General features: G+C 60.9%; 53 protein-coding genes, 1 tRNA gene and 1 pseudogene (2 of these 55 running past the window's edge). 23 read left to right on the forward strand and 32 right to left on the reverse strand.

The genetic code is table 11. From position 1 onward, the window contains the following. Positions 1–343 carry the 5' portion of a hypothetical protein gene (locus CYA_RS12865; protein WP_011431524.1) on the reverse strand. The gene continues 131 nt to the left of window position 1, outside the view, so the window shows 343 of its 474 coding nt (coding positions 1–343); its start codon is at positions 341–343; its stop codon lies off the left edge, out of view. Between the two features lie 229 nt (positions 344–572). On the opposite strand from CYA_RS12865, the gene ftsH reads away from it, so the two are divergent. Next, on the forward strand, positions 573–2,489 hold the full coding sequence (ftsH, locus tag CYA_RS12870) for an ATP-dependent zinc metalloprotease FtsH (RefSeq protein ID WP_011431525.1): 1,917 nt from the start codon (positions 573–575) through the stop codon (positions 2,487–2,489). A 179-nt stretch (positions 2,490–2,668) separates the two neighbouring features. Here the strand turns inward: ftsH and glgP are convergent, their stop codons facing one another. The 3 genes from glgP to CYA_RS12885 all read right to left on the reverse strand — a co-directional run bounded on the left by glgP (position 2,669) and on the right by CYA_RS12885 (position 7,302). After that, positions 2,669–4,870 (reverse strand): alpha-glucan family phosphorylase, encoded by a 2,202-nt coding sequence (gene glgP, locus CYA_RS12875; RefSeq protein ID WP_041438652.1) that lies wholly within the window; start codon positions 4,868–4,870, stop codon positions 2,669–2,671. Positions 4,871–5,280: 410 nt separating this feature from the next. Further along, on the reverse strand, positions 5,281–6,477 hold the full coding sequence (locus CYA_RS12880; RefSeq protein WP_041438653.1) for a SpoIID/LytB domain-containing protein: 1,197 nt from the start codon (positions 6,475–6,477) through the stop codon (positions 5,281–5,283). Positions 6,478–6,777: 300 nt separating this feature from the next. Continuing rightward, entirely contained in the window at positions 6,778–7,302 is a 525-nt protein-coding gene (locus CYA_RS12885; protein WP_011431528.1) for a nucleoside deaminase, read from the reverse strand. 187 nt (positions 7,303–7,489) lie between these two features. On the opposite strand from CYA_RS12885, the gene CYA_RS12890 reads away from it, so the two are divergent. Both CYA_RS12890 and CYA_RS12895 read left to right on the forward strand, forming a co-directional pair. Beyond that, positions 7,490–8,722, forward strand: coding sequence for an HhoA/HhoB/HtrA family serine endopeptidase (locus tag CYA_RS12890; protein WP_011431529.1), 1,233 nt, complete (start codon positions 7,490–7,492; stop codon positions 8,720–8,722). Between the two features lie 318 nt (positions 8,723–9,040). Further along, positions 9,041–10,624, forward strand: coding sequence for a serine/threonine-protein kinase (locus CYA_RS12895; RefSeq protein ID WP_011431530.1), 1,584 nt, complete (start codon positions 9,041–9,043; stop codon positions 10,622–10,624). 67 nt (positions 10,625–10,691) lie between these two features. On the opposite strand, the gene CYA_RS12900 is transcribed toward CYA_RS12895, so the two are convergent. From CYA_RS12900 to CYA_RS12910, 3 genes are all read right to left on the reverse strand, one after another. Beyond that, positions 10,692–11,054, reverse strand: coding sequence for a hypothetical protein (locus tag CYA_RS12900; RefSeq protein ID WP_011431531.1), 363 nt, complete (start codon positions 11,052–11,054; stop codon positions 10,692–10,694). A gap of 31 nt (positions 11,055–11,085) precedes the next feature. After that, the gene (locus CYA_RS12905; protein WP_041438657.1) at positions 11,086–11,838 is read right to left on the reverse strand and encodes a hypothetical protein; all 753 of its coding nucleotides are present in this window, start codon (positions 11,836–11,838) and stop codon (positions 11,086–11,088) included. A 232-nt stretch (positions 11,839–12,070) separates the two neighbouring features. Further along, positions 12,071–13,345: an NAD(P)/FAD-dependent oxidoreductase gene (locus CYA_RS12910; protein WP_011431532.1), complete on the reverse strand. Its 1,275-nt coding sequence runs from the start codon at positions 13,343–13,345 to the stop codon at positions 12,071–12,073. A gap of 470 nt (positions 13,346–13,815) precedes the next feature. Between CYA_RS12910 and CYA_RS12915 the strand changes: the two genes are divergently transcribed. Next, positions 13,816–16,614 carry a cation-translocating P-type ATPase gene (locus tag CYA_RS12915; protein WP_011431533.1) on the forward strand — a complete coding sequence of 933 codons (2,799 nt, stop codon included), beginning with the start codon at positions 13,816–13,818 and terminating at the stop codon, positions 16,612–16,614. Positions 16,615–16,667: 53 nt separating this feature from the next. On the opposite strand, the gene CYA_RS12920 is transcribed toward CYA_RS12915, so the two are convergent. Together CYA_RS12920 and CYA_RS14930 are read right to left on the reverse strand one after the other, a co-directional pair. Beyond that, the gene (locus tag CYA_RS12920; protein WP_011431534.1) at positions 16,668–17,597 is read right to left on the reverse strand and encodes a thylakoid membrane protein ThyD; all 930 of its coding nucleotides are present in this window, start codon (positions 17,595–17,597) and stop codon (positions 16,668–16,670) included. A 96-nt stretch (positions 17,598–17,693) separates the two neighbouring features. Next, the gene (locus CYA_RS14930; RefSeq protein WP_143596988.1) at positions 17,694–17,873 is read right to left on the reverse strand and encodes a hypothetical protein; all 180 of its coding nucleotides are present in this window, start codon (positions 17,871–17,873) and stop codon (positions 17,694–17,696) included. 105 nt (positions 17,874–17,978) lie between these two features. Between CYA_RS14930 and CYA_RS12925 the strand changes: the two genes are divergently transcribed. Then, positions 17,979–18,539, forward strand: coding sequence for a hypothetical protein (locus CYA_RS12925; protein ID WP_228375367.1), 561 nt, complete (start codon positions 17,979–17,981; stop codon positions 18,537–18,539). Here CYA_RS12925 and hemB read toward each other — a convergent pair whose 3' ends face one another. Together hemB and CYA_RS12935 are read right to left on the reverse strand one after the other, a co-directional pair. Then, positions 18,540–19,526, reverse strand: coding sequence for a porphobilinogen synthase (gene hemB, locus CYA_RS12930; RefSeq protein ID WP_011431536.1), 987 nt, complete (start codon positions 19,524–19,526; stop codon positions 18,540–18,542). A gap of 55 nt (positions 19,527–19,581) precedes the next feature. Further along, positions 19,582–20,536 (reverse strand): annotated as a pseudogene (locus CYA_RS12935) (alpha/beta fold hydrolase). Between the two features lie 333 nt (positions 20,537–20,869). On the opposite strand from CYA_RS12935, the gene CYA_RS12940 reads away from it, so the two are divergent. After that, on the forward strand, positions 20,870–20,986 hold the full coding sequence (locus CYA_RS12940; protein ID WP_011431538.1) for a photosystem II reaction center protein I: 117 nt from the start codon (positions 20,870–20,872) through the stop codon (positions 20,984–20,986). Positions 20,987–21,097: 111 nt separating this feature from the next. On the opposite strand, the gene CYA_RS12945 is transcribed toward CYA_RS12940, so the two are convergent. Together CYA_RS12945 and CYA_RS12950 are read right to left on the reverse strand one after the other, a co-directional pair. After that, a complete protein-coding gene (locus tag CYA_RS12945) occupies positions 21,098–21,538 on the reverse strand; it encodes a hypothetical protein (protein WP_011431539.1) in 441 nt (146 codons plus the stop codon). A gap of 152 nt (positions 21,539–21,690) precedes the next feature. Then, positions 21,691–22,323, reverse strand: coding sequence for a biotin transporter BioY (locus CYA_RS12950; protein WP_011431541.1), 633 nt, complete (start codon positions 22,321–22,323; stop codon positions 21,691–21,693). A 56-nt stretch (positions 22,324–22,379) separates the two neighbouring features. Between CYA_RS12950 and hisN the strand changes: the two genes are divergently transcribed. Beyond that, on the forward strand, positions 22,380–23,174 hold the full coding sequence (gene hisN, locus CYA_RS12955) for a histidinol-phosphatase (protein ID WP_011431542.1): 795 nt from the start codon (positions 22,380–22,382) through the stop codon (positions 23,172–23,174). 261 nt (positions 23,175–23,435) lie between these two features. On the opposite strand, the gene CYA_RS12960 is transcribed toward hisN, so the two are convergent. Both CYA_RS12960 and CYA_RS12965 read right to left on the reverse strand, forming a co-directional pair. Then, positions 23,436–23,506 (reverse strand) — tRNA-Gly (locus CYA_RS12960). Positions 23,507–23,600: 94 nt separating this feature from the next. Then, positions 23,601–24,044 carry a 2TM domain-containing protein gene (locus CYA_RS12965; protein ID WP_041438662.1) on the reverse strand — a complete coding sequence of 148 codons (444 nt, stop codon included), beginning with the start codon at positions 24,042–24,044 and terminating at the stop codon, positions 23,601–23,603. 169 nt (positions 24,045–24,213) lie between these two features. On the opposite strand from CYA_RS12965, the gene CYA_RS12970 reads away from it, so the two are divergent. Next, complete coding sequence (locus CYA_RS12970) at positions 24,214–26,178, forward strand: DICT sensory domain-containing protein (protein WP_011431544.1); 1,965 nt, start codon at positions 24,214–24,216, stop codon at positions 26,176–26,178. A 140-nt stretch (positions 26,179–26,318) separates the two neighbouring features. Here CYA_RS12970 and CYA_RS12975 read toward each other — a convergent pair whose 3' ends face one another. Together CYA_RS12975 and CYA_RS12980 are read right to left on the reverse strand one after the other, a co-directional pair. Continuing rightward, entirely contained in the window at positions 26,319–26,876 is a 558-nt protein-coding gene (locus CYA_RS12975; protein WP_041439263.1) for an SRPBCC family protein, read from the reverse strand. Positions 26,877–26,981: 105 nt separating this feature from the next. Next, the gene (locus CYA_RS12980) at positions 26,982–27,227 is read right to left on the reverse strand and encodes a hypothetical protein (protein WP_011431547.1); all 246 of its coding nucleotides are present in this window, start codon (positions 27,225–27,227) and stop codon (positions 26,982–26,984) included. Positions 27,228–27,360: 133 nt separating this feature from the next. Between CYA_RS12980 and CYA_RS12985 the strand changes: the two genes are divergently transcribed. Then, a complete protein-coding gene (locus CYA_RS12985) occupies positions 27,361–27,450 on the forward strand; it encodes a cytochrome b6-f complex subunit PetN (protein WP_011431548.1) in 90 nt (29 codons plus the stop codon). A gap of 15 nt (positions 27,451–27,465) precedes the next feature. After that, complete coding sequence (locus CYA_RS15140; protein WP_011431549.1) at positions 27,466–27,654, forward strand: hypothetical protein; 189 nt, start codon at positions 27,466–27,468, stop codon at positions 27,652–27,654. Positions 27,655–27,694: 40 nt separating this feature from the next. On the opposite strand, the gene CYA_RS12990 is transcribed toward CYA_RS15140, so the two are convergent. The 3 genes from CYA_RS12990 to CYA_RS13000 all read right to left on the reverse strand — a co-directional run bounded on the left by CYA_RS12990 (position 27,695) and on the right by CYA_RS13000 (position 31,525). Further along, a complete protein-coding gene (locus CYA_RS12990) occupies positions 27,695–28,075 on the reverse strand; it encodes a DUF309 domain-containing protein (RefSeq protein WP_041438668.1) in 381 nt (126 codons plus the stop codon). Next, complete coding sequence (locus CYA_RS12995) at positions 28,075–30,582, reverse strand: sensor histidine kinase (protein WP_011431551.1); 2,508 nt, start codon at positions 30,580–30,582, stop codon at positions 28,075–28,077. The genes CYA_RS12990 and CYA_RS12995 overlap by 1 nt, the downstream gene beginning before the upstream one ends. Positions 30,583–30,706: 124 nt before the next feature. Then, positions 30,707–31,525, reverse strand: coding sequence for a TatD family hydrolase (locus CYA_RS13000; protein WP_228375368.1), 819 nt, complete (start codon positions 31,523–31,525; stop codon positions 30,707–30,709). A gap of 137 nt (positions 31,526–31,662) precedes the next feature. On the opposite strand from CYA_RS13000, the gene CYA_RS13005 reads away from it, so the two are divergent. From CYA_RS13005 to CYA_RS13025, 5 genes are all read left to right on the forward strand, one after another. Then, the gene (locus tag CYA_RS13005; RefSeq protein ID WP_011431553.1) at positions 31,663–32,253 is read left to right on the forward strand and encodes a thioredoxin family protein; all 591 of its coding nucleotides are present in this window, start codon (positions 31,663–31,665) and stop codon (positions 32,251–32,253) included. A gap of 517 nt (positions 32,254–32,770) precedes the next feature. Beyond that, positions 32,771–33,775 carry an ABC transporter substrate-binding protein gene (locus CYA_RS13010; protein WP_011431554.1) on the forward strand — a complete coding sequence of 335 codons (1,005 nt, stop codon included), beginning with the start codon at positions 32,771–32,773 and terminating at the stop codon, positions 33,773–33,775. 54 nt (positions 33,776–33,829) lie between these two features. Next, positions 33,830–35,482 carry an ABC transporter permease gene (locus CYA_RS13015; protein ID WP_228375369.1) on the forward strand — a complete coding sequence of 551 codons (1,653 nt, stop codon included), beginning with the start codon at positions 33,830–33,832 and terminating at the stop codon, positions 35,480–35,482. Between the two features lie 155 nt (positions 35,483–35,637). Continuing rightward, positions 35,638–36,990 (forward strand): ABC transporter substrate-binding protein, encoded by a 1,353-nt coding sequence (locus CYA_RS13020; RefSeq protein WP_011431557.1) that lies wholly within the window; start codon positions 35,638–35,640, stop codon positions 36,988–36,990. Between the two features lie 101 nt (positions 36,991–37,091). After that, positions 37,092–38,294, forward strand: coding sequence for a carbohydrate ABC transporter permease (locus CYA_RS13025; protein ID WP_228375370.1), 1,203 nt, complete (start codon positions 37,092–37,094; stop codon positions 38,292–38,294). Between the two features lie 24 nt (positions 38,295–38,318). Here CYA_RS13025 and CYA_RS13030 read toward each other — a convergent pair whose 3' ends face one another. Next, complete coding sequence (locus tag CYA_RS13030; protein WP_011431559.1) at positions 38,319–38,753, reverse strand: PAM68 family protein; 435 nt, start codon at positions 38,751–38,753, stop codon at positions 38,319–38,321. 35 nt (positions 38,754–38,788) lie between these two features. Continuing rightward, positions 38,789–39,064, reverse strand: coding sequence for a 30S ribosomal protein S15 (gene rpsO, locus CYA_RS13035; RefSeq protein WP_011431560.1), 276 nt, complete (start codon positions 39,062–39,064; stop codon positions 38,789–38,791). Positions 39,065–39,152: 88 nt separating this feature from the next. On the opposite strand from rpsO, the gene CYA_RS13040 reads away from it, so the two are divergent. Beyond that, the gene (locus CYA_RS13040) at positions 39,153–39,833 is read left to right on the forward strand and encodes a HEAT repeat domain-containing protein (RefSeq protein ID WP_011431561.1); all 681 of its coding nucleotides are present in this window, start codon (positions 39,153–39,155) and stop codon (positions 39,831–39,833) included. Positions 39,834–39,899: 66 nt separating this feature from the next. Here the strand turns inward: CYA_RS13040 and apcD are convergent, their stop codons facing one another. From apcD to CYA_RS13060, 4 genes are all read right to left on the reverse strand, one after another. Next, the gene (gene apcD, locus CYA_RS13045) at positions 39,900–40,385 is read right to left on the reverse strand and encodes an allophycocyanin subunit alpha-B (RefSeq protein ID WP_011431562.1); all 486 of its coding nucleotides are present in this window, start codon (positions 40,383–40,385) and stop codon (positions 39,900–39,902) included. 187 nt (positions 40,386–40,572) lie between these two features. Continuing rightward, positions 40,573–41,811, reverse strand: a complete 1,239-nt coding sequence (locus CYA_RS13050) for a type IV pilus twitching motility protein PilT (protein WP_369781494.1) — start codon at positions 41,809–41,811, stop codon at positions 40,573–40,575. A 370-nt stretch (positions 41,812–42,181) separates the two neighbouring features. Then, positions 42,182–42,871, reverse strand: coding sequence for a GTP cyclohydrolase I FolE (folE, locus tag CYA_RS13055; protein ID WP_011431564.1), 690 nt, complete (start codon positions 42,869–42,871; stop codon positions 42,182–42,184). Between the two features lie 123 nt (positions 42,872–42,994). Continuing rightward, positions 42,995–43,720, reverse strand: coding sequence for an SDR family oxidoreductase (locus CYA_RS13060; RefSeq protein ID WP_011431565.1), 726 nt, complete (start codon positions 43,718–43,720; stop codon positions 42,995–42,997). 224 nt (positions 43,721–43,944) lie between these two features. On the opposite strand from CYA_RS13060, the gene CYA_RS13065 reads away from it, so the two are divergent. The 4 genes from CYA_RS13065 to CYA_RS13080 all read left to right on the forward strand — a co-directional run bounded on the left by CYA_RS13065 (position 43,945) and on the right by CYA_RS13080 (position 48,301). Beyond that, a complete protein-coding gene (locus CYA_RS13065) occupies positions 43,945–45,141 on the forward strand; it encodes an ABC transporter ATP-binding protein (protein WP_011431566.1) in 1,197 nt (398 codons plus the stop codon). A 455-nt stretch (positions 45,142–45,596) separates the two neighbouring features. After that, a complete protein-coding gene (locus CYA_RS13070) occupies positions 45,597–46,490 on the forward strand; it encodes a Tic22 family protein (RefSeq protein ID WP_011431567.1) in 894 nt (297 codons plus the stop codon). Between the two features lie 11 nt (positions 46,491–46,501). After that, a complete protein-coding gene (gene prmC / locus CYA_RS13075; RefSeq protein WP_041438671.1) occupies positions 46,502–47,389 on the forward strand; it encodes a peptide chain release factor N(5)-glutamine methyltransferase in 888 nt (295 codons plus the stop codon). Between the two features lie 141 nt (positions 47,390–47,530). After that, positions 47,531–48,301, forward strand: a complete 771-nt coding sequence (locus CYA_RS13080) for a sensor histidine kinase (protein ID WP_011431569.1) — start codon at positions 47,531–47,533, stop codon at positions 48,299–48,301. A gap of 25 nt (positions 48,302–48,326) precedes the next feature. Here the strand turns inward: CYA_RS13080 and psb27 are convergent, their stop codons facing one another. Then, entirely contained in the window at positions 48,327–48,728 is a 402-nt protein-coding gene (gene psb27 / locus CYA_RS13085) for a photosystem II protein Psb27 (protein ID WP_011431570.1), read from the reverse strand. 72 nt (positions 48,729–48,800) lie between these two features. Between psb27 and CYA_RS13090 the strand changes: the two genes are divergently transcribed. Both CYA_RS13090 and CYA_RS13095 read left to right on the forward strand, forming a co-directional pair. Further along, positions 48,801–49,541, forward strand: coding sequence for an NnrU family protein (locus tag CYA_RS13090; RefSeq protein ID WP_049749798.1), 741 nt, complete (start codon positions 48,801–48,803; stop codon positions 49,539–49,541). Positions 49,542–49,575: 34 nt separating this feature from the next. Then, positions 49,576–49,968, forward strand: a complete 393-nt coding sequence (locus CYA_RS13095; RefSeq protein WP_011431572.1) for a thioredoxin family protein — start codon at positions 49,576–49,578, stop codon at positions 49,966–49,968. On the opposite strand, the gene CYA_RS13100 is transcribed toward CYA_RS13095, so the two are convergent. The 5 genes from CYA_RS13100 to CYA_RS13120 all read right to left on the reverse strand — a co-directional run bounded on the left by CYA_RS13100 (position 49,905) and on the right by CYA_RS13120 (position 55,799). Next, entirely contained in the window at positions 49,905–51,485 is a 1,581-nt protein-coding gene (locus CYA_RS13100; protein ID WP_041439269.1) for a hydantoinase B/oxoprolinase family protein, read from the reverse strand. The two genes, CYA_RS13095 and CYA_RS13100, sit on opposite strands and share 64 nt — an antisense overlap. A 5-nt stretch (positions 51,486–51,490) precedes the next feature. Continuing rightward, complete coding sequence (locus CYA_RS13105) at positions 51,491–51,799, reverse strand: hypothetical protein (RefSeq protein WP_011431574.1); 309 nt, start codon at positions 51,797–51,799, stop codon at positions 51,491–51,493. A 31-nt stretch (positions 51,800–51,830) separates the two neighbouring features. After that, positions 51,831–52,352: a PDZ domain-containing protein gene (locus CYA_RS13110; RefSeq protein WP_228375372.1), complete on the reverse strand. Its 522-nt coding sequence runs from the start codon at positions 52,350–52,352 to the stop codon at positions 51,831–51,833. Positions 52,353–52,607: 255 nt separating this feature from the next. After that, on the reverse strand, positions 52,608–53,558 hold the full coding sequence (pip, locus tag CYA_RS13115; protein WP_011431576.1) for a prolyl aminopeptidase: 951 nt from the start codon (positions 53,556–53,558) through the stop codon (positions 52,608–52,610). Positions 53,559–53,591: 33 nt separating this feature from the next. Continuing rightward, on the reverse strand, positions 53,592–55,799 hold the full coding sequence (locus CYA_RS13120; RefSeq protein WP_011431577.1) for a glycoside hydrolase: 2,208 nt from the start codon (positions 55,797–55,799) through the stop codon (positions 53,592–53,594). Between the two features lie 175 nt (positions 55,800–55,974). Between CYA_RS13120 and CYA_RS13125 the strand changes: the two genes are divergently transcribed. Next, a protein-coding gene (locus CYA_RS13125) for an HNH endonuclease (protein WP_011431578.1) crosses the window boundary here: on the forward strand, positions 55,975–56,076 show its 5' end (the start). The gene runs 441 nt beyond the window's last position; the window shows 102 of its 543 coding nt (coding positions 1–102); it begins with the start codon at positions 55,975–55,977; its stop codon lies off the right edge, out of view.

Genomic DNA, 56,076 nt, shown 5'->3' on the forward strand with positions numbered 1-56,076 from the left:
GGAAGGCCCGCATCAAGGTCTGAAACCAGTAGAGAAATCGCTCCTTGTAGCGCTGCTCATCGTCTAGGAGCATGGCCAAAGCCGAGAGGCGCAAAACCCGCACGGTGTCGGCTCTCCATTTGTTGCGGAAATCCTCCACCCCTCGCATGAGCAAGTAGGGATCCAGAGCGCGCAGCTTCGCCTCCACCTCGCCGACAATCTGGGCTTCCGCCGCTTGGATTTTGCGATAGGCGCCCAGGCGCAGCTCAAAGGAGGCCAGGTAGCTCTCCATGAACTGCATCTCCTCATCTCTGAGGTAGCGTCCGTCGGCAGCCAGGCTCAGTTGGCGCAGTTGAGTCAGCATGGAGATTCCCTAGAAAACCAAGGAGAGAGGGGGAGTGCGGCCCTTTCGCCCCCGATCCTAGCCGCAAGCCCGTTGACAAAAGTGCGCGATCCTGCGGATCTTCGGCTATTCTCCCCGGCCTCTCAGCCGGGTTAATATTAATTAATAGTCTATCGTTGCAAGAATCCACTCGACCCCAGATGCCATCTGTGAGTTCGATAAAAAGCACCCTTTGGGAGGAAACGCTTCCGTGAGTCAGAAAGGTAAAAACAAAAAATGGAGAAGCGCCGGATTGTACGCGTTGCTGGCCATTGTCTTGATCTCGCTGGCCACAACCTTCTTCGGCACCCGTCCGGCTGAGCGTCTGGAGATCAGCTACTCCGACCTGATGAGCCGCATAGAACGGGGCGAGGTCAGCAAAGTCTTGGTCGAGATCGCCCCCGATGGTCGCCAAATTGCCATTGCCGAGGCGGAAATCAACAACCGCGCCACCCAAGTGCTGGTCAACCTGCCTCCCCTCACCCCCGAGTTTGAGAACACCTTGCTTGCGCAAGGGGTGGAGCTGGCGGTGCGCCCGGTTCAGGAGGAGGGTCTGCTGGGGCGCATCCTCAGCACCTTCTTCCTGCCCGTCTTGCTGCTGCTTGGCCTGTTTTTCCTGTTGCGCCGAGCCCAAAACGGCCCTGGCAGCCAGGCGCTCAACTTTGGCAAGTCGAGGGCAAGGGTGCAGATGGAGCCGAAAACTCAGGTTACCTTCAACGATGTGGCTGGTGTTGACCAGGCCAAGTTGGAGCTGGCCGAGGTGGTGGACTTTTTGAAAAACCCCGAGCGGTACAACGCTCTGGGCGCCAGGATCCCGCGCGGGGTGTTGCTGGTCGGCCCCCCAGGTACAGGTAAAACCCTGTTGGCCCGCGCTGTGGCCGGAGAGGCGGGTGTGCCCTTCTTCTCCATTTCTGGCTCTGAGTTTGTGGAGATGTTTGTTGGAGTGGGGGCCTCGCGGGTGCGGGATCTGTTCGAGCAGGCCAAGCAAAATGCCCCCTGTATTGTCTTCATCGACGAAATCGATGCCGTGGGTCGGCAGCGGGGAGCCGGCCTAGGAGGTGGCAACGACGAGCGGGAGCAAACCCTGAACCAGTTGCTGACCGAGATGGACGGCTTTGAGGGCAACTCCGGCATCATCGTTATCGCCGCCACCAACCGCCCCGATGTGTTGGATGCAGCGCTGCTGCGGCCCGGTCGCTTTGACCGCCAAGTGACGGTGGATCGCCCCGACTTCCAGGGCCGCCTGGAGATCCTCAAGGTGCATGCCCGCGGCAAAACCTTGGCCGCCGATGTGGATCTGGAGAAATTGGCCCGCCGCACCCCTGGGTTTACCGGCGCAGACCTGGCCAACCTACTCAACGAAGCGGCCATCTTGGCGGCCCGCCGCAACCTCACCGAGATCTCGATGGACGAGATCAACGACGCCGTGGATCGGGTGTTGGCTGGCCCAGAGAAGAAGGATCGCCTCATGAGCGAGCGGCGCAAGGAGCTGGTGGCCTACCACGAGGCAGGACACGCCCTGGTGGGATCCCTCTTGCCCAACTACGATCCCATTCAAAAGGTCAGCATCATTCCCCGCGGCCAGGCGGGCGGCCTCACCTGGTTCATGCCCAGCGATGATGACATGGGCCTGACCACCCGTGCCCACTTGAAAAACATGATGACCGTCGCCCTGGGGGGTCGGGTGGCAGAGGAGGTGGTCTATGGCGAGGCGGAGGTGACCACGGGGGCAGCCAGCGACCTACAGCAGGTGGCCCGCATTGCCCGCAACATGGTCACCCGCTTTGGCATGAGCGACCGCCTGGGCAACGTGGCCCTGGGACGCCAGTATGCCAATATCTTCTTAGGCCGTGAGATCGCTGCAGAGCGGGATTTCTCCGAGGAGACGGCGGCCCTCATCGACGAAGAGGTGCGACGTCTGGTGAATGAGGCCTACCAACGGGCCACTTACCTGATCCGGGAAAACCGCGCCCTCTTGGATCGCATCGCCCGCCGCTTGGTGGAGGCCGAAACCATTGATGGGGAAGAGCTGCAAGCGATCATCGACAGCTCGGAGGTGGTGATGCTACCGCCTGAGGAGGAGCCGGAGCCGCTGACCTTCCCGATAACCCTCAACGCTAGTGCCTAGTCTCCATGGACACAGGCCAGGGATCCCTGCCTTTTCGCCTGAGGAGGGCGGGGATCCCGATTTTTGCATGATGATAACTATCTCCCCTCTCCCAGAGAGAGGTTGGGGGTGGTCGCGTCGGCGGCGTGGCGCGCTTGGGCCATCCCTCAGGGAGAAGGGCTGGGTTGAGGGAGGCTAACTTAGCTAACGACGGCCGAGCCCGACAAGATGCGACTCACCTCCGTTTCGATAGGCTGGGGCTCATACATTTTCAGGACGTACTCAGCCACCATGCGGTCGGTGTTGAAGACCGGGTTGAGGGTGCGGATTGCTTCTTTCATGCGAGCAATCCAGCGGCGCGGGATCCCTTTTTCATCCCGGTCGTAGAACATAGGGATAATCTCGTATTCCAACACATCGTAGAGGGAGCTGGCGTCCAGATCGTCTTGGGCGGCTGGATCCAGACCTTCGATTTCTTGGCCGATGGCCCAGCCATTGCGACCGTTGTAGCCTTCGGGCCACCAGCCGTCCAAAACGGAGAGGTTGAGCCCCCCGTTGAAGCCCACTTTTTGGCCGGAGGTGCCGGAGGCCTCCAGAGGACGCCGCGGGTTGTTCAGCCAAAGATCCACCCCTTGGACCAAATTGCGGCTGACGTAGGCATCGTAATTCTCAATAAAGGCGACCCGGTGAGCCACCTCAGGCCGATTCGACCATTCCACCACCCGTTGGATCAGGCGCTTGCCTTCTTCATCTCGCGGGTGAGCCTTGCCGGCAAAGATAATCTGCACAGGGTACTCTTTGTTGGTGAAGATGCGGGTCACTCGCTCGAGATCGCGCAAGATTAGATCTCCTCGCTTGTAGGTGCTGAAGCGGCGGGCAAACCCAATCGTCAGGATCTTGGGATCCAACAACTGGTTGACGGCCTGGAGACGTTCGTTGCTTTCGCCGCGGTTGCGCCGCGCCCGCAACACCCGGTGGCGGGTAAAAGACACCAACCGCTCCCGCAGGGCTTCCTTGCGCCGCCACAGCTCCTCATCGGGAATTTCTTCCACCTTGGCCCACAGCTCCGGATCCGACACCCGCTCCGGCCAGTCGGGACCCAGGTATTGGTCGTAGAGGTTCCAGAAGAGGGGGGCAACCCAGGTGCGGGCGTGAACCCCGTTGGTAATGGAGCCGATGGGCACCTCCTCCACCGACCGCTCTGGGTAGAGCACATGCCACATTTGGCGAGAGACGCGCCCATGTAACTTGCTCACCCCGTTGGCTGCACGTGCGTAGCGCAAAGCCAGCACCGTCATATTGAAGCGCTCCCAGGGATCCCCGCCGCGCCGCGCCCCCAGAGCCAAAAATTGCTCCCGCGTCAAGCCCAGTTGCGGCCAGAAAGAGGCAAAGAACGCATCCATCTCGTTGGGGCTGAAAGCATCGTGCCCAGCCGGCACCGGCGTGTGAGTGGTGAAGACACACTTTTCCCGCACCTTGGCCTCTGCCGCCTCAAAGGGCGTACCCCGTGCCACCTCCTCCCGCAGCAGCTCCAAAGTCAAGAAGGCAGCATGCCCCTCGTTCATGTGATAGACCATGGGATCCAGGCCCAACTGGCGCAGCAGGCGCACCCCCCCAATGCCGAGGATACACTCCTGGGCAATGCGCGTATCGGTGCTGCCGCCGTAGAGATGGGCAGTAATCCAGCGGTCGATGGGATCATTCTCCGGCAGGTTGGTATCCAGCAGGAAGAGGGGCACCCGCCCCACGTCCACCCGCCAGGCGCGTGCCTTCACCAGCCGCTGCCGCATTGCCACTTCCACCAACAGAGGGCTGCCATCTGGCTGCCGCACCAACGTCAGAGGCAGCGCGTCAAACTCGCAATCTTCGTACAGCTCCCCTTGCCAGCCGCTGAGATCCAGGCGCTGCTGGAAATAGCCTTGGCGGTAGAGCAATCCCACGCCCACCAGCGGCACCCCCAGATCGGAGGCGGATTTGAGGTGATCGGCAGCCAGCATGCCCAGGCCCCCGGAGTAGATGGGCAAAGACTCGTGCAGGCCGTACTCAGCGCAGAAATAGGCAATAGGACGCTGCCAGTCGTAGGTCTTCATGGTGCGCTTGGCCCAGGTATCCTCAGCCGCCATGTACTGCCGATAGGCCTGCACCATGCGATTGAGGGTGTTGAGGTAGTTGACGTCAGTAGCCAAGGCCGCCAAGCGCAAGTAAGAAACCTCCTCCAGCATGCGCACCGGGTTGTGAGAGGTTTTTTCCCACAGGGCGGGATCCATTTCCCGGAAAATGGTGAGGTGATCGGGGTTCCACGTCCACCAATAGTTACGGGCGATCTCGCACAGGGGCGTGAGCGCCTCCGGCAGCACCGGGCAACGTTCGGGAAAAGCGGGGGCTAAAGTGGCAAGGGACATAGGACAGATACCTGGGGTTGAAGCTATAGGCCGGAAAAAGAAGCGGCAGAGGTTAATCGTGCCTGGTAAACGTTTCTAATTTTTTATTATTGAGCCAACTTTGAGAATTCTGGCAGGAGGATTCAGGATCTCTACAAAATCTGCAGCAGCTCCAAGCCAGATTTCCTCAGTCTTTTCCCAGATCTTGCAACAACAATGGCCACCGGCAGTTCGGTTTTCAATCTCAGAGAAGGCTGCTGATCGATCTGCGGCCTGTCTGAAGAGACGGTGCTGCATCGGAGTTAACAGAGTTTCCAGAATTGCCACTGACTCCTGATCCCGGCAGGGCAATCTAAACTGCCACAAGCTCGGCAAAGCTTTAGCTGCCTTCGCTACCAAATGGCCTTTTTCGATAGGAGCTCCGACTGAGCCTAGCGTCCCTCCACCACGGCCAAGCTGGTGTTGCGGTAGTAGTGGCTGAGGATCTGTTGGTAGGAATAGTTTTGGCTGGCCAGGGCGGCAGCTCCCCATTGGCTCATGCCCACCCCGTGCCCGTAGCCGCGCCCTTGGATTTGGAAGAAAGCGGGAAAGTTTGCCCCAGCAGGGGTCAGGCTGGCGGTGGTGGCCGCCTCCCCTCGTGGGCTGATGGCGATCATCGTGCTGCGCAACCCCAGAGCCCGCCGGAATTCGCTGCCGCTGACGTCTTTGCTGCCTTGGGATCCCACTAGGCGCAGGGTGATGGCCCGTCCCCAGGGAGAGCTGCGCAGGATCTCAATGGAGCGGATGGCCCCGATCCCGCCGGCCAACTGCTGGAGCTGTTGGGCAGGAATGGTAGCCGTCCAGCTAAACACCGGCGAGTGGTGATCGAAATCGGGCACCCCCTGCAAGTAGGGCCGCGACTCCAGCCAAACATTGCCGGCATCGTCTGTGTGGCCGCCGCCGGAGGAGTGGAAAACGGCGTTGATCAACTGCCCCTGGTGGACGAGAACCTGGCCGGCAGTCTCGCGGGCTGCTGCCTGGGTGCGGTTGGATTCGGCAGCCACCCCTTTGTAAACCTGCCAATCAATCCCACTCCCCAAGTCAAAAGGCTGCTGGGAGCGACGACTGCGATGGTAGAGGGCATAGGTGCGGGAGGCCACGGCTTGGGCTTTGAGGGCCTCCATCGGGAAGCGGTGCCCCATCTCGCTGCCCACCACGCTGGAAACGTAGTCCTCCAAACCAACTTGATTGATGGCGATCACTCCACTTTCGCCGGGGATCAGCTCCACCCAGCCGCGGTACCAGTTCTGGTCGATGAACACCAACCCATCGGGGGTGGTGGGCTGTAGGTAAAGGCGTTCTCCCTGCTGGCCGGCCAAACTGACCGCCGAGCCTATCCGGCTGGCCTGCAGCGGCTGCATGGCCGGAACTTCGGCCAGCGGTTGTCCCTGGGCATCCAGCAGGCGGGCCGGGGCAGAGCTGCCGAGCCTGACCTGCGGCTTGTTGACGGCAATCCCCACCCGCAGCAGCACCCGCGCCTGCACCGGAAAGGCCAAGCAGAGCCAAGCCCAAACCAGAAGGCCGATCCCCCTAAGCCAAGCCGAGGGCAGCGGGGACACAACCGGAGAAGAAAAGAGAGCTACACTCACACGTCACTCCTCTGGGAAAGACCACCCAAGAGCAACGGATCCCTGTCCGCCGATAAACCACTTCGGAGGAGGGATCCAGAAGGAAACTGCGATCCTGCGGTGAGGATTGCCCAACCAACCCCTCAAGCGACCGACCAACCAAAGCGCTCCCGCCTTCAAAGAGCTTTGCCTTCGAGGCCGCGGCCGGATCCCAGCCAGCTGCTCGCGCTGGCAGGCCGGGGGCCTTCCGATATGACAGTATCAAAAACCGCTTGCCGATGCACGACCTCAACCCGGCCTTTTTGTCGCCCAAGTTCCCCGTCAGGTTGCCAGAGGGATCCCCCGCCGGCGGCTAAACCACTGCTGCAACAGGCGACGACACTCGGCCTCGCAAACTCCGCCGATGACCTCTGGGCAATGGAAGCTGGCGGCAGAAGCGGGCAGGTTGAGCACGCTGCGCAGCGCGCCGGCCTTGGGATCGTCGGCGCCGTAGATCACCTGGGCCAGCCGCGATTGGCTGATCGCCCCCGCGCACATGGGGCAGGGCTCCAGGGTCACGTACAGCCGACAGCCCTGCAACTGCCAGTCGCCCAGGCGCTGCCCCGCCTGCCGTAGGGCCAAAATCTCCGCGTGGGCCGTAGGATCCCGATCCCGTTCCCGCCGGTTGCTGCTTAGGGCCAACAGCTCTTCCCCCGGCCCCACCACCAGAGCCGCCACCGGCACCTCGCCCGCTTCTCCCGCCCGCTCGGCTTCTTGCAGGGCCAACTGCATCCAGGCGCGGTGGCGTTGCCATGGATCCCGCTCCGGCGGTGCTGAGGAAGGGAGGTGAGCTAGATTCCCGGTCATCGCTAGGCTCTTGAGCCCTGTCTTTGCCCGCAAGATTTGCTAAGTTAAGCACATATCCCCTAAACAGCTAAAAGAAGAATAGGCCAAAGTAAACCGGGTCTGCTTGCGCAGGTGGGTAGCGCCGGTCTGCCTGAGCTTCCTCAGTGCAGTGTTTTTGGGGCAATACGGCTGAGCTCTGGGAGGGATCATGACACGGCTTCTACGGCAAACATTTCTGGCGATGGCTTTGTTTGGCGGAGGCATTGCCTATGGGGTCTGGTTGTCCTCGCCAAGGGGGCAAGCATGGCTGCAGCAAACTCCCCTTGCCACTTGGTCGCAGCGGGCTGGAGAGGGGGTGGGATCCCTTCTGCCTTGGTCTGAGTCCCCTCCTGAGTCTGCCTCTCCTGCCGATGCCGTGCGGCCTTCCAATTTCATTGCCGCCGTTGCCCAAAAGGTGGGACCGGCGGTGGTGCGCATCGACGCCACCCGCACCGTGGCCAGCCCTATTGATCCCGAGCTGTTCAACCAGCCCCTGTTCCGCCGCTTCTTTGGGGGCCAAATCCCCCAACTGCCGCAAGAGTTTCAGCAGGAGGGCACCGGATCCGGATTCATCATCGATCCCAATGGCCTCATTCTCACCAATGCCCACGTGGTGGAAGGCAGCGAGCGGGTGAGGGTGCATCTGCTGGATGGGCGCACCTTCGAAGGCAAAGTCAAAGGCTCAGACCCGGTAACCGACATCGCCGTGATCCAGATCGAGGGCGAAAATCTGCCCACGGTTACCTTGGGCAACTCCGACCAGGTGCGGCCAGGAGATTGGGCCATCGCCATCGGCAACCCGCTGGGCCTGGACAACACGGTAACGGCGGGGATCATCAGCGCCGTCGGGCGTTCCTCCGGGCAGATTGGGGCCACCAACAAGCGGGTGACGTTCCTGCAAACGGATGCGGCCATCAATCCCGGCAACTCGGGCGGCCCGCTGCTGGACGCAGAAGGTCGCGTCATTGGGGTGAATACGGCCATTTTCCAGCGGGCTCAGGGTGTTGGCTTTGCCATTCCCATCAACCGCGCCATGGAAATTGCCGAGCAACTGATCCGCAATGGCCGGGTGGAGCATGCCTTCTTGGGCATCCGCATGATTACCCTCAACCCCGATTTGGTGGAGCGCCTCAACCGGGACCCGGGCCGATCCACCACGCTGACAGTGCAAGAGGGGGTGTTGATCGGGCAGGTAATTCCGGGATCGCCGGCTGAGCAAGCTGGCCTGCGGGAAGGGGACGTCATTGTTGAGATTGACGGCCAACCTATTCGCGATGCCGAGCAGGTGCAGCAGTTGGTGGATGCCACCGGTGTGGGCAAGACGCTGACGCTGCGGGTCATCCGCGACGGCCAGGCGCGCACCTTCCAGGTGAAGACGGGGGTGCTGCCGGTGGGCTCTTGAGCAGGCAGGCTGGGATCCCGATCCCTACCTTATTCTCAGCAAGCTCCCCTCCAAAGACTTGGAGTCGTTTTAAACTAGGTGAAAACACTCTGCCGCCATCCAAGCGCTCCGCGCCGCTGGCGCGTTTGCGACAGCCCTGCCTACCAATAACGACGTAGAGAAACGTTTCGTTGCTATTTGAAATGACCACAATCCCTGGGGCGATAGAGCCACCGCTGTGCCCGACAGGGGGTCTGCCCGGCAACGAGTAGTTTTACGTGCCGTCCGTCGTTGATCCCCGTGACAGAATAGCCCTAGAGGCGGGGAGCGAGATCGCGTATGGCTTGGGCAGTTGGCGAAGAATTGCAGGGGGGGCGCTACCGCATCGAGGCCGTTTTGGGGGAAGGGGGCTTCGGCATTACCTACCGCGCCTGGGACAGCGTCCGTGCTGAGGATGTGGTTATCAAGGTCTTAAAGGACAGCATCCGCGAGGATCCCGACTATCCTCGCTTCCAGCAAAACTTCATGAACGAGGCGCTGCAACTGGCCCGCTGCCGCCACCCCCACGTGGTGAAGGTGGAAGAGGTGATCTGGGAGCAGGAGCGTTGGTGCATTGTGATGGAGTACATCCGTGGCCAGACGCTGCACCAGCTTTTGCGGCAAAAGGGGCCGCTGCCCCTGCCGGAGGCCCTGCGCCTGACGCGAGAGGTGGGATCCGCCCTCATGGCCCTGCACGAACAGGGGATCCTGCACCGCGATGTGAAGCCGGCCAACATCCTGGTGCGGGAGGGATCCGGGCAAGCGGTGTTGATCGACTTTGGCCTGGCGCGGGCCTACGCCCAAGGTTTGATCCAGCGCCATACCTCCTACGGCACCGATGGCTACGCCCCCCTGGAGCAGTACGACAGCCTGCGCCGCCGCGGCGCCTTCACCGATGTCTATGCCTTGGCCGCCACCCTCTACACCCTGCTGACGGGGATAGTGCCCTTGTGCGCGCCGGTGCGGGCCACAGGCCGGCAGTTGGATCCCCCCCGCAGCCTTAACCCCAGCATTCCTGAAGAGGTGGAGGCCGCCATCCTCAAAGGGATGGCTCTCCACCCCGAAGAGCGCCCACAAACCATGGCCGAGTGGCTGGCCCTGCTGCCGGGAGCGGCCTCTCAAGAAGAGAAGAAGCCGCTGACCTTTGAGCCCGCCATCCGCACTCAAGATCTGCGGCAACTGGAGCGGCTTCTGGCCCCGCAACCCCAAGATGAGCTGGAACAGCTCCTGGCCCAGCACTCGGCAGAAGAGCTGGAGCAAATGGTGGCGCCCCCTACCCCTGCCACGACAAAGAAAAAAGAGGGGGCATCCGGATCCCTGGTTTCTCCCGAAGTTTGTCTAGAGGGACAGGGATCCCTGCCCGCTACTCTCCCCTGGCCAGACTGGGTGGGAGAAGCGGCTCCTGCCCTACAAGGGCTGTGGGATCGGCTGCGGGCTGGCCAGTGGGGGGAAGCCGATCGCTGGACGACGGCTCTAATGTTAAAGCTGGGCGGGCGATCCCAGGTAGGCTTTTTCGACCCCAAGGATGTTGAGGCTTTCCCGTGCCCTATGTTGCGGCTCATCGACCAACTCTGGATGCAGGCCAGCCATGGGCGCTTTGGCTTTACCGTCCAGAAGCAGCTCTGGCAGGAGTGTGACTCGGAGAAAAGGGGAGGGCTCAGCTCGAGATCCTTCTCGGCCTTACCCCGCGAAGAGTGTATGGGAGAGAAAGTGGGCTGGCAGATCCAGGGCCGCTGGCTGGAGTACGGGGAGCTCAAAACCAACTTGGAAGCGCCCAAGGGCCATCTGCCGGTGGGCTTTTTCTGGGGATACTCGGGGGGGTTACGCGCAGCCCTGCTGATGCTGGATCGGGCGGTATTGAAAAAGTTCAAAGCCTGCCTGTAAAAAACTTCCCCCTCCTGGGGATACAAAGCCAGAACGGCGAAAAAAGGGAGAGTGGACGCCTATCCCCTCAAGAAATCGAGGAGGATTGCCGGGCACTCTTCTCCAAAAGGGAGGTTGCCTGAGGGCTTTCGCGAACGGCCAGTCCCAAGTGAATCAGCGCTGTCTCAACAGTATTGACCTGCTCTGCCAAAGCTTTCCACCCTCTTGCTTTTATGCCGTAGCGCTTACTAAAGTAAGCTCGAGCGGCTGCAAAGGAAGCAAAAGCTTTTTTTAGGGTCGCTGCTGTCCAGGGCTTGGCATTCAGCCGTAGCCAATTCCTTTGACCTTGCTGCTGTCGCTCGGCAACAAGCTGTCCTGTCAACTGAAGGAGCTCAATATAGTTGCGACGCGAGGCCGCGATTGCCGTTTCAAGGCTCTCGATGAGACCCATGGTTATCCTCCAAATTCGCTTGATAAATATCCTACTCGTTCTTCTGAAGCAACTTTCTAGAACCCGTAGAAGGCAGGTTAGCCTTAAAAATAGCCATGATCCTGTTCAGGTAACTTTGCAGTGAGCTCCTAATCTCTGGAATGGGAATGTAGTTTACCGCGTTCTGAAGCTGGTCAAAGATATGTTTAAGTTCCTTCAGAGCTAAAATGGCACGGCTGACGATCTCCTGGACTTGCAGCTGCTCTTCTGCAAGCTCTCTTATTCTATTGGCCAGCTTCTGATTTTCGTGTTCTTTCTCGACGAGCAAATCTAAAGCTACTTCCTCGCTCTCTTCTATTCTACGCTTAAGTTTTAGGTTTTGCTCTTCCAGAAATTCAATCTGCTCGATTAATAAACCTAACTCGCGCAAAGAACTAAATTCAATACCTCTGCCCACGAGAAAGTTAACAATTTGGTCGCTGCACTCTTGTCTTTGAAGCTGTAGTTCTGTGAGTTTAGGCTCTGCCAATTCCTTTAAGACTCTATGAGCTATTCCTACCCCCAGGAAATCGCCGTCGCCATGTCCAGGAATACTAACCCTCAAATGCCCGCGAACAGCTTGCGTGGGATGTCTGGCACGACGACGGACAATCTCCCAGCCCCACTTTCTTGCCTGAGACAAAATGTCTCGTTTCCGCCAATTTCTTGAAGACTGAATAGTGGTTTGAATCTCTCTCTGCTCCTCTATAACTTCTTCCCGCCTCTTAAGGAGATAGCCAAGCTCGTCTTCTCTGAGACAATCCATAGAACAGAACCTTAAGTGAAACTTCCTTACCTAGTCTACTCGGTTTTCACGGAGACCTGGGCTGATTGTACGGCAAAACCTCACCTCTCAGAAGCTATTGACGTTAAGAAATACTTAGTAGTTTTTCTAACAAGGTTTCTAAGTAACAACACAGCGGCAGAGCGAGCCAGCTCTGTAAAAAAACTCCCCTCTCCCCTTGGGAGAGGGGCTGGGGGTGAGAGGGTGGAGAGCCTTAGTAGCGATGCACCAGCTTATTGATGGGCTTGAAGATGTCGGCCTCAAACCTCTTGCCCTTGAGCATGCGGTTCCAGTACAGCCAGGGCAACAGGTGCACCTTGGCCAAGTACATGGAGTAGCGCTCCCGCGTTGGATCCAGGGGGAAAGAGGGAGCTAGCTTCCCGTCGTAGGCAAACTCTGCCATGATCAGGGAGTTGTAGCCGGTGATCAGGGGGCAGCAGGTGTAGCCGTCGTAGCGGGCCGGCAGCGGCTTGGACTGCATGGCCGCCAAGAGGTTTTCCGCCAGCACCGGCGCCTGCTTGCGGGCCGCGGCTGCCGTCTTGGAAGTTGGCAGGGAAGAGGCATCCCCCAAAGCAAACACGTTGGGGTAGCGGGGATGCTGCAGCGTCCATTTGTCCACCTCCACCCAGCCGCCGGGCCCTGCCAGAGGGCTGCGCTTGACAAAGTCCGGGGCGCTCATGGGCGGAGCCACGTGGATCATGTCGTAGTGCAGGCTCACCTCCTCTTTGCCGCCGTCGGTGGTGACTTCAAAGATGGCCTCCCGGGTCTCGGGCCGGATGGCCTTGAGGTTGTGCCTGAACTTCACCTGGATCCCGCGGCGCTCCACCACCTTCTCCAGGGCGGCGCTGTATTCGGGCACCGCGAAGAGGGTAGGGGTGGCGGTGCAGAAGATAACTTTGGTGTTGACGCCAACGCCGCTTTTGCTCTTGAAAACGTCGTCGGCCATGTACATGATTTTTTGGGGCGCGCCGCCGCACTTGATGGGAGTGGCAGGGTAGGTGAAGATGGCCGTGCCCCCCTGGAAGTTGCGGATGGTCTCCCAGGTGTAGGGGGCGTAGTCTTTGGAGTAGTTGCTGGTCACGCCGCCCTTGCCCAGCGCCTCCGGCAAGCCCTCGATCAGGTGCCAGTCAATTTGGATGCCGGGGGCCATGATGAGGTAGTCGTATTCGATAACTTGGCCATCCTCGGTGATGACGCGGTTGTGATCCGGATCCAGCTCGGTTACTCGCGCCTGGATCCACTTGGCTCCCCTGGGGATCACGGTTTTTTCATCGCGCACAAACTTGGCCAGCGGCGCAATACCCCCACCCACCAACGTCCAGCCGGGCTGGTAGTAATGCTTGTCGGATGGCTCGATGATGGCAATGTCAAGGTTGCGCTGGCGCTCCAGCAACTGGGCTGCTGCGCTGATGCCGGCTGCCCCTCCCCCGACGACGACAATCTGATGGCGGAGAACCGCCGCGGACCCCTTCGATCCGATCCCTTGCACCTCAGAGCGCGCGCCGTTTTGCGGCACTGCTGCTGACTGCGCCTGGAATTCCCTTGGCTTTGTAGTCGGTACCACGATAACTCCCTCTAAAACTCAAAACGGAAACAAAAAAGAGACCGATAGACCCGTCGGCCATATTAAAAACAGCAAGAGAGCCAACCAACCCATCCAAGAGCCCGGACAGGTCAGCTAGCATGGGAGGCCGAAGCACTTCGGCTCCCCACAAGCTCTAGCTAATCATACTACCTAATAAGAATATATTCATCCTTTCTATCTATCTGTCGAGAATTTTCAGCAAATCTTAGCCGCCTCCTTAGCCGCCTCCTTAAACGTTGTTGACGCTTGCCTTAGCAAGAGCTGCTCGGGGAGCGTTTTACTGGGAAGGGCAGGCGGCATCCGCTAGGCTGTCAGATGGAGGAAGGTCGGCAGCTCGTCCTGCCGTTGTGTTGTTGTAACTCAAGATTCCGAACATGGCCAAACCTTCATCCCCTGAGCTGCTCCCGGCCCTTGCCTGGCATGCCCTGCCGGAGGAGCAAGCCATCCAGCAGCTCCTCGGAGAGGAGCTCTCTTTGCCGACGCTGTTGGAAAAAGGCCTCTCCCAGGCGGAAGTGGAGCGGCGGCAGAAGCAGTATGGCCCCAATGAGCTGAAGGCCAAGGCAGCTACCCCCGCATGGGTCAAGTTTCTGCAGCAGTTTAACCAGTCGCTGCTCTACATCCTGATGGTGGCCGGGGCGATCAAGGCGTTCCTAGGCTCCTGGCGCAACGCCATCGTAATCTGGGCGGTGGTGGTGATCAACGCTCTCATCAGCTACATCCAAGAGTCCAAGGCGGAGGAGGCGATTGCCGCCCTGGCCAAGTCGGTGGTGACGGAAGTAACGGTGATGCGGGAGGGGCAGAAAGTGCGGGTGCCCTCGCGGGAGCTGGTGCCGGGGGATGTGGTGCTCTTGAGCTCGGGAGACAGGGTGCCTGCCGACCTGCGCCTGGTAAGCGTGCGCAACTTGCAGGTGGACGAATCGGCCCTCACGGGAGAGTCGGTGCCGGTGGAAAAACGGCTGGGATCCCTCCCCGAAGACACGCCGTTGGCCGACCGCCAGAACATGGCCTATGCCGGCAGCTTCGTCACCTTTGGCCAAGGGGCGGGGGTGGTGGTGGCCATCGGTAACCAGACCCAAACAGGCCGCATCTCCAAGCTGATCGAGGAAGGGGGATCCCTGCAAACTCCGCTGACGCGCAAGTTTGAGGCGTTCAGCCTGACCTTGCTGAAAATTATCCTCACCTTGGCGGCGCTCACCTTTTTGGTGGGCCTGGTGCAGGGCCAAGCGGCAGTGAGTGTCTTTGAAGCGGCAGTGGCGCTGGCGGTGAGCGCTATCCCCGAAGGCTTGCCGGCGGTAGTTACCGTAACCCTGGCCATTGGGGTCTCCCGCATGGCCCGACGCCACGCCATCATCCGCAAGTTGCCGGCGGTAGAAACCCTGGGCAGCGCCACGGTGATTTGCTCGGACAAAACCGGCACCCTCACGGAAAACCAGATGACGGTGCAGGCCATCTACGCCGGATCCCGGCTCTACCGGGTTAGCGGCAGCGGCTACAGCCCCCAGGGCCAGATCCTACCTCAGGAAGACGATTCCCCCGTCGAAATCCGCCAATCGCCTGCCCTAGAGGCTTGCCTGGTGGCCGGCTGCCTCTGCAACGACACCCGCCTCCAAGCCAAGGACAACGGCCAGTGGGAAGTTGTAGGGGATCCGACTGAGGCGGCTCTGCTTGTGGCGGCTCAGAAAGGGGGCTTGGATCGAGAAGATCTGCAGCGCCGCCGCCCTCGCCTGGACAGCATCCCCTTTGAATCCGAGTTTCAGTACATGGCCACCCTGCACCGGTTGGGGCCGGAGGAGCACTGCATCTACGTCAAGGGATCTGTAGAAGCTCTCTTGCCCCGCTGCGGCAGCCAGATGGGATCCCAGGGGGAGATCCAGCCCTTGGAAGCGGAGCGGATTCGGCAGCAGGTGGAGGCCTTGGCGCGGCAGGGGCTGCGGGTTCTGGCCTTTGCCCAAAAAACCGTCCCCAGCAGCCAAACTCAGGTGGATCACTCAGATCTAGAGGAAGGGCTGATTTTCTTGGGCTTGCAGGGGATGATTGACCCGCCGCGGCCAGAGGCCATTGCCGCCGTGCGCGCCTGCCAGAGTGCCGGGATCCAGGTGAAGATGATTACCGGCGACCATGTGCTCACCGCCCAAGCCATTGCCGAGCAGATGGGCCTGGGCGGCGGCAAACCGGTAAAAGCCTACAGCGGCCGGGATCTGGAGCAGCTCGGCCCAGAGGAGTTTGTCACTGCCGCCAACGAGGGATCCGTCTTTGCGCGGGTGGTGCCGGAGCAAAAGCTGCGCCTGGTGAAGGCCTTGCAGTCGCAGGGTCAGGTCGTGGCCATGACCGGCGATGGGGTCAACGACGCCCCGGCCTTGAAGCAGGCAGATGTGGGCATTGCCATGGGGAGGGGCGGCACGGAAGTGGCCAAAGCCGCCGCCGACATGATCTTGACCGACGACAACTTCGCCTCCATCAAGGCCGCCGTCGAGGAGGGGCGCACTGTCTACAACAACTTGCTCAAGGCCATCGCCTTCATCCTGCCGGTGAACGGCGGGGAGTCAATGACCCTTCTCCTCAGCGTCCTCCTCAACCGCGAGCTGCCCATTTTGGCCATCCAGGTGTTGTGGCTCAACATGATCAACTCCATCACCATGACAGTGCCCCTCTCCTTTGAGCCCAGCACGGGGCGGGAGATGACCCAACCACCGCGGGATCCCGATGCCAACTTGCTCTCTCCTCGGCTGCTGCAGCGCATTCTGCTGGTTTCAGCCTTTAACTGGCTCTTGATCTTCGGGGTTTTTGAATACATCGAACAAACCACCGGCAACCTCAACCTGGCCCGCAGCATGGCCATTCAGACGCTGGTGATTGGGCGCATCTTCTACTTGCTCAGCCTCAGCCAGGCTATTCCTACCCTGTTGGGCCGCGGGCGCGCCAGCCAGTTGGAACGCCGCGAACGCCTAATGGATGTGGCGGCTATCACCATCGGCATTGGAGCGGCCATCCTGCTGCAGATCCTCTTCAGCCAATGGAGCCTGTTCAACGCTCTCTTCGACACGGCACCGCTAGCTTGGGAGCAGTGGGGCTTCTGCCTGGTGGTGAGCCTGCCAATGATTGGGGTGGCAGCGCTGGCCAACCGGGTGGATCCGGAAGGCGCTTCGCTGGCCCGCTTACCCAGGAAAACCTAAATCTTGGGGGAAGCCAGAGCGGCGGCAAGGGCTTGCCTCCTAGATGGCTACGCTCAGCGGTTGCCCTGGGGGATGAGGAGTTGCCGCAAGGCTTCTTTGAGGTGGGGATATTGGAAGGTGAACCCCAGCTGCAGCGCGGCTTGGGGGATCACTTTCTGCCCTGTTAGAACCACCTGAGCTGCTTCGCCCAGCAGCAGTTCTAGGGCTGGGGCTGGTACCGGCAGCCACGAGGGGCGGGCCAGAACTTGCCCCAACGTGCGGCAGAACTCTTCCATTGGCACTGGGTTAGGGGCAGTGGCGTTGAAGACGCCGGATCCCTGTTGCAGCAGGAAGCAGACTAGACTCACCCAGTCGTCGCGGTGGATCCAGGAGACCCACTGCTTGCCAGAGCCAATGGGGCCGCCGAGGAAGAACTGAAAGGGGGCAAGCATTTGGGCCAGCGCTCCCCCATCGGGCCCCAACACGATCCCGGTGCGCAGGATGGCCAGGCGGATCCCCAGCTCCTCTGCCGGGCGGGCGGCAGCTTCCCAAGCTTGACAGACTTCTGCCAAAAAGCCTTGGCCCGGGGGATCCGCCTCCGTCAGGGGATCCCCTTCGGGATGGGATCCGTAGTAGCCCACCGCCGAGCTGCTGAGGAGCACCCGGGGCTTTTGCTGCAGGGAAGCAAGAGCCTGGACAAGAGCCTGGGTAGTTTCCACGCGGCTGCGGCGGATCTCTCTTTTCTTAGCTTCTGTCCAGCGGGAAGAGGCCAGGGGCTCTCCGGCCAAGTTGACAATGGCCTCGTAGCCTTCCAGAGCTGAGGCCCAGGCTTGCGGTTGGTAGGGATCGTACTCCAGCAGCTTGAGGTTGGGGGATGCTCCCAGAACGCGGCGGGCCTGCTCAGGGCGGCGGCTCAAAACCAACACCTCATCTCCTCGCTCCAGCAGGCGGGCCACCAAGCGGCGCCCGATAAAACCACTCCCACCCGTGATGGCAATGCGCATAGGCGGATCCCGATAAGCACCCTACAAGCCCCTGGGCTCTCTGTTGCCTTCGTCCTTTGGACGGCGTAGAGCTTGCCCAAGGTAGGAACCTCTAGCCTAGCGCGTTTCCGGGTTTGGCCATAGCCGGTTTTTCTCTGGGCTGTCCGGCAGTTCCTGCTTGGCGTTGACCGAAGACCCGGAAAAAGAGCCGAAATCCGCCTCCGCCGTACCGGAGTAGAGCTGAAAAGAAAAATGTTTTGGACCACCGCCTGACACGTTCGGAAAAATCGGCTTCAATAAGCCCTAGCTGCGCTTCCCAGTAGCAGAGGTGGTCTTTCATCCCCCGATTGCTTCCCTTCACCCGTGACACCCAAGTCTACTTCGCGTACCTCGGCTCGCCCCATGTCTGTCAATGAGGGGCAGGTTCCTCGGCCTGAGCTGGGCGTCTCTATTGCTCCGCGGCTGCGTCGTTTGCAGGGGCAGGGATCCCTGGTTCGGGCCGGAGCGCCCCCTTCTCTCCCGGTTCCCGGCCCGCGGACGATCCCCGTCCGGCCTTCCTGTTCAAGAAATCTGTCTCGCCTGCGGGAACGACGAGCCCCAGAGCCGGAGCCCCAAGCTTGGGAACTGCTCTGTCGCATCGGGGTGAACCTCGTGTTTACGGCGGCTGCCCTCGGCGGCCTGTATCGCCTTTTACCGGTGCAGTTGGCCCAGCACCACCGCCTGCAGGTTTTGGAGCAGAACCTCGAAGTCCTCTCAGCCCGAGTCTCACGGTTGCGGGAGGGAGTGGATCGCGGCATGGATCCCTTGCAGCAGCAAGCCCTCATCAAGGAACGCCTCAACCGCGTGCCGCCCGATCAAATCCAGGTGCGCCTGGTGGATCCCAGCGACCTAGTAGCCGACGCGGAGAAAAAGGCACCCCCCACCTGGATTGGACAATCTCCCCAGTTGTCCAGAAGGCCCTAGCTAGGACTGTTGCAGCAGCAGGGCCGCCTCTTTGGCAAAGTAGGTGAGGATCATGTCAGCGCCGGCCCGCTTCATGGCCAAGAGGGATTCCATCATCACCTTCTTGCCGTCGATCCAGCCCTTTTGCTCGGCAGCCTTGATCATGGCGTATTCGCCGCTCACGTTGTAGGCGGCCACGGGCAGATCTGTCGCTTCCTTGACCCGATAGATAATGTCCAGGTAGGCCAAGGCCGGCTTCACCATCACAATGTCCGCCCCTTCCGCCTCGTCCAGCTCCACTTCTCTAAGGGCCTCGCGGGCGTTGGCGGGATCCATCTGATAGGTTTTTTTATCCCCCCACTTGGGCGCGGATCCCAGGGCATCGCGAAAAGGGCCATAGAAAGCGGAGGCATACTTGGCGGAGTAGGCCAGAATCGCCACGTCGGTATAGCCTTGCTCATCCAGGGCCTCGCGAATGGCGCCGACACGACCGTCCATCATGTCGGAGGGGGCCACGATGTCGGTTCCCGCTTCCGCCTGGGAGAGGGCCTGCTTAACCAACACCTCCACTGTCTCGTCGTTGAGGATCACCCCGTCCCGCACAATGCCGTCGTGGCCGTCGCTGTTGTAAGGATCCAAGGCCACATCCGTGATCACCAGGATCTCGGGGATCTCCTGCTTGATCCGACGCACCGCCCGCTGGATGAGGCCCTCCGGGTTGAAGGATTCTCGCCCCGTGGGGTCTTTCTTTTCTTCGGGCACCACCGGGAAGAGGGCCACCGCCGGGATCCCCAAGTTGGCCGCCTCCTCCACCTCCTTGAGGAGCAGATCCAGGGTGTAGCGGTAGCAGCCGGGCATCGACTCCACCTCTTGCCGCTGGTTCTCCCCTTCCATGACAAACAGGGGGTAGATGAGATCCTGCACCCGCAGGTGGGTCTCCTGAACCAGCTGGCGAAGGGCCTCGGTGCGCCGCAGCCGGCGGGGACGGTAGATCAGGTCTTGGCTCATAGGAGCAGGAGAAAGAGGGCCTCTCTATTTTGCCATGAGGGCCCCAGGAGCTCAGTCAAAGCGGAGGGGGAAAATGCCGCTCCAACCAGCAGCCAATTGCTTGCTGAACAGCTGCAGCCTCGCAGTCGTGCAAAAGGTCGTGGCGCGACTGGGGAAAATCGTAGACTTCACCCTTGGGAAGCCGACAGGCAAACTCCACAGCGCCAGCAGGATTGACAACAATATCGGCAGAGGTGTAGAGCACCAAAACTGGCAGCTCCAGCCGGTGGGCTTGTTCAAGGCAGCGCCGGCCGCTGCGCACCAGCTCCGCCGTAAACCGGGCCCGGGTAACACCACACACGTAAGGATCTGCAGCCAAGGCTGCCTGCTGCTCCGCTAGGGAGGTCACCCGCCCGGGTTCGTAGAGGCCGGTCAGGGCCAACTGGGGCAAAACCTTGTCCAAGACCTGTAAAAGACCCCAGGTAAAGTGGTTGAAATAGTGGTCGATACGAAAGGCCGGGGAGATAAGGATCAAACCTTGCACCTGGTCGGGGTGAGCAAGCGCATATTCCGTAACCCAATTGGCCCCTGCACTGTACCCACACCAGATCTGCGGGAGCTCTCGCTGGGGCCAAACTTGCTTGACGATTGCCTCTAGATCCGCTTGGTACTGGCCGAAGCGGTCGATCCAGCAGCGAACCAAATCCCCGCATGTCGGGCGCCAAAGCTTCCCACCCCTGAGCCGCCAACTCCGCCGCCAAGGGGCCAAACCCGCCGCCGTGATCCCCTTTGCCGTGCAACAGCAACACCCGGCCCCGCGGGGATCCCTGTAGCCAGTGGCGCAGAAAAACCGCGGTGCCGTCTGAAAGCTGTAGTTCCCGGGAGCAATAGATCTCTTGAGACGACGGAGGTCTTGCCTGACTGGGCAACCGCTCCTCTGAAGCATCCCAGTGGTTTAACTGATGAACTGGATTACCGGACAAGTCAAAAGGCATAGATAGGTACCCAGCCAGCAAAGCCGCAGATCCCATCCTCCCATTCCCCAGCCTTCTCCAACACTGCTGCCGCTGAGCGAGCGCAATGTTGCTTTTCGCTTTAAAACATTTCTTAACAATTTTGCCCCTTGCCAGGGATCCCTATCTGGCCGAGCTTTGCGGCTCTTTTCCGGCAAGTGTCCGAGGCGTTTTGGGGACAAATTGGGGCCAACGGCGGGAATGAGGAGCTGTTGGGAGGTATGATCTTGTGAAGAACTTTTGCCGAGCCTCAGGTCTGACGGGATCCCGTCTCCGTGGCTCTCGGTCTTTGCTCTACCATTGCTTTGTTGCTTGTTCGCTTCATCCACTTGGAAACGGGTCGCTGAAACTATGCTGTTACTGAAAATCTCTGTTTACGCGGTGGTAATCTTTTTTGTGGGGCTGTTTGTTTTTGGTTTCTTGAGCAATGACCCTGCCCGCAACCCCAACCGTCGGGACATGGAATGAGGGATCCCGCATTTGGGCGTTCCTGGTGAGAAGGGCTTACGCCTTAAGGGGGTGCTTGACGCATCCCCTGCTTTCGCTTAGCTCTCAATCCAAAGCAACGGCTCGGCTTGCCTACTGAAAGACTGTAATCAGAAGAGTCTGGGATCCAGAGCGGTTTTGCTGGTCAAAGGCAGTGATTCGAAACTGCCAAACGCCGGCAGGATCGCCAGGAGCAACCCGGAAGTCGGTGTTGAAGCTACAGAAAGTGGCACCTGGGCTGCAGCCAACCTGCTGGGGGCTAAAGACTTCCCTTTGCACGCGCGTGCCAAGCGGGTTGAAGGTTTCCAGTTCCACAAACTGGGTTGAGCGGGCGCCGCCCGGCACACTGACCTGCACCGTGAAAGCCGGTGTGGAGGTGCCTACGCGCCCAGAGGTAGGCGGATTGATAAAGGAAACGGTTGGGCTTTGGGGTGGAATGACAATCGATCCGCCAGAGTTGCCGCTGTTGCCGCAGGCAGTCAGAGTGGTGGCTAGAAAGCCCGTTGCCAAGAGAGTTAGCGCAGCGCGTCGCATTCTTGCCTTTTCTCACGAAACTTTGCAGAAACCTGGTGAAACCTTGGAAACCCCTTGTCCCTTCTCTGGGGCAAGTTTGCCTCTAGGCTAATCTTTGCTGCTCCAGCCCAAGAGCAAATGCGCAATCGCGCAAAGATAGAAGGTCTTTTGCGCTAAAGCAGCAGCAAGCGCCGCAGGATCAGGGCTAGGAGGGCAGCGAAGCTGACCACGATGAGCTGTCCTGGCAGGGTATAGCCAGAGTAGAGCCGAAGCAACTGCAGCAACTCTCCATTCCAGGGCTGAGTAGCTAAGAGATAGGTGATCCCGGTCAGGTGAACCAGGGTCAGGGCCACCAAACCGGCGGCGGCCAAGTCTTGCAGACGCACCGGCGCAGAGAGGCTGGGCTGCACGTAGGGGTTGCGGCGAGGGGGAAAGGAGGCGCGCGGTAAATGAGGATCCGTTTGTCGAAAGGCCATTGTCCCGCAGGCCCAGGCTGCAGGCAGAAACCCGAGCAAATAGCCGAAGGCGGGCTGGTACAGGTATTGCCATCCGCCTCCTTGGGCAAACACCTGCAGCCCCGCCAACCCCAATCCCAGATAGACGATCTGAGCGCACACTGCCGCCACCGGCCCCGCCAGACAGGCCGTCAGCAGCACGCCGCCGATTTGCAGGGAAAAGCTATATCCGCCCACCCCTGGCCACTGAGGCGGCAAGCTCACCTGGGTTAGGGTGCCCAAAATGGTCAAGATCACCCCAATCGCGATCCAGAGCCATTCCAGAGGGGTTAACAGTCGGCCAGAGCGCATAGCCGAGGGGAAGTCTTTTTCTATGCTAGAAGAGGACAAAGTACAGAGAGAGTAAGGTGGTCAAGCCAGAATGGATTGAATTGGCGCAGGCCCTGGCCGAGGCTGCCGGAGCGGTGATCCGACCTTTGTTTCGCGGGGAGCTGAAAGCCGAATACAAGGAGGCCCGCTCGCCAATTGTAACGATAGCCGACCGGGAGGCGGAACGGGCGATGCGGGCGCTGCTGGCCGCCCACGTGCCGGAGCACAACATCCTCGGCGAGGAGTTTGGCTTCCACCAGACCGGATCCCCCTACACCTGGGTTTTGGATCCCTTGGATGGCACCATCGCCTTTTCCACCGGCAAGCCCACCTTTGCCACTTTGATCGCCCTGTTGGCGGAGGATCGCCCCATCTTGGGCCTCATCGATCAGCCGGTGCTGCGCGAGCGCTGGCTGGGGGTGCAGGGACAACCAACCCGCTGGATAACCCCCTCCACCCAACAGCTCACGCGCACCAAAGCCACCACTGAACTCAGCCGCGCCTACCTAAGCTGCACCACCCCCGATTTGTTCGCCCAGCCTGACCAGCGGCAGCGCTTTCAGCAGCTCAGCCGCTCGGTTCACATCACCTCTTACGGCGGCGACGGCTACCAGTACGGCTTGTTGGCCAGCGGCTACATCGATCTGGTGATGGAGTGTGGGCTTGCCCTCTACGACTTTGCTGCTCTCGTGCCTGTTATCGAGGGATCCGGCGGCCTGATTACCGATTGGTCGGGGGATCCCTTGACCCGCACGTCTAGGGGGGAAGTGCTGGCGGCGGCCAACCCCGACTTGCATCGCCAGGCCTTGGCTGCAATAAGCTCCGAGAGGTAGTCCCTAGCCCGAAGGTAAGCGCTGGGGAGCGATTGTTAGAAATTGTTGCTGACAAGATAAGGCTCTAGCCAAGTTCTTCGTCCGGCGCCCCCGTCGACAACCGGTACCGCCACCCCCGGCAGTGCCAGTTCAGACCAAAAGCGTACCAAGCTTTCCCTTTTCTCCATAGCCGTTTCCTGACACTTTCTGACCCCAAACTCAACTGCAGTTTAAGGCTGGAAGTGCTTATCTGGAGCGGGTTTATGGCTTTGGGTGGCTGGAAGCGGGCGAACGGAATCGAACCGTCAACAGCAGTTTGGAAGACTGCGGTTTTACCATTAAACTACGCCCGCACAGGCATTTGCCTCTGCAGCTACCTATACTAGCATCTGCCGGCAGTCTCCTTCTAAGACCATCGCCGCTCAAAGCAGAGAGACGAGATGCTACTCATCGACGCTGAAGCTTCTTCTGGCGTTTCTTTTGCCACTGCTGAAACTCCTTTTCGTAGCGTTCACCCTCCGTTTGATAGGCGTTCCAGCCTTTGAGGGAAACTGTCAAGCCCCAGCCCATGAGTATAAACAGCGACCAGGATAGCCCTCCGCCGGAAAGCCAGTCCAAGCCCAGCAGAAAGCTGTTGACAATTGCATATCGCCCCAGCAACTGGTAAAACTGCCGGCGGCGGTAGCGCTGGAATTCGCGATGTTGGCTGTTCAGCTCTTGCCAGGCCTTCCATTCCTGTTCGGCCAGATCCAGCTCTTGGGAGGAGATCCCCAGTTCGGCGGCCATCTCCTGCAGTTGGGCGCGGGTAAACTCGCCCAGACGCGGCTGGCGGGCCATGGCCCGCTGGAGAATTTGTTGCACGTCCTCTTGGCTGTACCGGGATCCCGACATTGGGTCTACACACAACCTTACAATTCTTAGCCCAAGTTAGCCAGATCTTGCAGCTCGTTAAGTTCGCCTTGCTGCAGAACCCAACCGCTAGACTAAACCTAGGCCAGCCCGCCAGGCGCTTTCTCCACGGCTAAGTTACTCCTTGCCAACCGAACTTGCCAATAGGGCTATGACTTCTACCCGCCCTAGATCCCGCCAGAGCCGTCAGAGTCGGACTTCCCTATTGAGCGATCTGCTGGAGGCTTTGCCCCATCTGCGCCCGCAACTTTATTTCAAGTCTTCTCTGGTTGCCCTTAGCCACGCCATCGAGGATCAGGTGTTGCAAGGTCAGGGATCCCCGTGGGTGTTCGCCAATTTTCAAAAGGAGCGCTACTACCGCCAGGAGGCGCGGCGCTACCGTCGCATCGGCGCGGTTGCCCAAGATGTGTTTGTGTTGGCTGCTCCCGATGGGGCTCAGGCCGACCTGCCCCCTGACTTTATCCCCCTGGATCCGGAGGATCCGCTGGCGCAGGAGTGGCATTTGATCGTTATCGACGCCCACTATGCCACCTGCTTGGTGTGTCGGGAGCGGCCCTGGCAGGGCAGCGACATGGATGCGGCCCGCCAATTCGATGGCATCTGGTCATTTGATCGCTCCGTCACTGCCCAGGCGGCTTTGGCTCTGTTGCCGAAGATCCTTGGCTACCGTCCGGATCTGGCCCCTCGCCTGGAGCCGGTTCGCCAGTACCTCGAAGGAGCTCCCCAGGATGCTGACAGCCAACTGAACCCCGGCCCTTTTACGGAGCGGCTGATCACCTATCTCCAGGTAGGGCAATACAAGCTGCAGCGGGCCTATCGCACCATTCAAGCTCAAGAGCGCAAAGAACACCTGATCAACCGCATCAGCAGCGCCATTCGCCAGTCTTTGCATCCCGGCGATATCCTGACCATTGCCGTTCAGGAATTGGGTCAGGCAGCGAAGGTGGGGCGCTGTTTGATCTACCGCTACGACGGTCAGGTTCCTGCTGTCCAGATCGATCACGAGTATCACACCCTGACGATGGGCAGCCTCAAGGGATCCCTCTGGCCCGTGCCAAGCAACCCTTTTTTGCAGGAGGCGATGGCCTCGGCCCAACTGGTGTGTTGCGAGGACACCCAAAAGGATCCGCGCTTGCAGCAAGTGCCGGAGCTGTGGCAGGCGGCGCAAATTCGCGCTTGGGTGGCCATGCCGATTCTCTATCAGGGGCGGTTGCTGGGCCTATTGGAGCTGCACCACCAACACCCCCGCCGCTGGCAGCTGGCCACCCTGGAGCTGGCGGAAGCCATTGCCAACCAGGTAGGAGTAGCCCTCCTGCAGGCAGAAGCCTATCAGCACCTGGAAGAGCTGAATCGCCAGTTGCAGGCTCTGGATCGGGCCAAGTCGGAGCTGATTGCCGTGATCGGGCACGAGCTGCGCACTCCTTTGTCCACCATTCAAGTGTGTCTGGAGTCTTTGGCCGGCGACCCCGACATGCCCTTGGAGAGGCGCCAGGAGATGTTGAATGCGGCCCTGCAGGATGCCGGTCGGCTGCGGGAGCTGGTGCAGGATTTTCTCACCCTCTCCAAGCTGGAAAGTGGTCGCGTTCGCTGGCATATTGAGCCGCTGTCTGCCCAAGAATGCGTGGAGCTGGCCCTGAGCAACGTGAAAGCGCGACGACGGCACGAGGAGTTACCCACCATCGAGCAGGCGCTGCCCAAACGGCTGCCGATGGTCAGGGCAGATGGCGAGTGGCTGGTGGAAGTGTTGCGCAAGCTGTTGGACAATGCCTGCAAGTTTACTCCTCCCAGCGGGCGGATCTGGATCCGGGCAGAGGTGGAGCCACCAGCCGGCGAACCTGGAGAAGCGATGGTGAGATTTACTGTGGCCGACAGCGGGCGAGGCATTGAGCCGGAGCGGTTGCAAGCCATCTTCGAGCGGTTTTACCAGGCAGAGGGATCCCTGCGCCGTTCCGTGGGCGGGACGGGTTTGGGGCTGGCCATCTGCCGGCTGATCGTTGAGGCGATGGGGGGGCGCATCTGGGCCGAATCGCCGGGGATCAACCAGGGCAGTGCCTTCCACTTCACCCTGCCGATAGCAAACCCACGAACCCAGACTCAGCCCTCGATGGCCGCCTGAAAAGTGGGGGGCTGCCAGGCTGCTACGATGAGCTGGGATCCCAGCCGGCAAATGCAAACCGCGAATGTCCAACAAATCAGGTTGCCGCATAGCTCCCCTCTCCCAAAGGGAGAGGGGCTGGGGGTGAGGGATGGCACGCCCTATTGGGAGTATAAACTCAGGCAGCGCTCCCGAATGGCCTGGAGATTGAAGGCCAAGTCTCGGCAGATGCGCCGTTCCACCAGGCCGACCGGCATGCGGCGCGGCGGCTTCACCTGCAGGTGGTAGGTGAGCAAAGTTTGCTGGTTTAGCCACTCGGCCAGCTCCCAAAACCCCTCGAAAAGGAGAAAGTCCCCCTCTATTTCTTGGAAGCGAAGCTGGTGGGGAAAGATTTCCTCAATGGCCAGCACCACTGCCGCCGAAAAGCGGGCAAAGAGAACCTTTTGGGATCCCACCTGGCGTACCAGCTTGCGGCCGTTCTCGCTGCCGAGGAAGCGGCTTTCCACCAAGTTGGGCACAAACTCCGCCAGATGGTCGTAATCGGTTAAAACCTGCCAAACCCGCTGCCGCTCCACCGGGATCAAGACGCAACCTCGCACTTGGCGGCGGCGATCCCCCAAGTCCTCCACCTCCACTTGGATGTCTTCGGGAACTGGGATCCCGTCTTGCGGGGCAGGGTCTGGGAGGCTTTGGGGATCCTGTGCGGAGTCGGAAGGCATGGCCAGCAATCGAAGCGCGTCAGGGTTGCAGAACAAAGGGGAAGGGCCGGCAGCCCCAACCCAAGCCCAGTCCATTGTACGAGGAATTGTATAGGGGACAACGCGCTAGGGGAAAAAGGCCCGGAACCAGGCGACGATCACCTGCCACACCTGCTCCAAAAAGGCGAAGGGATCCCGCAGCTCCTGCAACACCTGCCGCGGGCCAATTCTAAAGACCACGTACAGCACGGCCAGGAGGACCACGATCCCCACCGCCGTCCAGATGGCCTCCCGAACCACCCGCACCCAGAAAACCAGCACAAAAATGGCGATGGCCACCGCGGCCACCAGCGGCAGGGTCTCCAGTACCATCGCGTCCTCCCTTTGGCTTGGGTTTTGGCCTCTGACCTTAATCTACCCAGTCGAGCCCTGTTGTAGATGCGCCGGGGATCCCATCCCGTAAAATGGGATCACCCCGATGAGCCTTCTTTGCTTGGCTAGACCTATGGACATCATCACCTTTGGCTGGGTTGCCGTTGCGGCTTTCTTCGCCCTTTCCATTGCCTTCGTGGTTTGGGGCCGTAACGGCATGTAGCCCCAAGCATCCCCCTTGTCCTTCGCTACCTCTGGCTCTATGGAAACCGACTTGCCCTGGGTGGCCCGCCTTGCGTATGGGAGCATCTTTTTGCTCTTGACGGCTGTAACGGTGGGCGTTGGCTACATCACCTTTATCGACTGGCGGGATCGGCGGCGGCGCAACGAGGCAGAACGGCAGGCTCGCCGCTCCAAGCGTCGCTAGCTCCTGGGGTTCTGGGAGAGGGGCCAAGAAGTTTCTCATCTCAATCCGGCTTACCGCCAACAACCCTCAGAGTAGGAGAGGCTACCGGGGGCAAGGGATCCTCAGGCTGGAGGCAAGAGAGCTCTTGCAGGAGGCTCTGGTTGGCTTCCCAGAGAGCTTGCAGGTTGTAGCCAGCGTAGGTGGGCAGAAAGTCGGCCAGCTTGCGGTTGGCCTCCCCCAGCAGGATCATGCAGCCGCGGCGGTTGCCGTTTTGCAGGTGGTAGTAGGCCACGGCGGTTTGCAACAGCCCCTGGTAGAAGCGCCGCTCCGGATCCACCGCTTCCATCCACAGGGCCTCCAGGGTGTCGTGGCAGGCGTAGAATTCCCCCCGGTTGAATTGCTCAACCGCCCGTTGCAGCGCTTCCAAATCGCAATCGCCCATCACGCGGTGCAAGAGGTCTGCCCAGGCAGGGATCCTTGCGGCAACACCAGGGTAAAGCACGTCTTGCCCTGGCCGCTTTCTATAGAGACGCAGCCCCCCAGCCGCTGCATCCACTGCTTAACCAAAGCCAGCCCCAGGCCGGTGCCGCCCCGCTTCCAGGGATCCCCGCTGGGGATGCGGTAGAACTTCTCGAAGATGCGCTCCCACTCGCTGCGGGGAATCTCCACCCCCTCGTTGACCACCCGAATTTGCACTTGTTCAGGGCTGAGGCGGCGCGCCGTCACCGTGATGCGGTGCTGAGGCGGGGTGTACTTGCAGGCGTTGTTGACCAGCTCCTGTACCACCCGCGTCAAGGCGGCCTGATCCGTCACCACCTTGCCCACCTTCGGGTCAATCTGCCACTGCAACTGTTGCTGATTGGCCTCGGCCCGCTGCACAAAGGGCTGCAGCACAGTGGGCAGCCAGGCGGCCAGGGACACTTCTTCAAGATGAAGGGGTTTGGATCCCTGCTCCAACCGCTGCAGATCCAGCAGATCGTTGATCAATTCCGCCTCGCGCTCGCACTCCTGCTCTAGGATTTGCAGATATTGCTCCCGTTTTTGGGGGGTGCGGGCCATTTTCAGCAGTTGGATGGCCATTTTCATGTTGGTGATGGGGGTGCGCAGCTCGTGGGAGACGGTGCTTAAAAAATCATCTTTGAGGCGGTTGAGGCGCTCCAGCTCGCTGATTTGTTGCACCGAGGCCTGGTAGAGGCGAGCCTGGCGGATGGCGATGGCACAGTGATCCGCTACCTGCTGTACCACCTGCATCTCCAGGGTATCAAAGCACTCGGCTGCCGCCTTGGCCAACCACAGATCGCCCAACGCCCCCTGGTCATCCCGCAGCGGGCAAACCAAAAGCGTCAGCCCTTCCCGCCGTGGGATCCAGCTTTGCCCCGGCAGATGGCACAGTTGCGCCGCCTGCCCCCTTTGCAGTTGTCGGTAGAGATCTGGGTAGTCGGCCAGGGTTAGGGTGATCCCGCCGGCGGGCGGCAGGGCGGCGGTGTATTCATAGCGCACGGTGGCCTGGCCGGCTGCTCCCTCGTAGAGGCAGAGATCGCAGCCTTGGATGGGCAGCCCCAGCGCCAACTCCTGCACCACCGCCCGCAGGATCTGGGCTTCGTCTAGGCTGCTGCGCACCTGGTCGGTAACCCGCTGCAAGAGGGCATCCATGGCCAAAGAGCGCTGCAGGGCCGCCGTCCGCTCCTCTACCTCGTGCTCCAGACGGGCGTTGAGATCTTGCAACTGCCGGTAGAGCTGGTTTTGCGCAATCGACAGGGCCAGGTGCACCGCAGCGCGGCCGACTAGCTCCAGCTCCGCGGCCGACCAGGCCTTGGGCTCGTCAACTTTCAGCTCCCGCCAAGCGGCAAAGGAGATCAACGGCAGTTCTTGACGGGGATCCTCCCCACCTTCCCCTTGGGCGGGCCAGCGGTAGCCGGCCCAGTGGGTCTCTTGGCAGAGGGCGCCGCGAAAGACGCTCAGCCAGCCCACCAGCTGCTCGTTCCAAACCAGCGGCACCGCCAGCAGCCCGCGAATGGGCGTCTGCTGCAGCTGGGCCTGCAGTTCTGGCCACTTCTCCAACTGGGAAAGCGACCACGTCTTCACCCCGTTTCCTGCTGTCTTGGGCCTTCCCACCTGCTCCTGCAGCCAGGCGTCGTAGCCTGCCGGCGGCTGGATCCCATGGTGGCAGAGGGTGTCCAGGCCCAGGAACCGGATGCGCAGCCGCGCCCCGATCCCTTGGAGGCCGGCGGTAAGCTGCTCCAGCACAGTGGTCAAGGTGGTCTCGGGGTGGAGCGGCGAGTACACCAGCGCCGCAATTTGGTTAATCAAACGTTCCTGCTGCGCCTTTTGCCGCGCCTGCTCCAGCAATTCCGCCTGGGCAATGGCAATCGACACCTGATCCGCCACCAACTGCACCACCTGCAGCTCTTCGGCAGAGTAGGAGCGGGGCTCGGCGTGGTGGGAGACCAAGAGCCCCCACAACTGCTGGTGATGCAGGAGGGGTACCACCAGGGAGGAGGCCACCCCCATGCACTTGAGGTAGTGGGCATGGCAGGGATCCACCAGCCGCTGCGGCACCTCGCCCAGGGGCAAAGGCCGGGCCTGGGCAAAGCGGCCCAGCGACTCCGGCTGGCTGAGGAAGCGGGTCTGGGCCTCCACATCCACGATCACCCGCACCTGGGCCAGGCGAAACAGCTGCCGCGCCTCTTCTGGGATATCCCCCGCCGGAAACGATAGGCCCAAGAGGGAGGGCAACCGCTCGGCTTGTCGGGCTTCCGCCACCACCGTCCCATGGCCTTCCGGGTCGAAGCGGTATACCTTGACCCGATCCGTGCCCAAAAAGGCGCGCACCTCCTCCACCGTTGCCCTCAGGATCTGATCCAGCTCCAGGGATTGCCGGATCTGGTGGGTAATGCGGTTGATGAGGACATCCCGGCTGGCGCAGGCTGCAGGGGCCAAGGTTTCCATAGCTATAGGGGAGTGCAAAAGTATTGGAAGCTACACCTCCCCTTTCACGATAGCGCCCCCTGCCGGGAAGTTAGAGAGCCCCAAGTAAAAAGCTTAAAAAATGCCAAAAGTTCTCCACCCTTCTTCACAAGGGGGGCTGAGGCAGGCGGAAGAGGCGGGCGGCATTTTGGCTGGTCTGTCGGGCCAGGTCTTGCAAGGGGATCTGCAACAGCTCCGCCAGGGTTTGGGCCACCCGCTGCACATGGGCCGGCTCGTTGCGCTTGCCGCGGAAGGGGGTGGGGGCCAGGAAAGGGCAATCGGTTTCCACCAGAAGCTGGGACAGAGGCACCTCCTGGGCCGAGCGGCGCACCGTCTCAGCGTTCTTAAAGGTGACGATGCCGCTAAAGCTGATGAAGCAGCCCAGCTCCACAAACAGTCGCGTCTCCTCCGGGGATCCGCTCCAGCAGTGCATCACCGCCCGCAGCGGCCCCCTGGCAGCCATGGCCTCCCTCAAAATCTCGTAGGTGGCTGCTGCCGCCTCGCGGCAATGGACGATCAGGGCCAAATCCTGCTCCTGGGCAAGGGCAATGTGGGCGCGGAAGGATTCTGTTTGCCGCTCCACATCGGCCGGGTCGGACTTGTAGAAATCTAGGCCTGTCTCCCCAATGGCCACCACTCGGGGGTCGCCGGCGGCCAACTGGGCGATCTTTTCGGCCAGATCCGGCTGCCACTGGCGCGCCTCCAGAGGGTGCAGCCCCACCGACAAAAACACCTCCGGATACTGGTCGGCAATGGCCTGCAATTGGGGAAACTCCGCCGGCGTTACGCAGGAGTGCACCAGTTGCTGGATCCCGGCCTGGCGCCAGCGCTCGGCCACCTGCGGCAGATCTTCGGCAAAATCGGGATAGTTCAAGTGGACGTGGGTATCCACGAGGGGGGCAGCGGGCAAGACGGCGGTGCTCAAGGCTCAGCTCCCGAACCAAATGTTGCGGACTCTATCCAATTGTAAAAGCGGTTCCCGGCCTGCTTGGGGTGGGGGCTGCTGCGGGAGGAGCAGGATGATCCATGATGATTGAGGAAACCTTACGCTGGAGGTTTGCTATGGCCCGTACTCCCTCGACCATGTTGCCTCTGGGCACCCCTGCCCCTGACTTCAGCCTGCCCGATGTGGTGAGCGGCCAAACCATTTCCCTCTCCACCTTTGCCGACAAGCCGGCCCTGTTGGTAATGTTTATTTGCCAGCACTGCCCCTATGTGAAGCATGTGCAAGAGGAGCTGGCCCGCATTGGCAGAGATTATAAGGATCGCGGCGTCGGCATTGTAGCCATCAGCGCCAACGACGTGGAGAAATACCCCGACGACAGCCCCGAGAACCTGAAGAAGATGGCCGAGACCTTGGGCTTCACCTTCCCGTTTTGCTACGACGAAAGCCAAGAGGTGGCCAAGGCCTTCACGGCGGCCTGCACCCCCGACTTTTTCTTGTTCGACGCGGAGCGCAAGCTGGTGTACCGCGGCCAACTGGACGACAGCCGCCCCAGCCTGCCGGATGTGCCGGTGACGGGCAAAGATTTGCGGGCGGCGCTGGATAACCTGCTGGCGGGCAAGCCCATCGATCCCGACCAAAAGCCCAGCCTCGGCTGCAACATCAAGTGGAAACCCGGCAATGAGCCCGACTATTTCAAGCAAGCCTAAATTCGCCAGCAACCCTTGGGAAAGCCTGAGCCGACCGGCCAGCCAAGCCCGCCGGGCGCCTCTAGTAGGGGTGGGCTTGGGGGAATCTGCGGAAAAAGTAGCCAGGGCAGTTCCGGGTTCCTTTGTGCCAGCAGGCTGCAGGCCTTGAAGCTAGGGTTTTTGCCTGCGGCGGCGCCCAGGGTTTTCCCCTCTCCCAGGGGGCTGCGGCATCAGCCGCAAGTTCTGGGTAGCCCAGGGCGCAGAACTAACTCTGACAAACCGGAAAGGACTCCAAAGGCAAGCTGTAGCCGCGGGGAGAATCTCAACATCCTCGATGAATCCAGAGATAACCTCGGGTTAATCTTCCTGGGGTAGTTTAGCGATGGCTGACTCTTGCCAAAGGCAAAAATTGCAGGGGGCGAAGGTCGAAGTGGATTTTCACTGTCGCGATCTGGACGCGATCTGAAATCCGAAAATGCCTTTGCCTTTGGCAAGTTGGTAGCGGAGTCCAGGTCAAGCTTTCAAGCGAGGGAAAACGATGAAGCGTCCTCTACCTTTGTTGGCGGTACTCTGGAGCCTGGTTTTTGCCCAGCCCCTTGGGTGGGGATCCCTGAACCCAGCCTGGGCCAAGCCGTCCGGCACCTTGCGTTTGTACACTTCCCAACCCGATGCAGATGCTCAGAAAACCGTGGCTGCGTTTCGGGAAGTTTATCCAGAGGTTTCGGTGGAGATCTTTCGCTCCGGCACCGAGGAGGTGATCAGCCGCTTTTTGCTGGAAGCCGAAAAGGGTAGTCCCCAGGCTGATGTGTTGCTGGTGGCCGATGCGCCTACTTTTGAGTTGCTGAAATCCCGCAATTTGCTGGAGCCCTACTGCAGCCCTGAAGCCAAGGCCATCGCCGCCACCTACTACGATCCAGACTGCCACTATTTCGGCACCAAGATCCTGGCCACGGTGATCGTTTACAACACGGCCAAAGCCCAGCCCGTGGATAGCTGGGCGGCCCTAGCCCAGGTTCCGGAAGGCCAACTGGTGATGCCCAGCCCCACCTATTCGGGTGCTGCCGCCTACAATTTGGGGGTGATCACACGCACCCCCGGCCTGGGCTGGGAGTGGTACGAAGCCCTGAAAAAGAACAAAACGGTGCTGGTGCAGGGCAATGGCGCTGTCGCCCGCAACGTCGCCAGTGGCGAACAGAGCTACGGCATGGTGGTGGACTTTCTTGCCATTCGCAGCCGCAACGAGGGATCCCCAGTGGAGGTGGTCTATCCCAAGGAGGGCGTGCCGGTGATTACCGAGCCGGTGGGAATTGTCAAAGGAACGTCTAACCTGGAAGCTGCCCAGGCTTTTGTGGACTTCTTGCTGTCTCAGAAGGGGCAGGAGGTCGCTGCTGAGATGGGCTACATGCCGCTGCGGCAGGGTGTGACGCCGCCAAAAGGGTTCCCCGCTTTGAGCGAGCTGAAGATCTTGAGCGCCCCGGCAGCAGAGTTGGCCCAAAGCCGCGAGGCCGACAAGGCCCGCTTTGCCAAGTTGTTTGAGGAATAGGTGGGATCCCTTGGGCGTCGGCAAAGGCGTGGTCTAACGTTTCTGGGGGAGGGTTTGAGTAAAGGGTTAAGGCACCCCATCATTCCCTGGCTGGTGGCTGTACCGGGCCTTTTGGTTTTGACCCATGCCTATCCCCTCTGGCGGCTGCTGCAGCGGGCCTTGGGCGGCGAAGGTGAGAACATCCGCTGGTTGCTGGAAACGCCCCGTGTCCATCTGGCGCTGGTTCACAGCCTTTGGGTGTCGGCGGTCTCAGCCACATTGGCGCTGGTCGGCGGCCTGGTGCTGGCGGTACTCACCACCCAGACAGATTTGCCGGGCCGCAGCATCCTGCGGGTGCTCTTTTTATCTCCCCTTGTGGTTCCGCCCCAGGTTTTGGCCTTGGCCTGGATCCAATGGGCCGGGCCGGTGGGCTATTTGCAGCAGGGGCTGCGCTGGATTTTGGGGGGTCAGGGATCCCTGTGGAGCCTCTACACGCCGGGGGGGATCATCCTGCTGCTGGCTCTTTTTGTGCTGCCAATTGCCTACCTGACGCTGGTGGCGGGCTTGAGCCGGCTCTCCAAGCAAGCTCAGGAGGCGGCCCAACTGGATGGGGCCAACCTGCTGCAGGTTTGGCTCTTCATCACGCTGCCCCTGTTGCGGCCCTCTGTGGCGGCAGCAGCGGCGCTGGCCTTCTTGGGGGCCTGGGGCAATTTCGGGATCCCGGCCTTGCTGGGGATCCCAGGACGCTACCTGACTTTGCCCACCCTGCTGTACCAAGAGGTGATCAACTTCGGCGGGGATGGGTTTGGGCGCAGCGCGGCGCTGGCGTTGCTCTTTGGCCTGCCGGCCCTCTTCTTTTTGGCCTGGTCACAGCAGCCTCAGGCGGGGCTGGATCCGGGCGAGGCCCCTCCGGATCCCTATCGCTTGGGCTGGCTGGGTTGGCTGCTCAGCGGGATCCTCTTTGCCGCAGCCTTGCTGGTCATCCTTGGGCCTTTGCTGGCCATGGCTGCAACTGCCCTGCTGCGGGCCTATGGCCTGCCCTTGGTCTGGTCTAACCTGACGCTGGAGCATTTCCGGCTGGTTCTGTTTGAGCTGGAGCGGGCCCGCCGCGCCACGCTGCACAGTTTGGGTTTGGCGGGAGGAGCAGCGCTGCTCTGCAGCGGGATGGCGACGATCTTGGGCTACGCCCTGACCCGGCTGAAAGCACGGCTGCTGGCGCTGCTCAGCTTCATTGTGGACTTGCCCTATGCCCTGCCGGGCCTGATTTTTGCGTTGTCCCTCATTTTGGTGTGGTTGCCCCCTCCCCTGCCGGGGCTGAGCCTCTACGGCACCCTGTGGCTGATCCTGATGGCCTACTTGGGGCGGTTCTTGGCCCTGGCGCTGCAACCGATGCAAGCTGCTTGGCGCAGCCTGGACACCAGCCTGGAGGAGGCGGCCAGCATCGACGGGGCCTCCCTGCTGCAAACTTTTCGCTACCTCCTGCTGCCCCTGCTGGCACCGGCCTTGACAGCAGCGGTGTTGCTGGTGTTTTTGCAATCTTTTGCCGAGCTGACCCTCTCCGCCCTCTTGGTCACCTCCCGCTCAGAAACCTTTGGGTGGCTCATCTTTGGCTTGCAACAGGGGGGCTACACCCACCAGGCAGCAGCTCTGAGCACCCTGCTGGTACTCGTTCTCTTTGGCTTGGCTGCCGGGATCCAGGCGCTGCGGCGGCAGGTTGGGCAGCCTTAAGCAGGGGATCCCACCAGATCCTTCACGGATGGGGGTCGATGGTGGTGGTGCGACGGATGGGTTGCCCCTTCAGGATCCCCGGTTTATAACCTGCTCTTAATGTCGCTGCGCTAGTATCAGTCCTGCCCTTAGTGGATGCGACTGCATTTTATTTTATGAATACCCGTCGGACTTTCCTGGCTGCTCTGGCCGGCCTGGCGGCTGCCGCTGGTGCTGCCTTCCTGGCTGCTGACAGCTTTGCCCAGTCTCCTGCCAACGTCAAAGTTTGGATTGCCTTTACCGATAACCGTCTCGATTGGGCCCGTCAAAAGGCGGCAGAGTTCAACAAGCAATTTCCTCAATACAATGTAACTGTTGAGGGCTACGGCAACTACGAAGAAATTCAACAGGCCACCGACCTCGCTATTCAACAAAAAGCCGCTCCGGCAGTGGTGCAGTGGTTTGAGGTGGGCACCCAACGGGCACGGGATTTCGGCTACTTCAAGTCCATCGCCGAGGCGCTGGGCAACCGCACCGAAGTGAACGGGATCCCGGTGAACTTCGAGGATTTTATCGAGCCGGTGGTGAGCTACTACACCCTGGATGGCAAGTTCACCTCCATGCCCTGGAACAGCTCCAGCCCCATCCTCTACTCCAACACCGCCATTTTGAAGAAGGCCGGGATCGAGAAGCCGCCGGCCACCTGGCAGGAGCTAGAAGCCGCCTGTGAGAAGATCATGGCGCTTCCCGACGCTCCCCAGGGCTGCGTCACCTGGCCCAACCACGGCTGGTTTTACGAGCAGTGGATGGCGCAGCAAGATGCTCTCTTGGCCAACAACGAAAATGGCCGTGCCGCCCGGGCCACCCAGGTCTTTTTGGACTCGCAGCCCTCGGTGGCTATCGCCACCTGGTGGAAAGGGATGTATGACAAAGGCTACTACATCTACAGCGGCAAGCAGCGGGATTGGGCAGCCACAGAGCAGGCCATCCAGACCGGTACCGTCGCCATGGCCATCACCAGCAGCGCCGACGCGGCCAACATCACCAACGCCGCCAAGCAGAACAACATCGAGCTGGTCACCACCCGCATGCCCTACAACGCCGACAAGGGTTGGACGGGGAACTTGATCGGGGGCGCCAGCCTTTGGTTGGTGAAGGATCTGCCCAAAGAGGTGGAAGAGGGGGCGCTGACCTTCATGTTGTGGCTCAATAACACCGAAAATGCTGCCGAATGGCACCAAGTGACCGGCTATCTGCCCATTCGCAAAAGCTCGGTAGCCTTGCTGGAGTCGCAGGGCTGGTTCAAGGAAAACCCCAACTTCTTCACTGCTATCGACCAAATCAACAACTCCAAGGTCACTCCTGCCACCCGTGGGGCGTTGCTGGGAGCCTTTCCTGAGATTCGCAATGTGGTAACCCAGACCATGGAAGATCTCATGCTCAAGGGCGGGGATCCGGCCCAAGCCATGGCCAGGGCCAACGAGACTGCCAACCGGCTTCTGGCCGAGTACAACTCCCTCTATCAGTAATTGGTCAGGAGCTGGGCTACAGCAAAGCAAAATCTGAGGATGGGGGGTGGGCGGCGGCCTGCCCCTTTTTGGCTTTTGCAAGGTTGGATGGGAGAGAGAACATGGGGAAATGGATCCAAGTGCTGCTGCCGCTGCTGGCGGGGTTGTCGGGGGCCCTCTGGGTGGGATCCCGTTTTCGGCGCATCGAGCGGCCTGTGCTGCTGGGGGCGGCTCTGGGGGGGCTGGCAGGAGGGTTGGGATCCCTGATCTTCATGGTGCCGCTGGATTTTTGCACCTTTGAGCCGGAGCGCAAGGCCATCGACCTCGCTTTTGGCGTGGGGTTGGTGCTGGCGGGCATGGCCATCCCCCTCTGGCCGCTGCTGGCCTGGATCCGCAAGGAGCGGGAGCGCCGCCTGGGGATCCCCAGTGCAGCTCCCCAAGAGAGGGGTATCTTCAAGCAGGGGTGGCTGGCCTGGCTGCTCTTGTTGCCCACCTTCGCCATTTTGGTGGTGTTTCTCTACTATCCAGGGCTGGATACCCTGCGCCTCTCCACCCTGCTCACCTTTGTGGGCGCGCCGCGCAGCCGCTTCGTCTGTGTGGACAACTTTACCGCTCTGCTGACGGATGCCACCTATCTGCGCAGCCTGGGGATTACCTTCGCCATTTCGGCGGCCATCGTGGTGTTGGGGCTGAGCGGATCCCTGTTGATTGCCACGCTGGCCTACCAGCCCATCCGCGGGGCGGCAATCTATCGCATCTTGCTGATCTGGCCCTACGCCATTTCGCCAGCAGTGGCCGGTATCATCTTTTTCATTATCTTCAACCCCTTGGGCGGCGTAGCCAACTACTTGCTGGGGTTAGTAGGGATCCCACGTTTGAACTGGCTGAGCGATCCCAATTTAGCCCCTTGGGTGGTGATCTTTGCCAGCGTTTGGAAGCAAATGGGCTACAACATTTTGTTTTATCTGGCTGGGCTGCAAAACCTGCCTAAAGATTTGCAGGAGGCGGCTGCCATCGATGGGGCGGGGGCCCTTCGCCGCTTCTTTTCCATCACTCTACCGCTGCTTTCCCCCATCACCTTCTTTTTGGTGATCACCAACATGACCTACGCCTTTTTCGATATTTTCGGCACCATTGATTTGCTGACTGCCGGCGGCCCTTCCGGATCCACCTCGGTGTTGATGTACGAGATCTACAAGATTGGCGTATCGTCAGGCAATTTGGGCAGGGCAGCCGCCCAATCCATTGTGCTCTTCTTAATTGTGGTGGGCCTGACGATCCTGCAATTCCGCACCACCGAGCGGAATGTAACGTATGGGGGATAACGGGGCTGGGGGAGAGAGCAAAATCTAGGATTCGTCAGCTTCCGACGGCTTAGAAGGGTCAGACAACTCGCGCCATTGCTTGAAAACATTGCCTAGGTTGCGGCGGAACTCGTCAATCCCCAGCAGGGATCCCGGCTCTGGATCCCAAGAAGCCGAGAACACGCCGTAGCTAATGCCCAAAAAGCCAAGGCCGAAAAAGGCCAGCGACTCCACCAAAGTAAAGTAGGGGGGCAGGGCTATCACATGGTTGGTTAAGAGATAGTAATTGACAAAAAAGCTGCTCAAGCCAAGGCCAGAAGGGATCCCGGAAAAGACCAAGATCCGCCGCACCATACGCCGGCTGACCTCAGGGGGAATGACAGCAACCGGCTCTCTTTGGGTCGGTTGCGTCTCCACCTGAGCAGGGGTAGAGCTGGAGCGGCGGCGGGAGGCTTTGGAATAGCGGCTGGACTTGCCCACGAAGGTAGCTCTCCGACAGTGATTTAGCTAGCTGCCTACTTTTTCACCCGAATGTTCAACCGTTCGGCCAGCTCCCGGAAGCGGTCGGGAGAACGTTTGGCAATGTAGTTGAGCAGCCGCTTACGCCGACCGATCATCATCATTAGGCCGCGGCGCGAGTTGAAATCTTTCGGGTTTTTCTGAAGGTGCTGCGAGAGTTGGTTGATACGGCTGGTTAGAAGAGCAACTTGTACCTCGGCAGAGCCGGTGTCAGTGTCGTGAAGTCGGTAGGTCTCGATAATCTCCTGCTTCTCTTGCTGCAGTAAGGCCATAAGTTCACAAAAACTGGATGCACTGCCTCAGAATGATAACATCGGCTTTTCGTCCTTTGCTATAGCCGGGTTAGGGGGAGAAAAGGAGATGACGACAACTTCTGGGGATCTGCCGGCCTTGCTGGAGCTGTTGAGCTCTCAGAACTTGGGGGATCGGCTGCGCGCCGTCAACAAGGCCAGAGAGCTCCCCGCGACCGAAGCCTTGACGCTGTTGCAGCGAGCTGTAACCGACGAGAATGCCCGCGTCCGCTATGCCGCCATTAGCCAATTGGGCACGCTCTCCGGCGCAGGTGTCGACCCGGCTGCCCTTTTGCCGATTCTGCAACAGTTTTTGCGAGAGGACCCCGAGTTCGATGTGCGGGCTGCCGCCGCCGCCGCCCTGGGGGATCTGAAGCAGCCACAGGCCCTAGACGATCTGCTAGAGGCTTACCGGCGAGAGACGGAGTGGCTGGTGCGCTTTAGCATTGTCGCCGCGCTGGGCGAGCTGGGCAACCCCGCCGCCTTCGACACCCTAGTGCAGGTTTTACAGGAAGGAGACGAGCTGCTAACAACAGCCGCTGCCGCTGCCCTGGGAGATCTAGGGGATCCGCGGGCCATCCCCCATTTGGAGCCCCTCATCGATTCGGACGATTGGCAGTTGCGCTACCGCGTCTGCATTGCTCTAGCCCAGCTCGGCACCGAAGCCGCCCGCCCCGGCCTAACCCGGCTGGCCCAGGATCCCCAAGAGCAGGTGGCCGCCCACGCCCGCACCGCCCTGGCATCTCTGTAGGCAGCAAGACCACCAAAGCTTGCCTCTCCACCGCCCAGACCGGCCTCCCTCCTCAAGAGAGGCGAGCTAGCTCATGGCATTGATGATGTAGTCGAAATAGGGGGCAGCCTCGGCGGCGGAGTCCGGATCCAGCAGGCTGAGGGCTGCTTCCTTCAAGAACACGATCGCATCGATCATACCGGCAATGGGCACGTTGAGGGCATTGTACATCTCCCGCACCCCTATCAAGCCGATGGACTCGATCGGCTCTTTGCTGCCGGCAATGATGCCATAGGTCACCAGGCGGAGATACCAGTCGTAGTCCCGCAGGCACTGGTTATAGCGCTTTTCGCCGTAGGCATTGCCGCCGGGTTGTATGTATTCGGGTCGCTTGGCAAATAGCTGCTTCTGCGCCTGATCGATAATGCGTTTTTTGTTCTCAGTTAACACCTGAGCGATCTGCAAACGCTTCTCGCCGCTGCTCATGTAATCTTTGATAGCTTGCAGTTCGCTGACGGAGAGATAGCGCAGTTGGTCGTCCGCGGTCTCGATGATCTGGTTGATCACGCTCACGGTAGGAATTCTCCTGTTTGCTAACTTGCTTTCAATTCAATTTGTTCACCAATCCGGCACCCATCCCGCAAGCCAAAGCTCGGCTCAGGAGATGAGAATATGGCCCAGAAAGCCAGCCTTGCCGCTTGCTCTCAGTTTAGGATAGGGCGAGCTTTCCCTCAAGCACCCACCCTGCGGGGCAGCGACCTCAGATGCGCCCCCGCAGCCATTGGGCCATCTCGTTGCGCCGCGGAGCCGCCTCCAGACACACCTCCTCTGTAATGCGCCCCTCTTGGTAGAGCCGAAACAGCGACTGGTTCATGGTACACATCCCCTCGTAGGAGCCGTCGGCAATCAGCTCCTCGATCTCGTCCACGGCACCCCGTTTGATGTAGTCGCGGATGGCATCGGTGTTGCGCATAATCTCGTGGGCAGCGGTGCGCTTGCCGTCGGTGGTGCGCACCAGCGTCTGGGCAATAATTGCTACTAGAGTCTCGGCCAGTTGCAGACGCATTGGCTCCTGCTCCTCTGGCCGGTAGATCCCCAAGAGACGCTCGATGGTGCGGACGGCGCTGTTGGTGTGCAGGGTTCCAAACACCAGGTGGCCCGTCTGGCCGGCCTTGAGAGCCGTATCCACGGTTTCGCGATCCCGCATCTCCCCGATGAGGATGATGTCCGGATCTTCCCGCAGCGAAGCCTTGAGGGCGTTGGCAAACTCCAGGGTGTGGATGCCGACCTCCCGCTGCCGCACCAGCGATTTCTTACTCTGGTGGACGAACTCGATGGGATCCTCAATCGAGATGATGTGCTTAGCAAAGTTGGAGTTGATGTAGTCCACCATCGCCGCCAGGGTTGTGGACTTCCCGGAGCCGGTGGGGCCTGTCACCAGTACCAGGCCCTTGTGCTCCTCGGCAATGCGCTTGAGCACCTCCGGCGCCCGCAACTGCTCCAGCGTCAAGATCTTGAGCGGGATCAGGCGCAGCACCATGGCAGGCCCTAGCAGAGAAACAAAGCAGTTAACCCGGCAGCGCACCAAGCCCTCGTACTGGATAGCGGTATCCAGCTCCAGGCACTCCTCAAACTGGCGGATTTGGTTCTCCGGCAGGCTTTCCCGCAGCCAGCTATAGAACACCTCGGTGGTGGTGACCGGGTAGTTGCCTATCACAATTTGCCCCCGATCCCGGAAACGGGGCACCTCTCCCACCCCCAGGTGAATATCCGAGTAGCCTTTTTCGTAGGCTTCCTGCACCAGTTGGCGCAGCGTCGGTCCAGCGGGGGCAGACTTAGGAGCAGCGGCGGCCACCGGGATCCGTCCAGCAGCCGTGGGGCGAGCCGGCGGCCCAAAAGGCGGAGCAGCCGAACCGGGGCTGGGGGGAGACACCTGAGGCCGGGCAGCAGGAGCTGGAGGGGGCGGAGACATCTGCGGGGGAGTGGCAGGGCCCGGCATGGGCACCGGCGTCTGCGGGGGGGCGACGGCCACATCTGGGGGGACGGGCCGGCCCAAGATGGGCTTGGGGGCGCTGGGGACAGGACGGGATCCGCTCCCGACAGGGGGAGGAGCAGCCCTGCCCAGCACCGGATCTAGCTGGGTTGGGGGTTCTGCCGAGGGCGCTTGCGCGGCCGCACGCGCGGGGCGCTGGATAACAGGCGGGGTCGGCGGCTTCCAACCGGAGTCTAAGTCGGTGGGAAATTGATTTTCGGGGCTAACCTCGCTCATAACAGGCCTCGCTTCTGGCAGGATCTGCGTCGATTTTAAGCTAGTATGCCCAGCCAGAGCAGAGGATTAGCTTTCTTGCCGGCAAAGCGCCGCGGCATCCTTAAAGGTTGGACGGGTGGCGAATGAGGCTCAAAAACTCCTCCCGCGTGCGGGGATCCTCCTGGAACACCCCCACCATCGAGCTGGTGACCGTCCAAGAGCCCGGCTTTTGCACCCCCCGCATCACCATGCACATGTGGGTAGCCTCGATAACCACCCCCACCCCATAGGGATCCAGCATGGTCATCAAAGCTTCCGCGATCTGGCGGGTAAGGCGCTCCTGAACCTGCAGGCGGCGGGAGTACATCTCGACAATGCGGGCGATCTTGCTCAGGCCCACCACCTTTTGGCGGGGGATGTAGGCAACATGGGCCTTGCCGATAAAGGGCAAGAGGTGGTGCTCGCAGAGGCTGAACAAAGTAATATCCCGCAGCAGCACCATCTCGTCGTGGCCCTCGTCGAAGATGGCGCCGTTGATGAGATCTTCCAGGGACTGCCGATAGCCGCTGGTCAAAAATTTCAGGGCGGCCACCACCCGCTCCGGCGTTTTCTTGAGGCCCTCCCGCTGCGGATCCTCCCCAATTCCCCGCAGCAACGTCTCCACTGCCGCTACCATCGCCGGATCCAGGCTCTCTGAGCCCTCGGGCTCTTGCCCCGCCGCATGGGACAGATCTCGGACAAGGCGAGACTTCAGGTTGGCTTTGTTGTTGAGTCGAAACTCGGCACCGGATCCAGGCTTGGCAAGAGTCATAGCAGGATATTCCTTGGGTTGAACGAAGGGTTGAAGGAACTTGTCGAGGGAGGCGGTGCAGGCAGATCTCCTCAAAAGCTCAGTCACAAAGGCCGTTACAGGAAAAGCCAGCTCCAGCCCGGCCTAAAAGGCCCCTGCTGCCGGCATGAGGGTCAGATCTTCCACCACGGCACCCTTGGGCAGGCGAACGATGTGGGCAATCAAGTCCGCCACCCACTCCGGCGAGAGCATTTTGGAACGGTCGAAATCGACCTGAACTGTATCCCAAAGAGGTGTATCCACAGCTCCGAGACACAGGCTGGTCACCCGAATGCCATGCTGCCGTTCCTCTGCGGCCAGGGCTTGAGAAAAGCCCAGCAGGCCAAACTTACTGGCGCAGTAAGCCCCCCAATTGGGAAAGGCTCGCTTGCCCGCAATGGAGATAATGTTGACAATCGTGCCGCAGCGCTGCCGGCGCATCGCCGGCAGGACGGCTTGGGCACAGAGAAAAGCTGCCGTCAGGTTCAAGTCGATCACCCGCTGCCAATCGGACAAAGATAAGGTGGCCAAAGGCCCGACATGGGCTATGCCGGCGTTATTGACCAAGACATCACAAACACCAAATTGATCCAGGAGAGCCTGCAACCGCTGCGGCAGGGCTCTTAAGTCGGCCAAGTCGATGGGAAAAACCTCCGCCTTTCCTCCCTTTGCCTGGATCTCCGCCTGTACCCCCAGCAAATCGGGATGGGAACGGGCCACCAGAGCAACTGCCACCCCCTGCCGAGCTAGGGCTAGGGCCACTGCTTTGCCGATCCCTCGACTGGCCCCCGTAATCAGGGCACGTTCGGGAAACTGGGTCTCAAAACTCATCCACAATAAAACTCTGGGATGCGCCGTCGAGAATAAGCGCCACCAGAGCCTGGGAAACTTCGTTAACCCAGTGTAACACTAATTCCTGCCTGCCCCTCCAAGCAAACAGGAAAGACTGGCATCGATCCCTCTCCGCCGCCCTCTAGCTGACTGGCGTCGGGCCGGGAAGGATCTGAGGTATGGTAGTCTGGTAAAGATAGTGAAAATCTTTTGCAACAACGATCATGGCCGAGTTTTTGATTTCCTCGACGTCCACCGCTGCCCGGACGGACTCTCCCTACATTCTTGAGGTTGAGCACATCAGCAAGGGGTTTCCCGGCCAGCGGCAGTTGGTTTTGCAGGAAGTGGCGTTTCGCCTGCCCCAGGGAGACATTCTGGGGATTGTCGGCCCATCGGGCTGTGGGAAGACCACTTTATTGCGCACCATTGCCGGCTTTGAGCAGCCAGACAGCGGGCGGATCCTGCTGGGGGGGCGAGTGGTGGCCGGGGAGGGGCAGTGGATCCCACCGGAGCGGCGGGGGGTGGGGCTGGTGTTTCAGGATTTTGCCCTGTTTCCCCACTTGGATGTGTTGGCCAATGTGATGTTTGGCCTCCGGCCCACTGCCCTGTTCGCGTCGGCAGCGGGGGGCGGCAGTCGCTCCTCCTCGGCTGAGGTGGGAGGCGCTGCCCAACAGGCGCGGGAACGGGCTGACGAGGTGTTGCGGTTGGTGGGTCTAGAGGACTACGCCCACCGCTATCCTCATGAACTTTCAGGCGGGCAGCAGCAGCGGGTGGCCCTGGCCCGAGCTCTGGCCCCCAAGCCCAGCCTAATCCTTTTGGATGAGCCGTTGAGCAACTTGGATGTGCAGGTGCGCTACTACTTGCGGGAAGAAATCCGCAAAATCCTCAAGCAAACCCAGACCTCGGCCATTTTCGTTACCCACGACCAAGAGGAGGCTCTCTGCCTTTCCGATTGGGTGGCGGTGATGCGGGAAGGGCGTATTGAGCAATGGGGATCCCCGGAGGAAGTCTATCGGGAGCCGGCTACCCGCTTTGTGGCGGAATTCATCGCCCAGGCCAACTTTCTTCGCTGTGAGCGGCGGGAGTTCGGTTGGCAAGCTGAGGGGCTGCTGCACATCCCATTTCAGGCTTTGAGGGATCAGCCCGATCCCCATCTGCGCCAGGGAGAGCTGATGATCCGGCAGGAGGAGTTACGTCTGCATCCCAATCCCCAGGGGAGAGTTACCATTCGGGATCGACAGTTTCTGGGGCGAGAGTATCGCTATTGTCTGGTTACAGAGACGGGCAAGCAATTGCACGCCCTGGCGCGGGAAGCTTTGCCGGTGGGCACGCGGGTTCAAGTTACCGTCGAGCAGGGCCGTCTGTTTCCCATTTCGGAACCTCAGTCAGTAGCGGGATCGGGAAGCAAGAGCTTTGCCTGATGGGATCTTTGCCCTCAGCCCAGGCGCCCCACGCCGCTGCCGCGTTCCCAGGATTCTGCCTTCTCAGCCCAGACTCTACAGCCAGAGGATGGAGGGGCTATCTGTATTTGGTGTGGATCCGCTTTGTTAGACTCCGTATATAGTAGGAGGTGATGCGGGATCCCCACCCAAAACGAGGGCTTTACCCCTCGACAGGGGTTGAGCAAATGCTTTAACCTTGCCTTCTAGGGTGGCCCAGGGGGCGCTCGTCAAAAAGGGTAGAGGGGCGTAGTGTCAGCAAGGGCCAGCTTCGCCAGGCGCTGTCCCCAAAGTCCCAAGAGTGCGCCGCATGGCCAGCCTGAGCTGTGTTGAGCAAGGTGAGCTTGGTCAGCTCCTCTTGGGCAGAGGTCGTCGGTTAGTGTTTCAGGGATCTGACCCAATAGCAACGAAGACAAGGCGTGATGCCAGGAGTAGAGATGAAAATGATGCGCGGTAATGCAGTGCCGCTTTTGGGATCCCTCTGCCGCCGTAGAGCTCAGGCAGGCGGGCGGGCCGCGTTCGTAGCGGCAGTTCGCAGCACCCTCCTGCTGGGGTTGGCGGGGGTGATCTGGGGGGGAGTTCCTACTTTTGCTCAAGGGGGGCCCCTCTCGACTCAGGCAGTGGCAGCCCCCATGAGTCGTCAAGAAGTGGCGGAGCGGCTGAATCTGGTGCCGGTTTTTGCCATTGTGTCTCAGAACGGCACCCCTGTGGTCGCTAACGTAGAGCGGGAGGGTCGCACCATCCAGGTGGCTTCTTTCTGGCTGGATCAGAACCAAGCCCAGCAAGCGTTGGATCAGGTGAAAGCCAAGAACCCTGAGGTGGGCCAGCAAGCCCAGGTGGTGCCCATTCCCTTGGGCTACGCCTACGAAAAGTCGGAAGAAGAGCGGGCCAAGAATAGCAATCTGTACTTTGAGGTGGTGCCTCGGGCTGCTGATGTGGAGGCGGCCAAGCAAGTGCTGAAAGAAACGGGTCAGGAGGTGCCGCCGGAAGTGATCGGCGTGCCGCTGTTCTATGGCCGCTCGGGAGAGGGGTTGCTGACCATCGAGCAGGATGGCCAGGAGGTGGTGCCTTTCTTCTTCGACCGCAACGACCTAAAGGGGGCTTTAGACCGGGCGGCGGCGCAGAACCCCGAGGTGGTCGGCAAAACCCAGATCGAGGTCACTTCCCTGGCCATCGTGGTGGAGCGCATGTTAGCCCCTGACGCCCAGGAGGATGTGCAGAAGATCGCTTTCATTCCGCCGCGCGCGTCGCTGGAGTACGTGCAATCGTTAATTCGCTCTGCCACTCCCCAGCCCAATCCACCTGCCACTCCCCAGCCTCAGCGGCGTTGACCTAGCTCCTGATGGGATCCCCCTCTGCGCTGGTGCAGCAATTGCTGGCCTGGCGTGCCCAGGCTCTGCAGGCGGCGCAAGCCGCCGGCATCCCTCCTCAGGAGGTGGAACTTCTGCTTAGGGAACGGCTGGGCTGGGGATCGTTGGAGCGCTTGCTAGGTCGGCCCCCGACGCTGCAGGGGGATCCGCTGGCGGAGGTAGAGGAGCTGTGGCGGCGCCGGCTGACAGAGCGCATCCCCCTGCAGTACCTGCTGGGAAGGGTAGAGTGGGCAGGTTTGAGCTTGCGGGTAACGCCAGCGGTGTTGATCCCGCGCCCGGAGACCGAGCTGCTGGTGGAGCAAGCCTCCCTTTGGTTGCAGTCTAACCTGCTGCCGCCGGGATCCCCTTTTGCCGACCTGGGCACCGGCAGCGGGGCCATTGCCATCGCTTTGGCCCAGGGGCATCCCCAGTTGCAGCTTCTAGCGGTGGACGTGAGCCCAGAGGCTTTGGCCGTTGCGGCAGCCAATGTGGCGGACTATCATCTGCAGGAACGGGTGAAGCTGTTACAGGGATCCTGGTTTGCGCCTTTGGATCCCTGGCGAGGTCGGCTGCGTGGCCTGGTTTCCAACCCGCCCTATATCCCCACCGGGGAGCTGGCCTACCTCATGCCCGAGGTACGGCTGCACGAGCCACGACAGGCCCTCGATGGCGGGGAAGATGGGCTGGTGCACTTGCGGCTTTTGATTCAAAAAGCACCGGATTACTTGGCCCCCAACTCCTTTTGGGCGGTGGAGGTGATGCAAGGCCAAGCCCCTTGGGTGGCGGAGCAGTTGCAGGCCAGAGGCGGCTATCAGCAGATCCAAGTCCACCGGGATTTGGCCGGAATTGAGCGGGTGGTCAGCGCCCACTTCGTCGGCTAGAAAGTTGGGAAGAAAAAGGTAGGATCCAGGAGCGCGCCGTTGTCAAACTAGCTAAAACCCAAGGCTCTCCATCCGAACGCCCTGCTTCGAACATCAACGGGATCTCCTACCTTTTGTCCGAAGTACCTCTGGAGGAAACCCTTGCCCGCAGCAAAACCCGATCCTCCCTCCCAGCAGGCCGCTGCTGCCGTCAGGCAAGAGGCGGTGGATTGGCAGTTTGCGTTTGAGCGCTCGGAGGTGATGCGCGCCTTTCAGCAGGAGCTGCTCGTCAGCATTGGCCACGAGCTGCGCAACCCCCTCAGCAGCCAGATGGGATCCCTGCAGTTGGTGCTGTCCGATCTGTGCGATTCCCGCGAAGAAGAGCGGGAGTACCTTCAAAGTGCCAAAGAAGCGGTGGAGCGCCTGATCCAGTTGCTCGAGGAGTACAGCCGCCTGGCCCGCCACGACCTGCCCATTCAACCCTTGCAACCGAAGCCGACCCGACTCCGTCCCCTCCTTCAGGATGTGTACAGCCTAACTCGCCTACAGGCCCAGGATCAGGGCATTCGCTACGAATGGCCGATCCTACAACCGCCTTCTGCCTCTGAGCTGCCCGCCCTCCCGGACAGCCTTATGGTTTGGGCGGATCCCCACGGTTTGGTGCAGGCTCTGCTGGGGGTGTGTCGCTGGGGTATTCGCACCCTACGCTATGGTTCGATGGCTCTACACCTCTATCCCATCGCAGCAGCGGAGGGGCGCCTGTGCCTGGAGTGGAATCTGGAAGGGCGGTGCCATGTGCCCATCCAAACAAAGGGTTGCGCTGCTTGGCGGGTGAGCGAACGGCTCCTGAGAGAAATGGGGGGCGATCTGGAGCTTGGCGAAAGCAGCCTCCACCGGGTTGTCATCAAGGTAATCCTGCGCCTCGCCCAGTGATTTGGATCTGGGAGATCTGAAAAGCTTAACCTTCGCGGCGCAAGGCCAGCTCAGCGCGATCCAGTTGCATCAGCACCCGCTCCACCTTCTCTGGGTCAAGAGGCCGCTTGGAGGTGCGGTAGTGGGAGGCCACGGTGTTGAACACGGTGCGCAGAGTCGTAAAGGATTGCAGCTTGTCGTAGCGATGGCCATGGTAGCGCCCTGCAAATTCTTGAATGGCCTCCATCGCTTCCACCTGCGCCTCCTCTGGATTCATCACGGGATCCGCTTCCGAGAGAACGGTGCGCAGGGTTTGGATCAGGGTCATGCTGTCTTCGTAGTACTTGCCGGTGAGGCGGGCCGCCTGAGCGCTTGCGGTCGCCCAGCCCAGCATCAGGGTGACCGAGAGGAGCAGGCCGAGAAAACGTAGAAAAAAAGGTTTCAGCATCGGAAGGTTGCCCAATGTAACTTATCTTTAAGCATAAGTCACAGCGACACCGGAAGAGGAGCCATCGAAAAGATGCTGTCCACTTTCTTCAACCACTTGCTGCCGGAGCTCGCCCGGTACAGATCCCACGCGATCATGTTGGGCATGATCTTGGGGTTTGCCTGTGCTCACAGTGGGCTGGCCCACTTGCGCCCCTGGGGGGAAGCTTGGCTGGGATCCCGTCTGTACCGCCTTCTTTTTGCGCTGGTCAGCCTCAGCTTGGCTCCGCTGTTGCTGATCTACTTTTTGAACCATCGCTACGACGGGGTGATCCTCTGGGATCTCCATGCTGTCCCCGGCATTCACACCACCGTTGTTCTTTTGTCGGCGCTCTCGTTTTTCTTTTTGTATCCGGCTACCTTCAACTTACTGGAGATTGCTGCCATTCACAAGCCGGAGATTCACCTGTTTGAGACCGGGATCATCCGCATCACCCGCCACCCCCAAATGGTGGGCCAGGTGATCTGGTGTGTGGCCCATTCCCTTTGGATTGGCTCCAGTTTTATGCTGGTCACTTCCCTGGGGCTGGTGGCCTACCACCTGTTCGCCGTCTGGCACGGGGATCACCGTCTGGAGCGGAAATACGGCCAGGCCTTCCGCGATCTCAAGGCCCGTACTTCTGTGATCCCCGGCTTGGCCATTCTGCAGCGGCGACAACACCTGCAACCGCGAGAGTTTCTGCGCTGGGCCTATCTGGGGGTGTTCAGCTTTGTTGTGATTCTTTATGCCTTTCATCCGCAAATGGTTTCTGCAGCCAGCGGGGTTGCCTGGTAGCATGATCCCAAACAACTTCTTTAGTCTGGGAGTGATGAACTTGCAAGTTGCTTTAGATGCTTTTAATCAAGAACTTTTGACAAGTGACGGGTTGGTGTTGGTGGATTTTGGTGCCCCTTGGTGTGGCCTGTGTCGCTTCATTCAGCCGATTACCGACCGTCTCGCAGCAGAGTGGGGCGGCGCGGTCAAGGTGCTGCGGGTGAATGTGGACGACAATTTTTGGCTGCCGCGCCGCTATCGGGTGCGCTCGCTGCCGACCTTAATTTTGTTTGAGAAGGGTCAAGAAGTGCAAAGGCTGGAGCACTTCGCCAGCCGCGATGATGTGCTCCGCCGCTGCGAGCAGTTGTTTCTCGCTCGCCTGCGCTATGTGGGTTCGGGTGCCTGCTCCTCCTCGCTGGACCCCCAAGCCCCGCCGCCAGGGGTGTAGAGGGTGAGCACATCGCCGGCTTTCAGGGGGCGGCTGATCTTGCTGGGCAAGGGATCCCCGTTGACGAGGTTGATCCCCAGCTGGCCAGGTTCGCCGCCTTCTTCCCCTTGCGGGGCATGGTGGCGCCGGTCGGTGAGCAGGGAGAGGGTGCAATCTTGCAAGGTCTGGATGGAGCGGATCAGCCCCCACCCGCCCCGCTGGCGGCCATGGCCGCCGGAATCTGGGCGCAACTCGTAGCGCAGCACCCGCAGGGGATACTCCAGCTCCAGGGCTTCGATGGGGGTGTTGAGGGTATTGCTCATGCCCACGTGCACCCCATCCAGGCCTGGTCGCTGCTGGCTGGCCCCCTGGCCGCCCCCCAGGGTTTCGTAGTAGGTGAAGTGGCGGTTGCCCAGCACGCAGTTGTTCATGGTGCCCTGCCCCTGGGCGATGGCACGGGATCCGGCCACCGGGGCCAGGGCTTTGAACACCACATCGGCAATGCGCTGCGAGGTTTCCACGTTGCCGGCCACCACCGCCGCCGGAAATTGGGCATTGACCAGGCAGCCGGGCGGGGCCACAATCTCGATGGGATCCTCCAGGCCGACATTGCTGGGGGCAGTGGGATCCAACAGGCAGCGCAGGGCAAAGAGCACCGCCGAGCGGGTCACGGCCAGAGGCGCGTTCAGGTTCCCCGCGGTGGCCGGGGCTGTGCCGGCGAAGTCCACCCGCAGCCTCTCCCCCTTGACCTCTACCTGCACCCGGATCTCAATGGGCTCAGGCGGATCCCCGTAGCCCTCCAGGTAGTCGCAGGCGGTGTAGATCCCATCGGGCAGAGCGCGGATCTGGGCCTGCATCCGCCGTCGGCTGTAGGCGATCACCCCGGCAATCAACTGCCAGGCCTCCTCTTCCCCGAACCGGGCCAGCAGCTCGCCAAACCGGCTCACCCCCACGGCGCTGGCCCCCACCTGGGCCTGCAAATCTCCCCGCCGCTGCTCAGGGTTGCGCACATTGGCCAGGATCAGGCGCAGCAGATCCTCCTGCCAGCGCAGCTCCCCTGTCGAGGTCATCTGGGCCAGCCGTAGCGGCGGGATCACCAGCCCCTCCTGCCAGATTTCCGTAGAGTCGGCGGGCATGGAGCCGGGGCGCATCCCCCCAATATCGGCATGGTGGGCGCGGTTCACCGCATAGGCACAGACCTGTTCTGGATCCCGCAGGCCGGGGATGGCCGTAACCACCGTGATATCCGGCAGATGGGATCCCCCCTGGTAGGGATCGTTGAGGACGAACACATCGCCGGGCCGCGGGCCGGCTGCCACCACCGCCCGCACCGCCTCCGAGAGAGCTCCCAGGTGAACTGGAATGTGGGCCGCCTGGGCAATACAGGCCCCTTGGGCGTCGAACAGGGCTGTCGAGCAATCCCGCCGTTCCTTGATGTTGGCCGAGTAAGAACCGCGGATGAGGCGCGCCCCCATCTCCTCGGCGATCCCCGCCAGCGCATTGGCCATCACCTGCAGCCGGATGGGATGGGTATCCATGCCCCTCACAGCCTGCGCCCCAGCCAAACAGCCACCCTGCGGATCCCTTGCCAAAACTGCAGACGGCGCTGCCAGCGGTCGAGGGTATGGCGATTCTCCCGCAGCCGATCCCGCAGGCGCAGCAACTCAGCCGGCGTGGGAGCCAAAGCCCGCTCAGCGGCTTCCCGCCAATCAGCCATAGCCCGCTCCGTAACCCAGAGCGCCGACCGCAGGTTCAAGAGGACAGGAATCAGGGCAAGCAAGGCTAAAAACAGCAGCCCATTGAGGCCGCAAACCACCCAAACTGCCCACTCTGTCCCTAGTCCAGCAGTCACAGAGAGCTCAGCAAGGGATCCCTGGCAACACTCACTGCTGCTGCAGCATCAAGGGGCGCAACACACGGCCATCGCCGACCACAACCACCGTCGATAGCACTTGTCCGCCGCGCCGGAAGGTAATGGGTACCCGCTGGCCCACGGGGGTGTTTTGGATAATTTGCTGCACATGTTGCACCGAGGTGACCCGCTGCCCGTCCACCCCAATCAAAATATCCCCCTGGGCCAGACCCGCTCGTTGAGCCGGGCCATCCTGGAGCAGGCCAACCACCTGCACCCCTTGAACTCGAGGCGCAGGGCCGAACAGGCGACGGCTGATAGCGCCTTGAGCCGGCTGTCCATCCACCGTTTCGATGGCAACCCCGATGAAACCGTTGCCTACGACAGCAGGCGACACCTGAGCCCCGAAACTGTCAACCTGAACCGTGGGGCTGTAGAAGTTGTAAGCTTCACCCCCAACCGAGTCACAGGGGTAGGCCACAACAGCATCTGCCAGCAGGAGGGAGGCGGGCAGGGCGAGGGCAAGCTTGAACAGAGGGTTCGGTTTCTGCATAGTTCGAGCCTGGAAACGGCGAAGAATAACAAGTTGAGATCCGCAAAAGCATTGGGATGGATCGACCAGCCCGAGAGAGACAGCGGAAGCCATCAACCGGGCAGCTTGCACCGCCCTTCCCTCAGTGATAAACCCAAAATCGCCAACTGTCGATAGGCTTGGCCGTGCTTTGGGGCTAGATCCCAAGGTTTTGCCGGCATTTCTGTAGCAATTCTTCAAGCTCTTGGGATCCTCAACCCGGCCTATCTCAGCGGCTCACAGACCAACGCAGCGATCGGTGGCCTGCAGCAGGGCGGTGCGGATCCCGGGCTCGGTGATGGAATGGCCGGCATCGGGAATGAGATGAAACTCCGCCTCTGGCCAGGCCTGGTGCAGTTCCCAGGCGGAAATGGGGGGGCAGACCACATCGTAGCGCCCCTGGACAATGACAGCCGGCAGATGGCGCAGGCGCTCCACCCCCCTGAGGAGCTGATCTTCAGGATCCAGAAAGCCGCCGTGGACGAAGTAATGGCACTCGATGCGGGCAAAGGCCTCGGCAAACTCTTCCCGGCCAAAGCGCTCGATGAGCTCAGGGCTGGGGATCAACTTGCTGGTGCTGGCCTCCCAGATGGCCCAGGCGCGGGCCGCCCTCAGGCGCACCTGGGGATCGGGGTCGTTGAGGCGGCGGTGGTAGGCTGCCAGCAGGTCATCCCGCTCGTTGGGGGGGATGGGATCCAGGTAATGTTCCCAAGCATCGGGGAACAGGTAGCTGGCCCCCGACTGGTAGAACCAGCGGATCTCAAACGAGCGCAGCAGAAAAATGCCCCGCAAGATAAACCCCAGGCAGGATTGGGGGTGGGTTTGCCCATAGGCCAAGGCGAGGGCGCTGCCCCAACTGCCCCCGAACACCCACCAGCGCTCAATGCCCAGGTGCCGGCGCAGCTTTTCGATATCGGCCACCAGATCCCAGGTGGTGTTCTCCCGCAGCTCGGCGTAGGGGCGGCTCTTGCCGCAGCCGCGTTGATCGAACAGCACCACCCGCCAGCGGCTGGGCTCGAAGTACTGCCGGTAAAGGGGATCGATGCCGCCGCCGGGCCCTCCGTGCAAAAACACCACCGGCTTCCCGTCTGGGTTGCCGCACTGCTCGTAGTAGAGGGTGTGCAGGGAAGAGACGGGGAGAAAGCCGTGATCGTAAGGCTCGATGGGCGGGTAGAGGTCGCGCTGCATAACCAGAGATTCTAAGGATCAACGGCCAGCCGCTCAAGGCCTGCGCAGGGCGATGGTGGCCTTGGGCGGGATCCCTTCCTGGAAGGTCTCGCCATCGGCGGCCACGATGACGAACTGCAGCTCTTGTCCCGGCTGGGCGCCCAGATTGCTCCAAGGAATAGCCACCTCCAAACAGGCATCCACCACCGCTTTCACTTGGTGGCTGATGGCGTGCCAGGTGTGGTACTCCCCTGCCTGCAAGAGCTGAGCCTCGACAGGGGCGGGATGCTGGCCGGTGCCGGGGGGCGGCAGCGATAGCTTCAACAGGTGGCGGTAGTGGTAGTTGAGGGGGGCTTCTGCCGGCAACCCTTGGAGGGGAATGGGGCTGTTGACGGTGACGCAGTTGGGGTAAAACCACAGCACCTGCAGTTGCTTGGGCCGCTGCACGACCGAGTTAAAATCCAGCCGCAGGTAGAGGTTGAAGTGATCGAACCCGTACCAGAGGCGGCGGACGACGCTGTTGCGGTGCATGGTGCCGCGGGCGGCGCCGATCTCCACCCGCCCGGCTTGGCTCCACTCCCGTTCGGCGGGGCGGCCGTTGATGGCCGGGTGGATAAATCCTTGCGGCAGGCGATCCCCCAGCCCATCGTGATCCTCGAGAGGGAACTGCAGCACTGCCGGCACGGCCTCTCCCAAAGCGGTGTAGAGGGCCTGCAGATGTTCCCGAAACAACTGGTCGAAAACGGCATCGTGGGCCGAGGAATGGCCCGCCCCAAACCACCAGAACCAGTCGGATCCCTCGGCGGCCCAGAGGGCTTCCCAGGCTTCGGGATTGGCGTGAGGGTGATCCTGAATGACCTGGCGGGCTTGGGCCAGGAGCTCCCAGGCGCGGTTTTTGACGGGATCCCCGATCCAAGTGGTAAAGTCAGCTTCAATCCAGGAGCCGCTGTGCAGTTGTTCGGCTGGCAGAAACTCCGTAGGGGGAAACTGGTCCAAAAACTCCGAAACCGTCACCAAGCGCAGCGCCGGGTGCTGGCTGAGGCGGGCATAGAGGTTCTCCAGGAAGGGCCGGCCATCTTGGGGGTAGTACTCCCAGCAATTTTCCCCATCTAGGGCGATGGTGACCAGCCAGGGCTGTTCCTGGGGCAGGCGGTTGCGGATGCTCTCCAGGTGGCCGATGAGATCCTTGGCGGCAGCATCGGCGGGCATGGCGCTGTAGCTGAAGCCGATCAAATCGGAGAGGCGGTGATCCCGAAAGACAATGGCCAGATCCCCTGCCTCGCTCTCCAGACGGTAGGGCCGATAGAGCTTTTCCGGCTCGAGGATATGGCCCTGCCCGTCGCGATGAAAGGGTTGGCCCAGGCTCCAGCCCAGCACGCCCTCGTCGGAGATGATCCACTCAAAACCCTGCTTTTGCACGATGGGGACAATGGCCGGGCTCACGGATTGCTCCGAAGGCCACAGACCCCGCGGCTCGCGGCCAAAGCGCTCCCGGTAGATCTGCTTGGCCCGCTCCAGTTGGCTGTGGACATCCTGCTCCCAGTGGAAGGGGTAGCGGGGCAGGGGCAAGCCGGGCCGAGCCACCCGCGCCGAGCGCTCGCTCACCAGCAGGGGCAAGATGGGATGGGTGTAGGGGCTGGTGGTCAGCTCCAGTTGGCCGCTCTCTTGCAGCTTGGCGTGCTGGGGCAAGATGGCGGCCAGGATCTGCTGCTGCTTGGCATAGATCCGCTGCCGATCCGAAAGGGTAAAGCCAGATCCCGTCTTGATCCAGCCCTCGATCTCGGGATCTTCGTGGAAGAGGGGATCGAACCAGGAGAGGTTGTGCCAGGCCAGCAGGTCGCTGAAGTCTTGCGGTGTCCAGTACTGTAGGCACCAGTTGATCCCCTGCGATTCCCGCTGTTCGTAGAGCTGGCGGTAGCGGGGATAGGGCTCAATCATGGTGGGGTAATGGCTGTCGAAGAAACGCTCGACAATGAAGCGCCGCTGCTCCGGGGTCAGCTTTTCGACAGGAGATAAAGTCAGCTCCAAATAGGGATCGAAGGCGGAGCCGGCCACGTAGTCTTCGATTTGCACAATCAGAGAGGGCACCAGGTTGACCGTTTGGTGCAGGCGAGGATAGCGCTCCAGCAGCAGAACCAAGTCGAGGTAGTCTTTGATCCCGTGTAGGCGCACCCAAGGCATGCGATATTTACCCGCTATCGGACTTTTGTAGAGGGGCTGGTGTTGGTGCCAAACCAAGGCGATATGCAGCGGGTAAGTCATGGGAGGCACGGGATCCGACCATCACCCGGATACTAGCCCATCTGTCCGGCTCCCGATCGTCAGAAACTCTGGAATGTTGAACGGTGGGGATCCGCCTGGATGGTGCCCACTGCGGGAAAACCTTGTCATTCGCCGGATTTCTCAGGACAATGGCGGCAAATGGAAGAGCTAAGTCATGACTGCTGCTACCCACGTCCTGGAACAGTCGATCGTTGTCTTCTCCCAAAACTACTTGCCCATTAGCCGGGTCAACATTAGGCGGGCGATTGTGCTGCTG

This window comes from Synechococcus sp. JA-3-3Ab (assembly GCF_000013205.1).
Classification (GTDB): Bacteria; Cyanobacteriota; Cyanobacteriia; order Thermostichales; family Thermostichaceae; genus Thermostichus.

Excerpts from the sequence above, each read along its gene's own strand:
- glgP (WP_041438652.1), bottom strand. The coding sequence starts at position 4,870 with ATGTCCCTTGCCACTTTAGCCCCCGCTTTTCCCGAACGTTGCCCGGTG.
- CYA_RS12885 (WP_011431528.1), bottom strand. The coding sequence starts at position 7,302 with ATGACCGGGAATCTAGCTCACCTCCCTTCCTCAGCACCGCCGGAGCGG.
- CYA_RS12890 (WP_011431529.1), top strand. The coding sequence starts at position 7,490 with ATGACACGGCTTCTACGGCAAACATTTCTGGCGATGGCTTTGTTTGGC.
- CYA_RS12895 (WP_011431530.1), top strand. The coding sequence starts at position 9,041 with ATGGCTTGGGCAGTTGGCGAAGAATTGCAGGGGGGGCGCTACCGCATC.
- CYA_RS12900 (WP_011431531.1), bottom strand. The coding sequence starts at position 11,054 with ATGGGTCTCATCGAGAGCCTTGAAACGGCAATCGCGGCCTCGCGTCGC.
- CYA_RS12905 (WP_041438657.1), bottom strand. The coding sequence starts at position 11,838 with ATGGATTGTCTCAGAGAAGACGAGCTTGGCTATCTCCTTAAGAGGCGG.
- CYA_RS12915 (WP_011431533.1), top strand. The coding sequence starts at position 13,816 with ATGGCCAAACCTTCATCCCCTGAGCTGCTCCCGGCCCTTGCCTGGCAT.
- CYA_RS12920 (WP_011431534.1), bottom strand. The coding sequence starts at position 17,597 with ATGCGCATTGCCATCACGGGTGGGAGTGGTTTTATCGGGCGCCGCTTG.
- CYA_RS12925 (WP_228375367.1), top strand. The coding sequence starts at position 17,979 with ATGTCTGTCAATGAGGGGCAGGTTCCTCGGCCTGAGCTGGGCGTCTCT.
- hemB (WP_011431536.1), bottom strand. The coding sequence starts at position 19,526 with ATGAGCCAAGACCTGATCTACCGTCCCCGCCGGCTGCGGCGCACCGAG.
- CYA_RS12940 (WP_011431538.1), top strand. The coding sequence starts at position 20,870 with ATGCTGTTACTGAAAATCTCTGTTTACGCGGTGGTAATCTTTTTTGTG.
- CYA_RS12945 (WP_011431539.1), bottom strand. The coding sequence starts at position 21,538 with ATGCGACGCGCTGCGCTAACTCTCTTGGCAACGGGCTTTCTAGCCACC.
- CYA_RS12950 (WP_011431541.1), bottom strand. The coding sequence starts at position 22,323 with ATGCGCTCTGGCCGACTGTTAACCCCTCTGGAATGGCTCTGGATCGCG.
- CYA_RS12965 (WP_041438662.1), bottom strand. The coding sequence starts at position 24,044 with ATGTCGGGATCCCGGTACAGCCAAGAGGACGTGCAACAAATTCTCCAG.
- CYA_RS12970 (WP_011431544.1), top strand. The coding sequence starts at position 24,214 with ATGACTTCTACCCGCCCTAGATCCCGCCAGAGCCGTCAGAGTCGGACT.
- CYA_RS12975 (WP_041439263.1), bottom strand. The coding sequence starts at position 26,876 with ATGCCTTCCGACTCCGCACAGGATCCCCAAAGCCTCCCAGACCCTGCC.
- CYA_RS12980 (WP_011431547.1), bottom strand. The coding sequence starts at position 27,227 with ATGGTACTGGAGACCCTGCCGCTGGTGGCCGCGGTGGCCATCGCCATT.
- CYA_RS12985 (WP_011431548.1), top strand. The coding sequence starts at position 27,361 with ATGGACATCATCACCTTTGGCTGGGTTGCCGTTGCGGCTTTCTTCGCC.
- CYA_RS12990 (WP_041438668.1), bottom strand. The coding sequence starts at position 28,075 with ATGGGCGATTGCGATTTGGAAGCGCTGCAACGGGCGGTTGAGCAATTC.
- CYA_RS12995 (WP_011431551.1), bottom strand. The coding sequence starts at position 30,582 with ATGGAAACCTTGGCCCCTGCAGCCTGCGCCAGCCGGGATGTCCTCATC.
- CYA_RS13005 (WP_011431553.1), top strand. The coding sequence starts at position 31,663 with ATGGCCCGTACTCCCTCGACCATGTTGCCTCTGGGCACCCCTGCCCCT.
- CYA_RS13010 (WP_011431554.1), top strand. The coding sequence starts at position 32,771 with ATGAAGCGTCCTCTACCTTTGTTGGCGGTACTCTGGAGCCTGGTTTTT.
- CYA_RS13020 (WP_011431557.1), top strand. The coding sequence starts at position 35,638 with ATGAATACCCGTCGGACTTTCCTGGCTGCTCTGGCCGGCCTGGCGGCT.
- CYA_RS13025 (WP_228375370.1), top strand. The coding sequence starts at position 37,092 with ATGGGGAAATGGATCCAAGTGCTGCTGCCGCTGCTGGCGGGGTTGTCG.
- rpsO (WP_011431560.1), bottom strand. The coding sequence starts at position 39,064 with ATGGCCTTACTGCAGCAAGAGAAGCAGGAGATTATCGAGACCTACCGA.
- CYA_RS13040 (WP_011431561.1), top strand. The coding sequence starts at position 39,153 with ATGACGACAACTTCTGGGGATCTGCCGGCCTTGCTGGAGCTGTTGAGC.
- CYA_RS13050 (WP_369781494.1), bottom strand. The coding sequence starts at position 41,811 with ATGCCGGGCCCTGCCACTCCCCCGCAGATGTCTCCGCCCCCTCCAGCT.
- folE (WP_011431564.1), bottom strand. The coding sequence starts at position 42,871 with ATGACTCTTGCCAAGCCTGGATCCGGTGCCGAGTTTCGACTCAACAAC.
- CYA_RS13060 (WP_011431565.1), bottom strand. The coding sequence starts at position 43,720 with ATGAGTTTTGAGACCCAGTTTCCCGAACGTGCCCTGATTACGGGGGCC.
- CYA_RS13065 (WP_011431566.1), top strand. The coding sequence starts at position 43,945 with ATGGCCGAGTTTTTGATTTCCTCGACGTCCACCGCTGCCCGGACGGAC.
- CYA_RS13070 (WP_011431567.1), top strand. The coding sequence starts at position 45,597 with ATGAAAATGATGCGCGGTAATGCAGTGCCGCTTTTGGGATCCCTCTGC.
- prmC (WP_041438671.1), top strand. The coding sequence starts at position 46,502 with ATGGGATCCCCCTCTGCGCTGGTGCAGCAATTGCTGGCCTGGCGTGCC.
- psb27 (WP_011431570.1), bottom strand. The coding sequence starts at position 48,728 with ATGCTGAAACCTTTTTTTCTACGTTTTCTCGGCCTGCTCCTCTCGGTC.
- CYA_RS13090 (WP_049749798.1), top strand. The coding sequence starts at position 48,801 with ATGCTGTCCACTTTCTTCAACCACTTGCTGCCGGAGCTCGCCCGGTAC.
- CYA_RS13095 (WP_011431572.1), top strand. The coding sequence starts at position 49,576 with ATGAACTTGCAAGTTGCTTTAGATGCTTTTAATCAAGAACTTTTGACA.
- CYA_RS13100 (WP_041439269.1), bottom strand. The coding sequence starts at position 51,485 with ATGGATACCCATCCCATCCGGCTGCAGGTGATGGCCAATGCGCTGGCG.
- CYA_RS13110 (WP_228375372.1), bottom strand. The coding sequence starts at position 52,352 with ATGCAGAAACCGAACCCTCTGTTCAAGCTTGCCCTCGCCCTGCCCGCC.
- pip (WP_011431576.1), bottom strand. The coding sequence starts at position 53,558 with ATGCAGCGCGACCTCTACCCGCCCATCGAGCCTTACGATCACGGCTTT.
- CYA_RS13120 (WP_011431577.1), bottom strand. The coding sequence starts at position 55,799 with ATGACTTACCCGCTGCATATCGCCTTGGTTTGGCACCAACACCAGCCC.